Raw genomic sequence first — 56,048 nt, 5'->3', positions numbered from 1 at the left:
AGCACCACCAGACCGATCGCCAGCATGGCGAAACCGCCACGACGGCCGTCGCCGCTTCCACCCGCGCCGCCGGAGCCGCCGCGCTTCTTGCCGCCGAACATGCCATTGAGGCTGTCCTGCAGCTTTCGAAAGGCTTCATCGAGATCAGGCGGCCCCTGGCGATCACCACCACGACGCCCACCGCCACCACTACCCCAGGGGTCCTGGTTGTTCGAGTTGCCACCCGGCTCGTTCCAAGCCATAGCGCTCTCCATTCAGACAAAGCCAAAAGACGCGCCGCAGCGCGCCGCCAATGCTACAGAAAGCCCCGTCACCGAAGCGAAAACGGCCATCAGGCTTTATTGCAAAGTGTGTTGCTCGAGAAACTCCGCAGGCACGGCGCCTTCCCGGCTGATGAGCCGATGCAGTTCGACGCGGGGGATACGGATGTCGAGCAGGCTCTCTCCCTGCTCGTCATGTGTCTCGCTTTGCACCACGCCGAGCTCGAAGAACCGCGCCCGCAGCCGCCCGAACCGCTGTGGCAGGCTCAGTCGACCGACGAACAGATCATTGCCCAGGAGATCGGCGATGGCCTGCTGGAGCAGGTCCAGGCCGAGCCCTTCGCGGGCCGACACCCAGACGCGCGCCGGCCGCCCATTCGCGTCGCGCTGGATCTGCGGCTCGATACCCTCGAGCAGATCTAGCTTGTTATATACCTCGAGGATGGGTAGCTCCTGCGCGCCGATTTCAGACAGCACTTCGAGCACCTGCTCGATCTGCTGATCGCGCTCGGGCTCATGCGCATCGATGACGTGCAGCAAGAGATCCGCATTGCTTGATTCTTCCAGCGTGGCGCGAAACGACTCGACCAGCTTGTGCGGCAGGTGGCGAATGAACCCGACCGTATCCGCCAGCACGATCGGCCCGAGGTCACCCAGCTCGAGGCGGCGCAAGGTCGGATCGAGCGTGGCGAACAACTGGTTGGCCGCATACACGTCCGCCTCGGTCAGCGCATTGAACAGCGTCGACTTGCCTGCGTTGGTGTAGCCCACCAGCGAAACCGAGGGGATGTCCGCGCGCCGCCGTCCGCGACGCGCCTGCTCCCGCTGGCTACGCACCTTTTCCAGCCGTTGCTTGATCTGGCGAATACGCACGCGCAGCAGGCGGCGGTCGGTCTCCAGCTGGGTTTCGCCAGGTCCGCGCAGACCGATACCGCCCTTTTGCCGTTCGAGGTGAGTCCAGCCCCGGACGAGGCGGGTGCTCATGTGTTCCAGCTGGGCCAGCTCGACCTGCAACTTGCCCTCATGCGTGCGGGCACGCTGGGCGAAGATATCGAGGATCAGGCCGGTTCGATCGAGCACGCGGCATTCGAGCGCCCGCTCGAGGTTGCGCTCCTGACTGGGCGTCAGGGTGTGGTTGAAGATCACCAGGTCGACCTCGTCGCGCTTGACCAACTGGCCAAGCTCCTCGACCTTGCCGCTGCCGATCAGGAACTTGGCGCTCGGCTGGTGCCGCGGGACGTTCACGAAGGCGACCGTCTGCGCGCCCGCCGAGCGGGCCAGCTCCTGGAACTCTTGGGGATCTTCGCCTGCGGCGGGGTCTTGGCTATCCAGATGAACGAGAACAGCCCGTTCACCGCCGCCGTGGCGCTCGAAGAACAACCCTACGGCCTCAGGCGTTGCCTGCGTCGGCCTGCTCGCCCTCTCCGGCCGCCGGCAAGCGCACCGGACGACTCGGCACGACCGTCGAGATCGCGTGCTTGTAGACCATCTGGCTTACGGTGTTCTTGAGAAGGATGACGAACTGGTCGAACGATTCGATCTGCCCTTGCAGCTTGATGCCGTTGACCAGATAGATGGAAACCGGGACGCGTTCCTTACGCAGGGTATTGAGGTAAGGGTCTTGTAGCGAATGCCCTTTTGACATGTGCCGCACTCCTTAGAGGATATTTCTCATTGATTGTAGGGCCGGAAAGTCGGCCGGACGGCCATCCAAGAATAGACGGCCTTAACGCAGTGTCAGCTCAATATGGAGAGCGACCTCAGGTATTTCAATGCTTGGGACAGATTGTCGCGTGCCAGACTATCGAGCCAGTGGACGTTGGTCCAACTTCGAAGCCAGGTGAACTGACGTTTTGCCAATTGACGAGTGGCGATAGTGCCCCGCGCCAACATCTCCTGCTTCGACATCAACCCATCGAGATAATCCCACACCTGCCGATAGCCGACCGAGCGCATCGATGGAAGCTCCGGATGGAGCTCGCTGCGGCTTCTCAGGCGCTCGACCTCGTCGATCAAGCCCTGCTCGACCATTTGCTGGAATCTGTGCTCGATGCGTGCATGAAGCAGGCTGCGCTGCGCCGGTGCGATCGAAAGACGGGCGACAGTATAAGGCAACTTGCTCGCCGCCGGCTCGTCTGTTTCGCCCGCTCGCTGGCGAGCCCGATGCTCGCTCATGGTCATGCCGCTTATCTCGAACACCTCCAGTGCGCGGATCAGCCGCTGCGGGTCGTTCGGATTGATGCGCTGCGCAGACTCCGGATCGATGAGCGCGAGACGACGATGAAGCGCCTGCAGACCTTCGTCCCTCGCCAGCGTCTCGAGACCGGCGCGCACGGCCGCATCGGCCGGCGGCATCTCGGCCAGCCCTTCGAGCAGGGCCTTGAAGTAAAGCATGGTGCCACCCACCAGCAATGGGATGCGTCCCTGGGCGGTGATTTCGCCCATGGCCCGTAGCGCATCCTCACGAAAGCGCGCCGCGGAGTAGCGCTCCAGCGGATCGAGGATGTCGACCAGACGATGCGGAAAGCGTGCAAGCTCTTCGGGCGACGGCTTGGCCGTACCGATGTCCATGCCGCGATAGACCATGGCCGAGTCGACGCTGATCAGCTCGCATGGCAGCGCCTTGCACAACGACATGGCAAGGTCGGTCTTGCCCGAAGCGGTAGGCCCCATGAGAAAGATGGCCGGAGGAAGGGCACGCATTGGAGGTCTCGGAAGCGAAATCGAAGAAGCGAGCCAGCCGTCAGCGGCCGCGCAGGAACAACCGGTCCAGCTCATCCATGCCCAGCTGGGTCCAGGTCGGGCGCCCATGGTTGCACTGTCCGCTGCGCTCGGTGGTTTCCATGTCACGCAGCAGTGCGTTCATTTCGGGCAGTGTGAGCCGGCGGTTGGCCCGTACCGCCCCGTGGCAGGCCATCGTCGCCAGCAGCTCGTTCAGATGCGCCTGGATACGATCGCTCGTACCGTATTCGAGCAGATCAGCCAGCACATCGCGCACCAACTGCGTCGCCTCGGCCTGCTTGAGCAGCGCCGGGATCTGGCGCACCGCAAGGCTCTCCGGCCCCAGCCGCTGCAATTCGAAGCCCAGCCGGCCGAACCAGGCGTGATGCTCCTCGGCGCAATCGGCCTCACGCTGGCTGACCGCAAGCGACTCGGGCACCAGCAGCGGCTGGCCGCGCAACCCCTCGCTGGCCATCGCCGTCTTCAGGCGCTCGTAAGTGATGCGCTCATGCGCGGCGTGCATGTCGACGACCACCAGCCCCTGCGCATTCTCGGCAAGCACATAGACACCCTTGAGCTGCGCAATGGCATACCCGAGCGGCGGCACATCGCCTTGCGCTTGGGGCAGCGGCTGCGAGGCCGTGCCGTCGAGCGGGGCATAAAAGGTGCGATAGGCGCCCTGCACCTCGGCGACCGGCTGATCGGGCCGATCGGGCTGAACGCGGTAACCATAGCCGCTGCCACTGCCGCTACTGCCGCCACGCGGATAATCCGGCGCTGGCACAGTTGTCATCGTCTGAACGTTGGCCGCCAGGCTCATCTCCGACTGCCCGCCGAAGATGCCAGCCGCCTGCCCGGTGACCTGGGGAGTTGTCGGCGCGGAAATCGTAGCCAGATGATCCTCAGGACGCACATCGGCCAGGGCTCGATTCAGGGTCCCGTAGAGGAAGTCATGCACGGTGCGGCTGTCGCGAAAACGCACCTCGTGCTTGGTCGGGTGGACGTTGACATCGACCGCCACCGGATCGACTTCAAGGAACAGCACGAAGGTCGGATGGCGGCCGTTGAACAGCACATCCCGGTAGGCCTGCCGGATCGCGTGCGCCACCAGCTTGTCGCGAACCATGCGCCCATTCACGTAGAAATATTGCAGGTCCGCCTGGCTGCGTGAAAACGTCGGCAGACCGACCCAGCCCCACAACCGCAACCCGTTGCGCTCGATCTCGATGGGCAGAGCCTGCTCCATGAATGCCGGGCCGCAGACCGCACTCACCCGACGGGCCCGACTGGCATCATCGGCCGCTTCATGCAGCGCCAGCACGCCCTTGCCATTGTGCCGCAGGTGAAAGGCGACGCCGAAGTGCGCCAGCGCCAGGCGCTTGATCACTTCCTGCAAGTGATCGAACTCGGTCTTCTCGGTACGCAGGAACTTGCGCCGCGCCGGCGTATTGAAGAACAGGTCCCGCACCTCGACGGACGTGCCGACCGGATGCGCGGCCGGCTGGACGCGCGCCTCCATGTCACGTCCTTCGGTTTCTACCTGCCATGCCTCGGGCGCGCCTTCGTATCGCGACGTCAGCGTCAGCCTGGAAACGGAACTGATCGAGGCCAGCGCCTCGCCGCGAAAACCGAGGCTCATTACCCGCTCGAGGTCCTCGAGATCGCGGATCTTGCTCGTCGCATGCCGTGCCAGTGCCAGCGGAAGGTCGTCTGCATCGATGCCGCAGCCATCGTCACGCACACGCAGTAGCTTGATGCCACCTTGCTCGACGTCGATTTCGATCCGGCGTGCGCCGGAATCGAGGCTGTTTTCGAGCAGCTCCTTGATGACGGAAGCCGGCCGCTCGACCACTTCGCCGGCCGCGATCTGGTTCGCCAGCCGCGGATTGAGCAGCTGGATACGCGAGGCCTGGATCATGGTTGCGCGGCCAGCGTGGTCGCCGGAATCGACAGGGTCTGCCCAACCTTGATGACGTCGCCCTTGAGCTGGTTGGCGCTACGCAGCGCCGCCAGGCTCACTTCGTAGCGCTCGGCGAGCAGCGCCAGGCTTTCGCCGGAGCGAACCACGTGCTCGCGCGGCCCCTGGACGATCTTGCCTTGGTCGCGCAGCCAGGCGATGTAGGTTCCCGGGGGCGGATTCTCCTGGAAGAACTGCCGCACGCCGGTACTGATCGAGGTGGCCAGCGCCCGCTGATGGCTGGCCGTCTGCAGCTTGGCGGCTTCCGACGGATTCGAGATGAAGCCCGTTTCAACGAGGATCGACGGGATGTCCGGCGACTTGAGCACCATGAAGCCCGCCTGCTCGACACGCCGCTTGTGCAGCGGAGCGATGCGTCCCATGTTGCTCAGTACCTTCTGGCCCACGTTCAGGCTGGAAGACAAGGATGCCGTCATCGACAGGTCGAGCAGCACGCCGGCGAGCATGCGGTCCTTGTCGTCGAGACTGACATGCCCGGCGCCGCCGATCAGGTCGGAGCGGTTCTCGCTGTCGGCCAGCCAGCGTGCGGTTTCCGACGTAGCGCCCCGTTCCGAGAGCGCGTAGACCGAAGCGCCGAAGGCACTCGAACGAGGCGCCGCATCGGCATGCACGGAAATGAACATGTCGGCGCCCTTGTTCCGGGCGATCTCGGTGCGCTTGCGCAGCGGTATGAAGTAATCGCCCGTGCGCACGAGCTCGGCACGGAAGCCCTTCTCTTCATTGATCTGACGCTGCAGCTCCTTGGCGATGGACAGCACCACATCCTTCTCGCGGGTGCCCTTCGGCCCGATGGCGCCAGGGTCCTCGCCGCCGTGACCGGCGTCCACAGCGATGACGATGTCGCGCTTGCTGCTCGTGATGGGCGGCAGCTTGATCGCAGGTAGCGTCGGACTGACCGGTGCGGCCGGCGTTCCGGCGGTGGTGGTGGCAGGCACCTCGCGTCCCGGCACGGCGGAAGGCTGGTCGTAGAGATCGACCACCAGGCGATGGCCATACTGCTGGTTGGGCTCGAGCGTGAAGCTCTTCGGCGTGACCTCGGCGGTGAGGTCGATGACCACGCGCAGGTTATCTTCGTTTCGCTGGGCCGACCGCAGCCCCTTGATCGGCGTGTTCTGCAGCGCAAGCTGATCCAGCGACGTGGCCAGCTTCGCGCCGTTGACATCGATGACGATGCGATCGGGCGCCGTGAGGGTGAACAGGTTGTGCTGTACCGGCCCCGAGAGATCGAACACCAGGCGGGTGTTGTCCGGCGCTCGCCACAGCCTCACGCTGCGTACATCCGAAGCCGCCAGGACCTGCGTCACCGCCAGCATCGCCCAGATTCCGCAGACCAGTGTGCGCAGGCGCATACCCAACCTCATGCTTGTCGTTCTACTCCAGCCAGGAGACCGCACCAGGCTGCGCCTCGCCCCGTATGGGCCGCCAGGCGCACCGTACGGCCGGCTCCGTGCGGCGTAATGGTAATGTCCAGGTCCGCCTTTGGCAAAATGCCTGCTCCTCGCTCGGGCCATTCGATCAGGCACAGCGACTGGCCTTCGAAGTAATCGCGGATGCCGAGGAATTCGAGCTCCTCGGGGTCGGCCAATCGATAAAGATCGAAGTGAAAGACCTGCACATCGCCTATTTCGTAAGGCTCGACGAGGGTGAAGGTCGGGCTCTTCACCTTGCCGGCATGACCGAAGCCGCGAATCAGGCCGCGCGAGAGGGTCGTCTTGCCCGCGCCAAGGTCGCCATGCAGGTAGATCACGCCCCGACCAGCGGTCGCCTCGGCCAGACGTGCGCCCAGCGCCAGCATGGCGTCCTCGCCCTCGGCGTGTAGTGTCAGTTCACGCATGGGCAGATTTCCTCCAGCAGACTCCGTACCGCGTCGGGCAAGCCGGCCGCTGCCAGCCCGCGCCCCTGTTCGCCAAGCCGCTCGCCCGCGCAGGCATGCAGCCAGACCGCCAGGCACGCCGCCTCGAAGCCATCGAGCCCTTGGCCGCGCAATGCGCCGACAAGGCCTGCGAGCACATCGCCAAGACCCGCCGCCGCCATCGCCGGGTGACCACGGTCGCACAGCGCGAGCCGGCCATCGGGCGCAGCGACCAGGCTCCCGGCCCCCTTGAGCACCACGATGCAGTCATGACGCCGGGCGAGCCGACGAGCCGCCTCGGGACGGTCCGCCTCGACCGCCTGCACATCGCAACCCAGCAGTCGCGCGGCCTCGCCCGGATGAGGCGTAAGGACCGTCCCGGGGGGCGCCTCGACCAGTCCCCCCGCCAGCAAATTGAGTGCGTCGGCATCCCAGACCTGGGCACGATCGGCGCCAACCACGCTGGACAGCAGACTGCGACCCCAGGCTTCCTGCCCCAACCCCGGCCCGACGACCAGGACATCTGCTCGCTCGATCAGCTCGCCGAGCCGGTAGGTGGACTCCAGCCCGCGCGCCATGACTTCCGGCCGCCTCACCAGCGCCGCGGTGACATGCTCAGGCCGCGTGGCCAGCGTCACCATCCCGGCGCCGGCCCGTAGCGCAGATTCCGCCGTCAACAGCGCGGCGCCGCCGGTGCCCAGGTCGCCGCCGATCACCAGCACCTGCCCGAACTGGCCCTTGTGCGCCGTGCGCGAGCGCGGCGACAGCCGTGGTAGCGACGTCGGCGCCAGGCGGACGGCCACCGGCACGGCCGAATCGAACGGACCGCTCTGGAGGTCATCGAACAGCAACTCACCGGTCAGGGCCGGCCCCTGCCCCGTCAGCAGCCCAAGTTTCAGACCTATATAGGTCACGGTCAGGTCGGCCTGAATCGCCGCCCCGAGAACACGTCCGGTGTCGGCATGCAGGCCGGACGGGATGTCGATCGCGACCACCGGGCAGGCGCTGCGATTGACTGCCTCGATGGCCGACCGGTACTCCGCGCGCACTTCGCCATCGGCCCCGGTTCCCAGCAGCGCGTCGATCAGCACGCCGGCCAGCGGCTCGCCATCCGACCAGGGTGCAACAGGCACACCGGCCTCACGCGCGCAGGCATGAGCCTGGGCCGCATCGCCGGTGAGTCGCCCCGGCTCGCCCAGTGCCAGGACCCTTGCCCGCCAACCGGCCCGATGGGCGAGCTCGGCGACCAGGTAGCCATCGCCGGCGTTGTTGCCGCTGCCGGCCAGCACCGTAAGGGTGCCGACGGAGGGCCAGCGGCGGCTCACGGCCTGCCAGGTGGCGCGAGCGGCGCGCTGCATCAGCTCGAAGCCCGGCGTGCCGGCCGCGATGATCGCCGCATCGCGGGCGCGTATCTGCGCCGCGCTATAGATTTCGACGGGAAGCCTGTCGGTGTGGGTGATCGCTGGCATCTCTGTTCCTGGAAGCTGGCGCCCCGTGCGACCGGTGGCGTCATCGGCCGGCCTGATATCGGCCGGCGGGTCTGGCAAAATCATACGCCCTGCCCGCAGTAGCCCCAATCTCCGATGTCCGACTCGCTCGATCTCCATCACCTTCGCGACGCCATCAAGGCGTGGGGACGCGAGCTCGGCTTCCAGCAGGTCGGGATCACCGATGTCGACCTCGGCGAACACGAAGCGCACCTGCAACGCTGGCTCGATGCCGGCTACCAGGGCGAGATGGACTACATGGCCGCCCATGGAACCAAGCGCTCGCGCCCTGCCGAGCTGGTGCCCGGCACGTTGCGCGTGGTGTCGCTGCGCATGGATTACCTGCCGGGCGACACCCGCATGGCCGAACAGTTGGCCCGACCTGAAACCGCCTATGTCTCGCGCTACGCCCTTGGCCGCGACTACCACAAGCTGATCCGCAAGCGCCTGCAGCAACTGGCCGAGCGCATTCAGCAGGTGGTCGGCCCGTTCGGTTTCCGCGCCTTCGTCGACAGCGCCCCGGTGCTGGAAAAAGCCGTCGCCCAGCGGGCCGGACTCGGCTGGATCGGCAAGAACACCCTTGTGCTCAATCGCCAGGCCGGTAGCTGGTTCTTTCTCGGCGAGCTCTTCGTCGACCTGCCGCTGCCGGTGGACGAGCCGCTGACGCGCGACCATTGCGGCCGCTGCACCGCCTGCCTTGACGTGTGTCCGACCGATGCCTTCGTCGGCGACCGGGTGCTCGATGCGCGACGCTGCATCTCCTACCTGACGATCGAATACAAGGGCTCGATTCCCGAGGCGCTGCGATCGAAGATCGGCAACCGCGTGTTCGGCTGCGATGACTGCCAGATCGTCTGCCCGTGGAATCGCTTCGCACGGCCGACCGACAAGAGCGATTTCCAGCCCCGACACGGGCTCGACAACAGCGAACTGGCCGCGCTGTTCCGCTGGACCGAAGACGAATTCCTCGGCCGAACCGAAGGCTCGCCGCTACGCCGCGCGGGCTACGAGCGCTGGCTGCGCAACCTGGCCGTGGGGTTGGGCAACGCACCCTCGACGATCAGCGTCATCGAAGCGCTGCGCGCCCGCCGCCAGGATCCGTCGGCGCTGGTACGCGAGCATGTGGAATGGGCGCTGGCACGCCACGGGGTCGCCGACTAATCCGGCGATGAGAAGTGATGCTCGCCCCAGCGCGGCAACATGTCCTGCGGAATCTGCAGCAGGTTCAGGATTCGCGCGACCACGAAATCGATCAGGTCATCGATCGTCTGCGGCTGGTGATAGAACCCCGGCGAGGCCGGCAGGATGGTGGCGCCGAGGTTCGACAGCTTGAGCATGTTCTCCAGGTGAATGCTCGAATACGGCGCCTCGCGTGGCACGAGGATCAGTTGACGGCGCTCCTTCAGGCAAACGTCGGCCGCACGCTCGATGAGGTTGTTGCACGCGCCCGTGGCGATCGCCGACAACGTGCCGGTCGAACAGGGCACGACGACCATCGCGGTCGGCGCGCCGGACCCGGAGGCAGGCGGCGCCATCCAGTCCTCCTTGCCATACACGCGGATCTGGCCCGACGCGGCGCCGGTGTATTCCGACAGAAAGGCCTGCATCGCCTGCGGCTTGCCGGGCAGGGTGACGTCGGTTTCGGTCGCCATCACCAGCTGCGCGGCCTTGGAGATCAGGAAGTGCACCTCGCGCTCCTCCTGCACCAGGCAATCGAGCAGACGCAACCCGTACTGCGCGCCAGAGGCGCCCGTCATGGCCAGGGTGATGCGTTCGGGGCCGCTCATTCGATCTGCTCCATTAGGCGGGACGTCCGCCGTTGAATCCTGTTCCGCGAGTGCGATCGCGATTCTCGCCTGCAATCGCCAGACCGCTACGCCAGCGCGTCGGCCAGCGCGGCGGCCAGCTTGGTATGCAAGCCGCCGAAACCGCCGTTGCTCATGATCACCACCTGAGTGCCCGGAACGGCATCAGCCTTGACCTTGGCGATGATGGCTTCCAGCGAATCGCAGACGGTGGTCGCCACCAGCGAGCCCGCCACGGTTGCCGCGAGGTCCCAGCCCAGGTTCGCCGGCGCGTACCAGATCGCCTGATCGGCGAGAGCGACCGATTCGGCCAGCCCGTCGCGATGGGCGCCAAGCTTCATCGAATTCGAACGCGGCTCGATCACGGCGATGATCGGGGCCGATCCGACGCGCTTGCGAAGGCCCTCGAGGGTCGTCGCGATGGCGGTCGGGTGATGGGCGAAGTCATCGAACAGCGTCACCCCGCCGATTTCGGCAACCTTCTCCATGCGTCGCTTCACGCTCTTGAACCCGCACAGTGCGTTGGTCGCCTGTGACGGCAGGATGCCGACGTGTCGCGCCGCCGCCAGCGTCGCCAGGGCATTGGCCACGTTGTGGCGGCCGGTCAGCCCCCAGGTGACGATGCCTTGCAGCTCGCCCTGGAACAGCACTTCGAAGCAGGAGCCGTCCTCGGCCAGCAGGCGTGCCTGCCAATCACCGCCGTCACCGGTGGTTTGCACCGGCGTCCAGCAGCCCATGCCGATGACGCGCTCCAACGCCGCTTCCGCGCGCGGATGGATGATCAGCCCCTCGCTCGGAACGGTACGCACCAGGTGGTGGAACTGGCGCTCGATGGCCGCCAGATCAGGAAAAATGTCCGCATGGTCGAACTCCAGGTTGTTGAGGATCGCCGTGCGTGGCCGATAGTGAACGAACTTCGAACGCTTGTCGAAGAAGGCGCTGTCGTACTCGTCCGCCTCGACCACGAAGAACGGCGAGCCGCCGAGGCGTGCCGACACGCCGAAATTCTGCGGAACCCCACCGATCAGGAAGCCCGGCATCATGCCGGCATCCTCGAGCACCCAGGCGAGCATGCTGCTGGTGGTCGTCTTGCCGTGCGTGCCTGCCGCCGCCAGCACCCAGCGCCCCTGCAACACCTCGTCGGCCAGCCATTGCGGCCCGGACACATAGCGCAGCCCGCGATCGAGCACGTGTTCGACCGCCGGATTACCACGAGACAGCGCATTCCCGATGATCACCAGGTCAGGCTCGGGGATCAGATGGCGGGCGTCGTAGCCCTGCATCAGGGTAATGCCCTGTTCCTCGAGCTGAGTGCTCATCGGCGGGTAGACGTTGGCGTCGGAGCCCGTGACCTCATGGCCGAGCGCCTTGGCCAGGACGGCCAGCGAGCCCATGAACGTGCCGCAGATGCCAAGGATATGGATGTGCATGTAAGTCCTCTGCTGGGGCGTTTCGCGCCCTGAAAACGTGGCGGCAGGTTAGCACGCACGACCGGCTTGGGCAGCGCTGCCCGGCGCGCCGATGGGAACCGGCGAGATATGCCGTACGTCGGCAAAACCGCCGCCAGTCCGGCGAATCCGCAGGCGCAGGCCATGCTCCAGAATGTCGAGACGCGTCATGACGCTCGGTTAGGCCCCGCTCGCCCGGCTTCAGGGCTGCCCGTCCACCGGCAGCCTGGCACCGACCTTGCGTCACGCGCACTCGCTGGCCCTACTTTTCGCCGCAGGCGCCTGCCCGGCGGCCGCATCGAGGACGGACACCATGGCCCTGGAACAAAGCAGTGCGACGCCGCTGACTCACGGCACCGATTTCGAGCGCGTCGGCAAGGACTACTTCGAGCATCGCGAACTGAAGAAAGGCGCCGCCGGCTGGGTGCTGCTGGTCGGCCTCGGCGTCGCCTACGTGATTTCCGGCGACTACGCCGGCTGGAACTTCGGCCTGGCGCAAGGCGGCTGGGGCGGGCTGTTCATCGCCACGCTGCTGATGGCCACCATGTACCTGTGCATGTGCTTCGCGCTGGCCGAGCTGTCGTCGATGGTCCCCACCGCCGGTGGTGGCTACGGCTTCGCGCGTACCGCGTTCGGCCCGCTGGGCGGCTTCCTCACCGGCACGGCGATCCTCATCGAATACGCGATCGCGCCAGCGGCCATCGCCGTGTTCATCGGCGCCTATTGCGAGTCGCTGTTCGGCATCGGCGGCTGGATGATCTACCTCGCCTTCTACATCGTCTTCATCGGCATTCACATCTTCGGCGTCGGCGAGGCGCTCAAGCTGATGTTCGTCATCACCGCCGTCGCCGCGCTGGCGCTCGCCGTGTTCATCGTGGCGATGGTGCCGCACTTCTCGGTGAGCAACCTGTTCGACATCACGCCGACCGCAGCGGCCGGCGCCAGCGCCTTCCTGCCCTACGGCTACGTCGGCATCTGGGCGGCGATTCCCTACGCGATCTGGTTCTTCCTCGCCGTGGAGGGGGTGCCGCTGGCCGCCGAGGAAACCAAGAACCCGCAGCGCGACATGCCCCGCGGACTGATCGGCGCCATGTTGATCCTGCTCGCCTTCGCCGGACTGATCCTCCTGGTCGGCCCCGGCGGGGCGGGCTCCAGCACCCTGGTGAAATCGGGCAATCCACTGGTCGAAGCGCTCGCCGCGGCCTACGGTTCGTCCACCTGGATGAGCGGCTTCGTCAACCTGGTCGGCCTGGCCGGGCTGATCGCCAGCTTCTTCTCGATCATCTACGCCTACTCCCGGCAGATCTTCGCCCTCTCGCGGGCCGGCTACCTGCCACGCAACCTGTCGGTCACCAACCGCAAGAAAGCGCCGGTGCTCGCGCTGGTGATTCCCGGCCTGATCGGCTTCGCGCTATCGCTGACCGGCCAGGGCGACCTGCTGATCCTGGTCGCCGTATTCGGCGCGACCCTCTCCTACGTGCTGATGATGGCCTCGCACATCGCCCTGCGCCTGCGCCGCCCGGACCTGCCGCGCCCGTACCGGACGCCGGGCGGCATCGTCACCTCGGGCGTGGCGCTGGTGCTGGCTTGCGTGGCGGTGGTGGCGGGCTTTCTCGTCGACCCGCGGGTGGTGATCGGCGCGGCGGTCATCTACGGCGTCCTCATCGCCTACTTCGCGCTCTACAGCCGGCATCACCTGGTCGCCGGCACGCCGGAAGAAGAGTTCGCGGCGATCGAAAAGGCCGAGGCGGCGCTGCACTAAAGGAGGCGGCATGGGCTATTCGCATAACGCCGGTGGCACCACCTGGCGCTTTGACGACCTGCGCGAAGTAATGGCCAAGGCCAGCCCGGCGCGCTCCGGCGACCTGCTCGCCGGGGTCGCCGCCGGCAGCGATGTCGAGCGGGTGGCCGCGCAGATGTGCCTGGCCGAGGTGCCGCTCGGGCGCTTTCTCGACGAGGCGCTGATTCCCTACGAAGGCGACGAGGTCACCCGGCTGATCCTCGACAGCCACGACGCCGCCGCCTTCGCCCCGGTCAGCCATCTCACCGTGGGCGACTTTCGCAACTGGCTCCTGGGCGACGAAGCCGATGGCCCGGCGCTCGCCGCCCTGGCGCCGGGGCTGACGCCGGAAATGGTCGCCGCGGTGTCCAAGCTCATGCGCGTGCAGGACCTGATCCTGGTCGCGCAGAAGGTCCGCGTCGTCACCCGCTTTCGCAACACCATCGGCCTTGCCGGTCGCATGTCCACCCGGCTGCAACCCAACCACCCCACCGACGACGGTGCCGGCATCGCCGCGAGCATCCTCGACGGCCTGCTCTACGGCAACGGCGATGCGGTGATCGGCATCAACCCGGCCACCGACAGCACCGCCGGCATCTGCGAGCTCTTGAAAATGCTCGACGCGGTGATCGGCCGCTACGAGATTCCGACCCAGGCCTGCGTGCTCACCCACGTCACCACCTCCATCGAGGCGATCGCCCGCGGCGCACCGGTGGACCTCGTGTTCCAGTCCATCGCCGGCACCGAGGAGGCCAATGCCAGCTTCGGCATCAGCCTGGCGACATTGCAGGAAGGCTACGAGGCCGGCCTGTCGCAAAAGCGCGGCACGCTCGGCGACAACCTCATGTACTTCGAGACCGGCCAGGGCAGCGCCTTGTCGGCCAACGCGCACCACGGCGTCGATCAGCAGACCTGCGAAGCCCGGGCCTACGCCGTGGCACGCCGCTTCAAACCGCTGCTGGTCAACACCGTGGTCGGCTTCATCGGCCCGGAATATCTCTACAACGGCAAGCAGATCATCCGCGCCGGGCTGGAGGATCACTTCTGCGGCAAGCTGCTCGGCGTGCCCATGGGCTGCGACATCTGTTACACCAACCACGCCGAAGCCGACCAGGACGACATGGACGTGCTGCTGACCCTGCTCGGCACGGCGGGCATCAACTTCATCATGGGCATCCCGGGTTCGGACGACGTGATGCTCAACTACCAGACCACGTCCTTCCACGACGCGCTCTACGTGCGCCAGGTACTTGGCCTGCGGCCCGCGCCGGAATTCGAGGACTGGCTGGCGAAGATGGAGATCCTCAGGCAGGACGGCAATCGCCTGCAGCTCGGCCGCGAACTGCCCGAGCCGTTTCGCCGGGCACTAGAGCAGCTGGCATGAACCGCTGCCCCGATTGCCACCAGCATGGTGGAAAACGCTGCGCGGTTTTCCACCCTACGCCGATGCCCTCACCGCGGCCCGTAGGGTGGAAAACGACCGCAGGTCTTTTCCACGCGCCTGACCGACACACCATGAGGTAGCCATGTCCGACCGCTCGCCCGCCATCGAAAATCCATGGCAGCACCTGCGCCAGCTCACCCCGGCGCGCATCGCCCTCGGCCGCGCCGGCACGAGCCTGCCGACCGCCGCGCAGCTGGATTTCCAGCTCGCCCACGCCCAGGCGCGCGATGCCGTGCACCTGGCGCTCGACACCGATGCCCTGGCCGCACAGCTCGAGGCGCAGGGTCATCGCTGCCTGCACCTGCACAGCGCCGCCCCGGACCGCCACACTTACCTGCAGCGACCCGATCTGGGCCGTCGACTGAGCGACGAATCGGCCGAGCGCCTGGGCGATCACGCTCGACAGCAGCAAATGGGCTACGACCTGGCGATCGTCATCGCCGACGGCCTCTCGGCGCTGGCTGTCCAACGCCACGCCCTGCCCTTGCTCCAGCGCATCACGGAGCAGATCGAAAAAGACGGGTGGCGCCTCGCGCCGGTCTGCCTGGTCGAACAGGGCCGTGTAGCGCTGGGCGATGAAGTGGGCGAGGCGCTGCGCGCCAGGATGGTGGTGGTGCTGCTGGGCGAACGCCCGGGCCTAAGCTCGCCCGACAGCCTCGGTCTGTACTTCACCTACGCGCCGAAACGGGGCCGCACCGATGCCGAGCGCAACTGCATTTCTAACGTTCGCCTGGAGGGCTTGAGCTACAACCTCGCCGCCCATCGACTGGTCCATCTGATGCGCGAGGCCTGCCGACGCCAGCTCTCCGGCGTCAGTCTCAAGGACGAAGCGGACATGCCCAGCCTGCCCGGCGACGCCGCGAAGGCCGGCAACTTCCTGTTGGGTTGAGCCCCGACGCAGGCCGGCCCGCCGTTGCAGCGAACCGGCTCGCGCCCGATGCGTCAGATGGCGCCGCGCTCGCGCAGCAGTGCCAGCACCTGCCGGGTGCTCTCCTCGACCGAATGCACCTGCGTGTCGATCACCAGATCGGCATCGGCCGGCACGTCATAGGCGAAGGAGACGCCCGGGATGTTGTCGCCGCCGGCGGCGTACAGGCCCTGCGGATCACGCGCGCGGCAGGTCTGCTCGGTGGCCTGAAGGTGGACGGTGAGCAGGCGCCCCGCACCGATTTCGGCCCGGGCCTGTTCGCGCCCTTCGGCATCCGGGGCGACGAAGGCCGCCAGCGTGATGAGGCCCGCTTCGTTGAACTGCTTGGCTACCTGCGATGCACGCCGCCAGTTTTCGGCACGGCCTGCACGGTCTTGCGGCAATCCCTTGTTGAGGTCGTGGCGCAGGTTCTGCCCGTCCAGCACGAACACCGCGCGACCGGCATCGAACAGCTTGCGCTCGACCGCGTAGGCCAGCGTGCTCTTGCCCGCCCCCGAAAGGCCGGTGAACAGCACCGTTACCGGCTGCTGGCCGAAACGGCCCGAGCGCTCCTCGACGCTGACATGCGCCAGCCGGCCATGCTGGCCCGTTCCCTGCCCGGAAAGCGGCTCGGCGATGATCATGCCGGCACCGACGGTGCCATTGGTCAGCCGGTCGATGACGATGAAAGCGCCCGTGGTGCGGTTGTGCGCGTAGCCATCGAGCGCGATGGCCGCGTCGAGACTGACCCGGACCTTGGCGATCTCGTTGAGCTTCAGCTCGCTGGCCGCGCCCTGCTCCAGCGTGTTCACATCGACCTTGTGCACGATGGTCGGGATCGAACCGGGCACGTAGCTGGTCGCCCGTTTGATGTCGTATTTCTTGCCGGGAAGCATGGGCTCCTCGGCCATCCACACCAGCATCGCCTCGAAGGTGTCACTGATTTGCGGGCGGTTGTCGGCATGGACGAGCATGTCGCCACGGGACACGTCGATCTCGTCTTCCAGCGTCAGCGTGACCGCCTGGCCGGGACCGGCCTGCTCCAGCTCGCCATCGAAGGTGACAATCGACTTGACCTTGCTCGACTTGCCCGACGGCAGCGCGATCACGTCGTCGCCCTTGTGGACGATGCCGCTGGCCAGCGTGCCGGCGAAGCCACGGAAGTTGAGGTTCGGCCGGTTGACGTACTGCACCGGGAAACGCATGTCGTCGTAGTTCCGGTCGCCGGCGATCTGGACGGTTTCCAGGATCTCCATCAGCGGCTTGCCGTCGTACCAGGGCGCCCGCTCGCTGCGGTTGACGACGTTGTCGCCCTTGAGCGCGGACATCGGCACGAACTCGAGGGTCGTCGGCCGCAGGTCGATCCGCTCGGCGAACGCCAGGTAATCGGCCTTGATCTGCTCGAACACGCCCTGGTCGAAGCCGTTGAGGTCCATCTTGTTGATCGCGACCACGATGTGCTTGATGCCCAGCAGCGAGGCGATGAAGCTGTGCCGGCGGGTCTGCGTCTGCACGCCGTAGCGAGCGTCGATCAGAATGATGGCCAGGTCGCAGGTCGAGGCGCCGGTCGCCATGTTGCGGGTGTACTGCTCATGGCCGGGGGTGTCGGCGATGATGAACTTGCGCTTGGCCGTCGAGAAATAGCGATACGCCACGTCGATGGTGATGCCCTGCTCGCGCTCGGCCTGCAACCCGTCGACCAGCAGCGCCAGGTCCACGTCTTCACCGGTCGTTCCGACTTTCTTGGAGTCACGGGTGATGGCTTCCAGATGATCTTCGTAGATCATCTTCGAGTCGTGCAGCAGGCGACCGATGAGGGTGCTCTTGCCGTCGTCGACGTTGCCGCAGGTCAGAAAGCGCAGCAGTTCCTTGCGCTCGTGCTGGGCGAGGTAGGCGAGGATGTCGGACGAAATCAGATCGGAACTATGCGACATACGCTTCTTCTCTATCGCTGGAGGCTTGAGGGCGGAAGGCTTGAGGAAAAGCGCTTCACGGCCCGCCTGGATTGTTTCTGGAAGAGGAGCCTGGGCAGACCGGAGATACCGCTGCGATGCTCTGGCCAGGCGTTATCCCGTCCGTTGCGCATCGGTGGGCATGAACCCGGCCGCCGCGCCATGCGAACCGGCGGTTAGAAATACCCCTGCCGCTTCTTCTCTTCCATCGAGCCGGTCTGGTCATGATCGATGACCCGGCCCTGGCGTTCGGAGGTCCGCGTCAACAGCATTTCCTGAATGATGTCCGGCAGCGTGGCGGCCGAGGATTCGACGGCGCCGGTCAGCGGGTAGCAACCCAGGGTGCGGAAGCGCACCATTTTCCTGGTGATGCGCGCCTTCTCCTCGTCGGAGAGGTATTCGAGGATGCGCTCGTCGTCGATCATGATCAGCGTGCCGTTCTTCTCGATCACTTCGCGCTCGGCAGCGAAGTACAGCGGCACGATCGGAATCTGCTCGAGATAGATGTATTGCCAGATGTCCAGCTCGGTCCAGTTCGAGAGCGGGAACACCCGGATCGATTCGCCCTTCTTCACCTTGCCGTTGTAGACATTCCACAACTCCGGGCGCTGGTTCTTCGGGTCCCAGCGGTGCTTGCTGTCGCGGAAGGAATAGACGCGCTCCTTGGCGCGGGATTTTTCCTCGTCACGACGAGCACCGCCGAAGGCGGCATCGAAGCCGTACTTGTCGAGCGCCTGCTTGAGGCCCTCGGTCTTCATCACATCGGTGTGCTTGGCACTGCCGTGGGTGAAGGGATTGATGTTCTGCGCGACGCCGTCCGGGTTGATGTGGGTGATGAGTTCCAGCCCCATCTCCTTCACCATCCGCTCACGAAACGCGTACATCTCGCGAAACTTCCAGCGCGTGTCGACATGCATCACCGGGAACGGCAGCTTGCCCGGAAAGAACGCCTTGCGCGCGAGGTGCAGCATCACGGCGGAGTCCTTGCCGATCGAGTACAGCATGACCGGGTTGCCGAACTCGGCGGCGACCTCGCGGATGATGTGGATGCTTTCGGCTTCGAGTTCTTTCAGATGCGTCAGTTTATCGACCATGACTGTCCACGCTGCTAGGTGACGGACCGGCAATCCGGGAAACGACGCGCACTCTAGCACGGCATTAGCTTCTAATCAGGCAGCTGCTTAGATCATGATGATCTAGTCATATGCGCCCAGGGCTCGCCGTCAGACGGGGTTCGGACAGTCGATGAACAGGTGCTCGATCGCGAAGTGCCGGGCCAGGTAGTCACCCAGCGCCTGGACGCCGTAGCGCTCGGTCGCATGATGGCCGGCCGCGAAGAAGCTCAGCCCGTTCTCGCGCGCCGTGTGCACGGTCGGCTCGGACACTTCGCCGGTCAGGTAGGCGTCGACCCCGGCGGCCAGCGCCTTGTCGATGTAGCCCTGCGCGGCGCCGGTGCACCAGGCGATGCGACGGATCGGCTGGTCGCCCGCGATCATCAACGGTTCCCGACCAAGCGCCTCGTGCACACGGCGATGGAAATCCACCGGGCTGAGCGGCGTTTCGAGCGCACCGACCAGGCCGACGGAGGCACGCTCGGTCGGATCGAGCGGCCCCTCGATCACCAGGTCGAGCAGGCGCGCCAGCTGAACGTTGTTGCCGACCTCGGGGTGAACATCCAGCGGCAAGTGATAGGCGAGCAGGCTGATGTCATGGTTCAGCAGCGTCTTGAGCCGCCGCTGCTTCATGCCGATCACGCGTGCGTCCTCGTTCTTCCAGAAATACCCGTGATGGACGAGCACCACGTCGGCCTCGGCGTCGACCGCGGCGTCGAGCAAGGCCTGGCTCGCCGTCACGCCCGTGACGATACGGCGGACCTGAGGCCGGCCTTCGACCTGCAAACCGTTGGGGCAGTAATCGCGAAACGCCTGAGCGTCCAGATACCGATCCGCTTCGCGAACCAGCGCATCGAGCGCAATGGCCATGGTCATCTCCTCTTTCCAAACCGGGCCCTGCAAATGGCAGGCGGCCTCGTATAATGCCGGCCACCTTGACATGGCGCCCGCGGCGCTCGCAATCGTACGGACCCCTGATGATCAACGCCTTGCGTCCTTATGGCTGGCCCCTCGTGGCCGGCGTGCTCATAGCCCTGCTCATCATCCAGCGCTACCCGCAGTGGGTCGGCCTGCCGGTCGAGGAATACCACCTGCAGGAGGCACCGGTCGCCATCCTGCCGGAGCGGGGGCCGCACTCCTATGCCGACGCGGTGAGCGCGGCCGCACCGGCGGTGGCCAACCTCTACACGACCAAGGTAGTGGCGAAGGCCGAAGTGCCGATGCTCAAGGACCCGATGTTCAAACGCTTCTTCGGCGACAACCTGCCGCGTCAGCGCCGCATGGAGTCGAGCCTGGGCTCCGCGGTCATCATGAGCCCCGAGGGCTACCTGCTGACCAACTACCACGTGACGGCCAATTCGGAGCAGATCGTGGTGGCGCTCAAGGATGGCCGGGAGACCCTCGCCACGGTCGTGGGAAGCGACCCGGAAACCGACCTTGCCGTTCTCAAGATCGATCTGGCCAACCTGCCGGCCATCACCGTCGGCCACTCCGACAGCATCCGGGTCGGCGACGTCACCCTGGCGATCGGCAATCCGTTCGGCGTGGGCCAGACGGTCACCATGGGCATCATCAGCGCGACCGGCCGCAACCAGCTGGGTCTGAACACCTACGAAGATTTCATCCAGACCGATGCGGCGATCAACCGCGGCAACTCCGGGGGTGCGCTGGTCGATGCCAGGGGCAACCTGATCGGCATCAACACGGCGATCATCTCCGAGACGGGCGGCTCGCAAGGCATCGGCTTCGCCATCCCGATCAAGCTGGCCCGCGACGTGATGGATTCGATCATCCAGCACGGCCAGGTCATCCGCGGCTGGCTCGGCGTGGAAGTCCAGGCGCTGACGCCGGAGCTTGCCGAATCCTTCGGCCAGCGCGGGCGGCCGGGCATTGTCGTCGCGGGCGTCTACAAGGATGGCCCGGCGGCACAGGCCGGGCTGGAACCAGGCGATGTGATCCTCAGCATCGCCGGCGAGCCGGCCTCCGACGGCCGCACCTCCATGAATCAGGTCGCGCGGACGCGGCCGGGCGACTCGATCAAGATCGTCATCCTGCGCAACGGCGAAGAGAAGACGCTGCGCGCCGAAGTGGGGATGCGACCGCCGGTGACGGCCACGCCCTGATCAGGCGTGGAGGATCGCGCTCAGCGCCTGCAGCAGCTCGGCGTTCTGCTCGGGGGTTCCGACGGTGATGCGCAGGTACTGGTCGATGCGTGCCTGCCTGAAGTGCCGGACGATTACGCCACGCTCGCGCAGCGACGCCGCCAGCGCGCCGGCGTCCCGTCCCGGATGGCGAGCAAAGACGAAGTTGGCCGCCGACGGCAGCACCTCGAATCCGGCATCCCGTAGCCCGTCGGCCAGCGCCTCGCGACTGGCGATGACCTTGGCGCAGGTCGCCTCGAAATAGCCGCGGTCGTCGAACGAGGCGGCGGCACCGGCCAGCGCGATCCGATCGAGCGGATAGGAGTTGAAGCTGTTCTTGATTCGCTCCAGTGCCTCGATCAGATCGGCATGGCCGATCGCCAATCCGACCCGCAAGCCCGCGAGCGAGCGGGACTTGGACAAGGTCTGGGTCACCAGCAGATTGGGGTAGCGGTCGACCAGCGTCACGGCCGTCTGCGCGCCGAAATCGACGTAGGCCTCATCGATCAGCACGACCGAATCGGGGTTGGCCTGCAGGATGGCCTCGATGTCGCCCAGGCCGAGGGCGCATCCGGTCGGCGCATTGGGGTTCGGGAAGACGATGCCACCGTTGGGTTGGCGATAGTCGTCAGGGCGAATCCGGAAGTTCTCGTCCAGTGGCACGGTACGGTACTCGATGCCGTACAACCCGCAGTAGACCGGATAGAAGCTGTAGCTGATATCGGGAAACAGCAGCGGCCTGCCATGCTGAAACAGGCCGTTGAAGGCATGGGCCAGCACCTCGTCGGAGCCGTTGCCAACGAAGACTTGCGCCGTCTCGATCCCGTAGTAGGCGGCAACGGCCTGCTTGAGGCGCTCGCCGTTGGGGTCCGGATACAGCCGCAGCGTGTCGTTCAGCTCCGCCTGCATGGCCGCGACCGCCCTGGGCGAGGGTCCGTAGGGGTTTTCGTTGGTGTTCAGCTTGACCAGTCGCGCCAGCTTGGGCTGCTCACCGGGCACGTAGGGCACCAGCGCGCTGACGAAGGGACTCCAGAATCTGCTCATGGGTTCTCGCACTCTATCGTGGGGCGAGCCCGCGCGGGCCCGCGTGCGTTTCGGGGCGTCAGTCGATCGCTGAGACCTACGGCTGACTATCATTCAGCCCGGCCTCAGCACTCACATCGGCATTTCAGCCCTTGATCCGGTATTCGGCGCTGCGCGCATGAGCCGTGAGCGACTCGCCGCGAGCCAGCACCGAGGCGACCTTGCCGAGCTCCGACGCACCATCGGCGGAGCAATGGATGATCGACGAGCGCTTCTGGAAGTCATACACGCCGAGCGGCGAGGAGAAGCGCGCAGTGCCCGACGTCGGCAGGACATGGTTTGGACCGGCGCAATAATCGCCCAGCGCCTCTGCCGTGTAGCGACCCATGAAGATGGCGCCGGCATGGCGAATGTGCGGCAGCCACCGTTCCGGGTCGGCCACGGAGAGCTCCAGGTGCTCCGGTGCGATCCGGTTGGCCACCTCGATGGCCTGCGTCATATCCCTGACATGAATCAACGCGCCCCGGCCCTCGAGGGATGTCCGAGCGATCGACTCGCGCTCCAGCGTCGGCAGCAACCGCGCGATGCTCTCGGCGACGCGATCGAGGAAGGCGCTGTCCGGGCTGACGAGGATCGACTGGGCATCCTCGTCGTGCTCGGCCTGGGAGAACAGGTCCATGGCGATCCAGTCCGGGTCGGTCTGCCCGTCGCAGACGACCAGGATTTCCGACGGCCCGGCGATCATGTCGATGCCGACCTTGCCGAACACATGGCGCTTGGCCGTCGCGACATAAATGTTCCCCGGCCCGACGATCTTATCCACCGGCGGCACGCTTTCGGTGCCATAGGCGAGCGCAGCGACTGCCTGGGCACCACCGATGGTGAAGACCCGGTCGACGCCCGCCAGCGCAGCCGCGGCGAGCACCAGCTCGTTGATCTCGCCACGAGGGGTCGGCACCACCATGACCACCTCGGGCACGCCCGCCACCTTCGCCGGGATGGCGTTCATCAACACCGATGACGGGTAGGACGCCTTGCCGCCGGGCACGTAGAGGCCAACCCGGTCGAGCGGCGTAACCTGCTGGCCCAGCACCGTGCCATCGGCTTCGGTATAGCGCCAGGAATCCTGCTTCTGGTGCTCGTGGTAGCGGCGCACACGCTCGGCGGCCACCTGCAACGCCTCGCGCTGCGCAGGGGAAATCCGCTCGAGGGCCTGTTCCAGCCGGGCTCGCGGCAGGATCAGATCGGCCATGCTGGCGACCGTCAGCGCGTCGAACCGCTGCGTGCAGTCGACGAGGGCCTGGTCGCCCCGCTCGCGTACCGCCCGGATGATTTCGAGCACGCGTGCATTCACCGCATCGTCAGAGACGCTTTCCCAGCTCAGCAGATGATCCAGATGCGCGGCGAAATCCGGGTCGGCAGCATCGAGACGGCGAATGGCGATGGGCGTAGTCATGGAAAAGCCTCGTGGTGACAGTTCGCAGAGACCTGCGCAGCAAGGTGCGCGTGGCAAACGGGGACATTGATGGTCGCGCAGACCGGACGGCGGCTAGCTTAGCAAGCCGGCCGCGCCAGGCCGCCGAGAATAGTGGCTATGGCGCGGATAGGGGAAACGGGATCAGGCCCGGTGTCGCTCGACGGCGCCGCGCAGGGTGTCGATCAGCGCCTGGATGCGTGCATGCTGCATCTTCATCGACGCCTTGTTGACGATGAGCCGTGAGCTGATGGTCGCGATCAGCTCCTGCGGCTCGAGCCCGTTGGCACGCAAGGTGTTGCCGGTGTCCACCACGTCGATGATCTTGTCGGCGAGGCCGACCAGCGGGGCCAGCTCCATCGAGCCGTACAGCTTGATGATGTCGACCTGGCGCCCCTGTTCGGCGTAATAGCGCTTGGCGACATTGACGAACTTGGTGGCCACCTTGAGCCGGCCGCGCGGTTCCGGCGCGCCGACCTTGCCGGCGGTCATCAGCTTGCAGTTGGCGATCTTCAGGTCCAGCGGCTCGTAAAGCCCCTGTCCGCCGAACTCCATCAGCACATCCTTGCCCGCGACGCCCAGGTCGGCCGCGCCCTGCTCCACATAGGTCGGAACGTCGGTCGCACGCACGATCAGCAGGCGGACGTCTTCCTGGGTGGTCGGAATGATCAGCTTACGGCTCTTGTCCGGGTCTTCCGTGGGTGCGATGCCGGCTGCCGCCAGCAGCGGCAGCGTGTCGTCGAGAATCCGGCCTTTGGACAACGCGATGGTGAGCATGAACGACGTTCCTTGATAAGCGGGCCGGCGCACCGGCGCCGGTCGTCGGAGCGGACCGGTCAGCCCGGCACGCGACGAATCTTGGCACCCAGCAGTTGCAGTTTTTCCTCGATGCACTCGTAACCGCGATCGATGTGGTAGATGCGGTCGATCAGGGTGTCGCCCGTCGCGACCAGTCCGGCGATCACCAGGCTGGCCGAGGCGCGCAGGTCGGTGGCCATCACCGGCGCGCCCTTGAGGTGCGCAACCCCGGTGACGATCGCGGTATTGCCTTCGACCAGAATCTGCGCGCCCATGCGGTTCATTTCATAAACGTGCATGAAGCGGTTCTCGAAGACCGTTTCGATCACCGTGCCCGTCCCTTCGGCAATCGCGTTGAGCGAGATGAACTGCGCCTGCATGTCGGTCGGGAACGCGGGATACGGCGCGGTCCGAACGTTCACGGCGCGCGGGCGATTGCCCTTCATGTCCAGCTCGATCCAGTTCGCGCCGGTGGCGATATGAGCACCGGCCTCTTCGAGCTTGTGCAGCACGGCCTCGAGGATGGTCGGGTCGGTGTCCTTGAGCTTGACGCGGCCGCCTGTCGCGGCGGCCGCCACCAGGTAGGTGCCGGTCTCGATGCGGTCGGGCATGACGCTGTAGCGTCCACCGCCCAGGCGCTTGACGCCTTCGATGGTGATGGTCGCGGTGCCGGCGCCGCTGATCTTGGCGCCCATCGCGTTGAGGAAGTTGGCAAGGTCCACCACTTCCGGCTCGCGTGCCGCGTTTTCCAGAACACTGCGGCCGTTGGCAAGCGCCGCGGCCATCATGATGTTCTCGGTGCCGGTGACGCTCACCACATCGAACAGGAAGTGCGCGCCGCGCAAGCCGCCAGCCGGGGCCTTGGCCTTGATGTAGCCGCCTTCCACGTCGATCTGCGCGCCCATCGCCTCCAGGCCGCGGATGTGCAGGTCGACCGGCCGCGAACCGATGGCACAACCGCCGGGCAACGCGACTTCCGCCTCACCGAAACGCGCGACCATCGGCCCCAGCACCAGGATCGAGGCACGCATGGTCTTGACCAGCTCGTATGGCGCCACCAGCGTGCGAATGCTGCCGGCGTCGACCTCGACGCTGAGCTTTTCGTCGACCACCGGCTGCACGCCCATCCGGCCGAACAGCTCGATCATGGTGGTGATGTCGTGCAGGTGCGGCAGGTTGCAGACGGTGACCGGCGTATCGGCGAGCAGGGTCGCAGCCAGGATGGGTAGCGCGGAGTTCTTGGCACCGGAGATGCGGATTTCGCCATCGAGGCGCGTCCCGCCGGTAATGATCAGTTTGTCCATCGTTTACCTATGGCCGCTTCGCAACGGCCTGCAAGAAGGGAGACGCCAGCGGGCGATCGAACGCCGTAGCGGGCATCAGGCCCGAGTGCGCCAGTCGGCCTGGCTGAAGAATTTCATGGTGACGGCATGGATGCTGCCGTCCGCGATCCAGGGATTGAGGTGCATATAGACCTGCTGCTGGCGCTTCACAGGGCTCAGCGCCGCCAGCTCATCACTGACCACGTTCAGCTGGAAGTTGCAGCCTTCGCCTTCGACCAGCACCTCGGCTCCTGCCAGTTTCTCTTCCAGGAAGTTCTTAACTTCTACGGCCTGCATGTTGAACCTCGATCGACGCAATGGCGCGCGGGCCGGCCATGATACAAAAATCCCCGAAGGCTGCGAACCCTGGTCCGCGCGGGCGGCTCAGCCGGCCGTTTCCGTGGCCAGCGGCAGGACCCGATCGAGGCCGGATACGCGCGCGATGTCGAGCATATCCTTCGGCAGGCCGACGATCTGGATACGGCGGCCTGTCGCTTTCGCATCGCGCATCAGGCACAGCAACAACGACAGCCCTACGCTGCTGGACCGCTCGACAGCCGAGCAATCGATCAGCAGCGGATCGGTCGAAGCGCGCTTGATCAGCGCTCTCCCCTGTTCCCGCAAGGCGGGCCCGCTCAGGTAGTCGAGCACGCCGACGACCTGCAACCGGCCGTCGGCGCCCAGCGCCAGGTGGCTGTCACTCATCGGCGCCCGCCTGTTGCGCGGCAGTCGTATCCTTGGCTCGCGCGACGACCTCGGCCCAGCCATCGATCGTCTTGTCGAGATCGTTGCCGTTGGCCTGCATGGCCTCGGAGAACTGATCGCGGAACAGCTTGCCTACATTGATGCCGTTGATGATGACGTTCCGCACCTTCCACTCGCCATCCTTGTTGACCATCGTGTAGGACACCGGATAGACCGTGCCCTGGCGATCGACCACTTCCATGCCGACGCTGGTGCGCTCGCCATCGCCCGAGCCACTGGGCGGCAGCACGCGGATCTGCTGGTTGTCGTATTCGAGCAGCGCGTTGCCATAGAACTGCATTAGGCTTCGCTTGAAGTTCTCTTCGAAGCGGGCCATCTGCTCAGGCGTCGCCTGGCGGGAATAACGCACCGTCATGATGCTGCGGGAGATGCCATCGGCATCGACCACGGGCCCGAGAATCTCATTGAGCGAATCGTAGAACGCCGCAGGATCCTGCCGGTAGCGCTCCTTGTTCTGCTGCAAGTCGGACAGCAGTTCGTCGGTGGTGCGCTGGATGACCTCGTGCGCGCTTGGCGCTGCAAGCACCGTCAACGGCAACATGGCCAGCAGTACCAGCAAGCCGCGTTTGAGCATGCGATTCATGATTCGACCCCTCATTCTTTATTCACAGAGTTGAGCAGGAATTTGCCGATGAGTTCTTCCAGCACCAGCGATGACTGGGTGTCGCGGATGACGTCACCGTCGGCCAGCACCTCTTCCTCGCCACCGACGCTGATGCCGATGTATTTCTCGCCAAGCAGACCGGCGGTCAGGATGGAGGCGGTCGAATCGGTCGGCAGGATGTCCACGTCACGGTCGATTTCCATCGTCACGCGTCCGGTATAGCTGTCGCGGTCCAGATCGATGGCCGTCACCTTGCCGATCGTCACGCCGGCCATGGTGACCTTGGACCGGACGCTGAGCCCGGCGATGTTGTCGAAGTAGGCGAACAGCTTGTAGGTATCGGTATGCCCGACGCTCAAGCCGCTGACCCGCAGCGAGAGCAGCAGCAGGGCCAGCAGGCCCGCGAGCAGGAACAGGCCGACACCAATCTCCAGGGTGCGGTTGCGCATCAGAAATCTCCAAACATCAGGGCGGTCAGAATGAAATCCAGGCCGAGCACGGCCAGCGAGGCATAGACGACGGTACGGGTGGTGGCACGGCTGATGCCCTCGGAGGTCGGGTCGCAATCGTAGCCCTGGAACACCGCGATCCAGGTCACGACCACGGCGAACACCATGCTCTTGATCACGCCGTTGAGCACGTCGGCACGGAAGCTGACGCTGCTCTGCATGTTCGACCAGAAGGAACCTTCATATACGCCGAGCCAGTCGATGGCGACCATCGCCCCACCCCAGATACCGACCACGCTGAAGATCACGGTGAGCAACGGCAGCGAAATGAAACCGGCCCACAGGCGTGGCGCGATCACGTACTTCAGCGGATCGACGCCAATCATCTCGAGGCTGGACAGCTGCTCGGTCGCCTTCATGTTGCCGATTTCCGCCGCCAGGGCCGAACCGGCGCGACCGGCGAACAGCAAGGCCGTCACCACCGGACCGAGCTCGCGCAAAAGCGTCAGCGCGATCATCTGGCCGACCGCCTGCTCGGATCCGTAGTTGCTGAGGATGCTGTAGCCCTGCAGCGACAGCACCATGCCGATGAAGATGCCGGAAACCACGACGATCGCCAGCGACAGCACGCCCACCGAGTACAGTTGGCGCACCAGCAACGCGAACCCCTCCCGCAGCCCGCCGCGCCCCAGCAACGCGTGCAGCAGGAAGATCACCGAGCGGCCCAGCGCCGCCAGCACGTCGAGACCGGCACGGCCCAGCAGGCGCACGCGTTCGAGCGGCGAATACCTACGCATCGGTGCCTCCGAGCAGCTCGCTCGCGTAGTCGGCGGCTGGAAAATGGAACGGAATGGGACCGTCGGCCGTGCCCTTCATGAACTGCTGAACCCTCGGGTTATCCGATTGCATGAGTTCGTCCGGCGTACCCTGGGCCAGCACCTGGCCATCGCCGACGATATAGATGTAGTCGGCGATGCTCGCGGTTTCGGCCAGGTCATGCGAGACAACGATGCTGGTGATGCCGAGTGCATCGTTGAGCAGCCTGATCAGGCGCACCAGCACGCCCATCGCCACCGGATCCTGCCCGGCGAAGGGTTCGTCGTACATCAGTATCTGCGGATCGAGGGCGATGGCGCGTGCCAGCGCGACGCGACGGCGCATGCCGCCCGACAGCTCGTCAGGCATCAGCTCGACCGCGCCCCGCAGACCGACCGCCTGCAGTTTCATCAGCACGATGTCGCGGATCATCTCGTCGGGCAGGTCGGTGTGCACACGCAGCGGAAAGGCGACGTTCTCGAACACGTCAAGGTCGGTGAATAGGGCCCCGCTCTGGAACAGCACGCCCATCTGCTTGCGCAGATCGAACAGCTCGGCGCGCGACAGCGTCGGCAGATTCCGGTCGGCCACCCAGACCTCGCCGCTCAGCGGCTTCAACTGAGCGCCGATCAGGCGCAGCAACGTGGTCTTGCCACTGCCGGACGGCCCCATGATCGCGGTGATGCGACCACGGGGAATGCGCAGATCGATAGCGTCGAAAATCGTCCGTTCGCCCCGCCTGAAGGTCACGCCCTTCAGCTCGACGGCATAGGGATTGGTGCTCATCATTGCTCCTAACAACCGGCTAACTGACGTCTGCCCCTGCGGCCAGGACACGTCCCCGGTCAACAAGCGGCGCACTATACACGCTCGCCTGCCGGCCGAAAAAAGCGCATGGACCCGGGCGAGCGCTGAGTCACAACCACCGCCGCCCTGCCCGCCCGCGACGGTTGCCGCTATACTCCTCGCCTTTTCGAACGGTCGCCTCCGTCATGATCCAGCACAACCAACTGATCGAGTCCGCGCAACGCACCATCCGACTGGAGGTCGAGGCGGTTCAGCAACTCAGCAGCCGCATCGGCAACCCGTTCATCAAGGCCTGCGAGCTGATTCTGCAGAGCAAGGGCCGGGTGGTGGTCGTGGGCATGGGCAAGTCCGGCCATATCGGCAACAAGATCGCCGCGACCCTCGCCAGCACCGGCACCACTGCCTTCTTCGTGCATCCCGCCGAAGCGAGCCACGGCGACATGGGCATGATCACCCGTGACGACGTCGTCCTCGCCCTGTCGAACTCCGGTTCCACCAGCGAGATCGTCACGCTGCTGCCGCTGATCAAGCGCCTCGGCATCCGGTTGATCAGCATGACGGGCAATCCCGACTCGGTGCTCGCCAAGGCGGCCGACGTCAATCTGGATGCCAGCGTTTCGATCGAAGCCTGCCCGCTCAACCTCGCCCCGACATCCTCGACGACGGCGAGCCTGGTGCTCGGCGACGCGCTGGCGATCGCGCTGCTCGAGGCCCGCGGCTTCACCGCCGAGGATTTCGCCTTCTCCCATCCGGGCGGCGCGCTCGGCCGGCGCCTGCTGCTCAAGGTCGAGAATGTCATGCACAGCGGCGAGCGGCTGCCTCGCGTCGAGCGTGGCACACCGCTGCGCGCGGCGCTGCTGGAGATGACACGCAAGGGCCTCGGCATGACCGTGGTGAACGAGCCGGATGGTCGATTGGCCGGGGTTTTCACGGACGGCGACCTGCGCCGCACGCTGGACAAGGGCATCGATGTGCGCCAGGCGCTGATCGACGAGGTGATGACGGCGCGCGGCAAGACCGTCACGCCCGACATGCTGGCGGCCGAGGCATTGAGAATCATGGAGGACAACAAGATCAACGCGCTCGTCGTGATCGACGAACAGGGCCTGCCGATCGGCGCGCTGAACATGCACGACCTGCTGCGCGCCGGGGTGATGTGATGGATTTGCAATTGCTTCAGCGTGCTCGTGACATCCGTCTGGCAGTCTTCGACGTCGACGGCGTACTGACCGATGGCCGCCTTTATTTCCTCACTGACGGCAGCGAATTCAAGACCTTCAACACGCTGGACGGCCACGGCATCAAGATGCTGATCGCCTCGGGCGTCCAGACGGCCATCATCAGCGGCCGCAGCACCCCGGTGGTCGAGCGGCGAGCGCGCAACCTCGGCGTCCACCATCTGTATCAGGGACGCGAGGACAAGCTCGTGGTGTTGGACCAGATCCTGTCGGAAACCGGCTTCGCACGGGAACAGGTCGCCTACCTCGGCGATGACCTGCCCGACCTGCCGGTCATGCGGCGGGTCGGACTCGGCATGGCCGTCGCCAACGCCGCACCGTTCGTCCGGAGCCACGCACACGGCGTGACCCAGGCACGCGGCGGGGAAGGCGCGGCGCGCGAGTTCTGCGAATTGATCATGCAGGCCCAGGGCACGCTGGAAGCGGCACTGGCGGCCTATCTATAGGAACCGGCCATGATCCCACGCCTGAAAACCGCGCTGATACTGGGCTCGCTCGTGGCGTTGCTGGTCGCTGTTGGCTACTGGAACGTCCGGCCGGAGAGCTTCATGTCCAGGCCCCCGGCCACGCAAAGCGAAGCGCCCGAAGTCGATTTCTATGCGCTCGGCACCCGGACGACCCAGTTCCAGGCCGACGGCCAGCGCGATTACGTCCTGACTGCCGAAAAGGTCGAACACCTCGCGGCGAGCGACGTCAGTGTCATGACGTCGCCGGATCTGCTGATGTATCGCGGCAAGTCCAATCCCTGGCATGTCAGCAGTGCGCGTGGCGAGGTCTCGCCGGGCGGCACCGAAGTCGAACTGATCGATGACGTCCGCGTAGAGCGCACCGACGCCAAGGGCCGCCCGCTGATCCTGACCACCAGCCGCCTGACCGTGAGGCCGGAGCAGGAATATGCGCAGACCCAGCAAGCCGTTAGAATCGTCGCCGCCAATGGCGTGACGACCGCAACGGGCATGAAAGCGTATCTGAATGACGGCAGGATGATCCTGCTATCCAACGTAAGAGGCCAGCATGAGGCTCCCTGAACCACTCATCCAACTGCTCGGCGCGAGCCTGCTGTTGGCCAGCGCAACCGCCTGGGCACTTCCCGAGGATCGCAACCAGCCCATCCGCGTCCAGGCCGATACGGCCGAACTCGACGATAGGCAGGGCGTGGCGGTTTATCGCGGCGACGTCGTCATTACCCAGGGCACCCTCAAGATTACCGGCGACACGGTGACCATCACGCAGGATGACAACGGTGAAGTGGAGATCTTCACCGCGGTCGGCAAGCCCGCCTACTACGAGCAGAAGCCGTCGGTCGACGAGCCGATCGTCAAGGCCTACGGGCTGACCATCCAGTACTTCGCGGACAACGAGCGGATCGTGCTGCTCGACCAGGCCAAGGTGGTGCAGGAAGGCAATACCTTCGAGGGCGAGAAGATCGTCTATGACACCCAGCGCCAGATCGTGAACGCCGGTCGCGCCAGCGATGCCGAGATCACCACCCCGAAACCGCGCGTCGACATGGTCATCCAGCCGCGCAGCCGCGACGCCGAGCCGCCCGCGGAGCAGACGCCCTGATGGCCGTTCTACGCGCGCAGCACCTTGCCAAACGCTACAAGGCCCGCCAGGTGGTCCGCGATGTCAGCCTTTCGATCGAGAGCGGCCAGATCGTCGGGTTGCTCGGCCCGAACGGCGCCGGGAAAACCACCTGCTTCTACATGATCGTCGGACTGGTGCGTGCCGATCAGGGGCGCATCCTCATCGACCAGGACGACGTCACCCACCTGCCGATGCATGGACGTGCCCGAGCCGGGATCGGCTATCTGCCTCAGGAAGCCTCGATCTTTCGCAAGCTGACCGTCGCCGACAACATCATGGCCATTCTCGAGACCCGCAAGGATCTGGATTCGGCCGGACGCCAGCAGGCCCTCGAGTCGCTCCTTCAGGAATTTCACATCAGCCACATTCGCGACAGCCAGGGCATGAGCCTCTCGGGTGGCGAACGGCGGCGGGTGGAGATCGCTCGCGCGTTGGCGACCGCTCCCAAGTTCATCCTGCTGGACGAACCCTTCGCCGGGGTCGATCCGATTTCGGTCGGCGACATCAAGCAGATCATCCACCACCTCAAGGCCAAGGGCATCGGCGTACTCATCACCGATCACAACGTCCGCGAGACGCTCGACATCTGCGAGACGGCCTACATCGTCAGCGATGGACAGCTGATCGCCGAGGGCGACGCACAGAGCATTCTGTCCAACCAGCTGGTGAAGGAAGTCTACCTCGGCCACGAGTTCCGCCTGTGACCGCCAGCGCTTCCATCTACCAAGGGCACTGGGCAAACGCCTTGCCAGGCATATAATTTGCTTTCCGCAGGCTGGACACCCTGACATCGCGGACGCAACCATGCCGGTCATAGAGGTCTGAAGTTCCCCGCCATGAAAGCATCGCTAGTCTTGAAGATGGGCCAGCAGCTGACGATGACACCGCAGCTGCAGCAAGCCATACGACTGCTACAACTCTCCACGCTGGATCTGCAGCAGGAAATTCAGGAAGCGCTCGAGTCCAACCCAATGCTCGAGCGGCAGGAAGACGGCGAGGATTTCGAAACCAGCGACCCGATGGCCGACAACGCCGAGAAGGGGCTGGACGGCCAAAATACCGAGCGCACGCAGGAAAACACCTACGAAGAATCCACCGGGGACAGCGACGGCGCGTTCGAAGAATCGGAATGGAGCGACCGCATTCCCAACGAGCTTCCCGTCGACACCGCCTGGGAAGACGTCTACCAGACCAGCGCCAGCAGCCTTCCGAGCAGCGATGACGACGAATGGGATTTCACCTCCCGCACCTCGTCCGGCGAAAGCCTGCAGAGCCACCTGCTCTGGCAGCTCAATCTGGCCCCGATGAGCGATACCGATCGCATCATTGCGGTCACGATCATCGACTGCATCAACCCTCAGGGCTATCTCGAGGAAACGCTGGAGGAAATTCTGGCCTCGCTCGACCCGGAACTCGAGGTCGAGCTGGACGAGGTCGAGGTGGTGCTACGCCGTATCCAGCAGTTCGAGCCGGCGGGCATCGCCGCTCGCGATCTGCGCGAATGCCTGCTGCTTCAGCTCAGGCAACTGCCAGACGACACACCCTGGCGCAACGAGGCGTTGCAGCTGGTGAAGGATCATCTCGACCTCCTCGGTAGCCGCGATTACAGCCTGCTGATGCGGCGCATGAAGCTCAAGGAAGATGACCTTCGCCAGATCATCGAACTGGTCCAGTCGCTGAATCCGCGGCCCGGCTCGCAGATCGAGAGCAGTGAACCCGAATACGTCGTACCGGATGTCATCGTGCGCAAGCACAACGGTCGCTGGCTGGTCGAACTGAACCAGGAAGCCGTTCCCCGCCTGCGGGTGAATGCCCAATACGCGGGCTTCGTGAAGCGAGCCGACTCCAGCGCCGACAATACCTTCATGCGCAACCAGCTCCAGGAAGCACGCTGGTTCATCAAGAGCCTGCAGAGTCGCAACGAGACCCTGATGAAGGTGGCCACGCAGATCATCGAGCACCAGCGCGGCTTCCTCGACTACGGTGACGAGGCGATGAAGCCCCTGGTCCTGCATGACATCGCCGAAGCGGTCGGCATGCACGAATCGACCATCTCGCGCGTGACGACTCAGAAGTACATGCATACGCCGCGCGGCATCTACGAGCTCAAGTACTTCTTCTCCAGCCACGTCAGTACTGCCGAAGGCGGGGAATGCTCCTCCACCGCCATTCGCGCGATCATCAAGAAACTGGTCGCCGCGGAAAACCAGAAAAAGCCGTTGAGCGATAGCAAGATCGCTGGTTTACTGGAAGCACAGGGCATACAAGTCGCCCGTCGCACCGTCGCCAAGTACCGGGAATCCTTAGGGATTGCGCCATCCAGTGAACGCAAGCGACTGATGTGACGCGCGCGGGAAGCGTACCAGCGGCAGGCCCTTCGAGCCTGCCTCTTTGCACGTGGAAGAAGGAGACAGCAGCATGCAAGTCAACATCAGTGGCCACCATCTGGTTGTAACCGACGCCCTGCGTGACTACATCGAGGACAAGTTCGACCGCCTGGAGCGGCACTTCGACCGCATCATCAACGTCCAGGTCATTCTTCAAGTCGACAAGCTCAAGCAGAAGGTAGAGAGCACGCTGCACGTGGCAGGCCGCGAGGTGGTTGCCAATGCCGAGCACGAAGACATGTACGCCGCCATCGACCTGCTCATCGACAAACTCGATCGTCAACTCATCAAGCACAAGGAAAAGCAGCTAGACCGATCTCAAGGCGTAGTGGCTCGCTAACTTCCCATGATCCGACTCGAAGACATCCTGACCCCCGGACGTTGCACCGTCGACGTTCCGGGCGGCAGCAAGAAGCGCGTGCTCGAACAGGTCGCCCGGCTGATTGCCGGCGACCTGCCCGACCTCGATCCCCAACTGGTTTTCGAAAGCCTGGTCGCGCGCGAGAAGCTCGGCTCGACCGGCTTCGGCAATGGCATCGCGATTCCGCACTGTCGGCTCGCCGGTTGCCAGGCACCCGTCAGCGGCGTGCTACGACTGGACGCCGCGGTCGATTTCGATGCGATCGATGGCATTCCTGTCGACCTGCTGTTCGTCCTGCTCGTGCCGCAGGCGGCAACGGACGAACACCTGGAGCTGCTGCGCCAGATCGCCAGCATGCTCGACCGTAGCGAGGTCCGCGATCGTCTGCGACGTGCCACCAACGACGCGGACCTGTACCAGGTCGTTCTCGATGCGCAGAACGGGCACTAAGGGCCTACCGTGCGCCTGATCATCGTCAGCGGCCGCTCCGGCTCCGGCAAGAGCACCGCCCTCGATGTGCTCGAAGACAACGGTTTCTACTGCATAGACAATCTTCCGGCCGGCATGCTGCCCGAGCTTGCCGAGCGTGCACTGTTGCATACCGAACTGACCCACCCCCAGGTCGCCGTCTCCGTGGACGCTCGCAACCTGCCGAGCCAGCTCAAGCGCTTCCCCGAATTGCTGGCCGAGGCCAGGAGCCGCCACATCCAGTGCAGCGTGCTCTACCTCGACGCGGACGTGGAGACCTTGCTCAAGCGCTTCTCCGAGACCCGTCGCCGGCACCCGCTCACCAACGAGAACCGCTCGCTGGCCGAGGCCATCCAGGACGAGGAGCTGCTGCTGGGGCCGATCGCCGACCTCGCCGACCTGAAGATCGATACGACGCACCTGAACCTGTACCAACTGCGGGACACGCTGAAGCTGCGCCTGCTGAATACGCCCGAACCGGGAACGGCGTTCCTCATCGAATCGTTCGGCTTCAAGCGCGGCATGCCGGTCGACGCGGACCTGGTATTCGATGTCCGCTGCCTGCCGAACCCCTACTGGAAGGCCGACCTGCGAGAACATTCCGGTCTCGACCAACCGGTGATCGACTACCTGGAAACGCAATCGGACGTCGACGAGCTGTATCAGGACATCCTGGCCTACCTGGAGAAGTGGCTGCCGCGCTACGCCGCCAGCAACCGCGCCTATGTCACCGTGGCCATAGGCTGCACCGGGGGGCATCATCGCTCGGTCTATATCGCCGAGCGCCTGGGCCGTGCGCTACGCAAGTCACTGAAGAACCTTCAGGTGCGCCACCGAGACTTGAGCTAGGAACCGCAATGCCTGCCTGTGAAGTACTGATCATCAACAAGCTGGGCTTGCACGCACGAGCGGCGGCGAAGTTCGTTGGCGTCGCCAATCGGTATCCCTGTCGCGTCGGCATCGGGCGCAGTGCGCAGAGCCTGGTCGACGGCAAGAGCATCATGGGGGTGATGATGCTCGCCGCCAGCAAGGGAACGACCCTTCATCTCCAGACAGACGGCGACCAGGCCGAGCAGGCGCTCGATGCACTGGTCGCACTGATCAACGATTATTTCGAAGAAGGCGAGTGACGCGATCGCCGGCCAAACCGGCGATCGCATCGATCCACACGCTGACTAACTGCCCGCGACCGTCATCCGCTCGATAAGTACCGAGCCGGTGTGGATGCTGCTGCGGGTCTCGACATCCGAGCCGATTGCCACGATCTGGCGGAACATGTCCCTCAGGTTGCCAGCGATCGTCACTTCCTGGACCGGGAACTGGATTTCGCCGTTCTCGACCCAGTAGCCGCCGGCACCCCGTGAGTAATCACCGGTGACCAGGTTGAGCCCCTGCCCCATCAACTCCGTCACATACAGTCCGCGCCCCATCCGGCGAAGCAATGCCGCCTGATCCTCGCTTCCGGGCGTCGCGAACAGGTTGTGTACGCCACCGGCATTGGCGGTACTCGGCATGCCGAGCTTGCGTCCCGAGTAGGTGCTGAGCACGTAGGAACACAACCGACCCTTGTCGACGAACGGCTTGGCGTAAGTGGCCAGGCCGTCGCCGTCATAGGCCGCACTGGCCAGGCCGCGCGGGAGGTGTGGTCGCTCATCGAGCGACAGCCACTCCGGAAACAACACCTGCTCGAGCGCGCCCTCGAGGAAGGATGAGTTGCGATAAAGATTGCCGCCGGATATCGCCGCCAGGAAATGCCCGAACAGCCCGGTCGCGAGCTCGGCGGAAAACAGCACCGGCACTTCGCAGGTCGGGACCGGGCGCGCGCCCAGTCGGCTGACTGCCCGCTGCGCTGCTCGCTGGCCGATGGCACTCGGCGCCATCAGCGCGTCGCCCAGCCGGCTGACGTCGTAGAAATAATCGCGCTGCATCTGGCCCTGGTCTTCGGCGATCATCACGCAGCTCAGGCTGTGCCGCGTGCTCGAATAGGCGCCGATGAAACCGTTGCTGTTGCCGTAGGCCCTCGAACCGCTGTGGGTGTTCAGGCTGGTGCCATCGGCATTGCGGATTCGTGGATCGGCTTCGAAGGCGGCGGCTTCGCACGCCAGCGCCAGTTCGATGGCCTGCTCCGGGCTTATCGCCCAGGGATGGTAGAGATCCAGGTCCGGCTGCTCGCGCGCCATGAGCGACGCATCGGCCAGCCCGGCGAACGCATCTTCCGAGGCGTGGCGGGCGATCGCCAGGGCCGCCGCCACCGTTTGCCGAATATCCTCTTCGCTGCTGCCCGAGGTGCTGGCCGAGCCCTTGCGCTGGCCCAGGTAAAGCGTGATGCCGAAACCCTGGTCGCGGTTGAATTCAACCGTCTCGATCTCGCGCTGGCGCACGGTGGTCGACAATCCCTGCTCCAGCGACACCGATACCTCGCTGGCCGTGGCGCCCTGGCGCTTCGCCTCCTCGATGATGCGAGCCACCTTGTCTTTCAATTCACCGAGACCCTGCGGCCCAATCTCTTCTACATCGCTCATGTCTTCTCCAAATTCCGCTGGCGTGACGCCCTCGTGGCCGGGCGTCCGGCCGTACGCGTGCTGCTATGATGGCGGCTTTCTTTCTGGACCACCCGCATGACTGAATTCTCCGACGCCGACGGCGGCGAAAAAAGCAAGTCGCAGGTCAAGCGCGAACTGCATGCGCTGCAGGACCTTGGCGAGCGCCTGACCACGCTCAAGCCCGACCTGCTGGATCGCCTGCCGCTGACCGACCCGCTGCGCAAGGCCTTGCAGGACGCGCCGAAGCACAAGGCCAACGTGGCCCGCAAACGCCATCTCCAATACATCGGCAAACTGATGCGCGACCAGGACATCGACGCCATCGTCTCGCTCATCGATCAGCTCGACTCGTCCACGCGCGAATACAACGAGCGGTTCCACGCGCTCGAGCGCTGGCGTGACCGGCTGATCGGCGACGCCGACACGGCCATCGAAGCCTTCGTCGGCGACTACCCGGACGCCGACCGCCAGCACCTGCGCGCCCTGGCCCGTCAGGCCCAGCAGGAAGCCGCCCGAGAAAAGCCGCCTACCGCCAGCCGCAAGCTGTTCAAATACATCCGCGAGCTGGACGAGACCAAGCGCGGCCTGCGCTGAAGGCATGCCGGCGCTAGGCGCCGGTACCGCCGACCGTGATCGCATCGAGCTTCAGCGTCGGCTGCCCGACGCCCACCGGTACCGACTGGCCGTCCTTGCCGCAGGTGCCGACCCCGCTATCCAGCGCCAGGTCGTTGCCCACCATCGAGACCCGCGTCATCACCTCCGGGCCATTGCCGATCAGGGTCGCGCCCTTCACCGGGGCGGTGATCCGGCCATCCTCGATCAGGTAGGCCTCGCTGGTCGAAAACACGAACTTGCCGCTGGTGATATCGACCTGACCGCCGCCGAGGCTGGCGCAGTAGATGCCCTTTTTCACCGAGGCGATGATTTCCGCCGGGTCGCTCTGCCCCGCCAGCATGTAGGTATTGGTCATGCGCGGCATCGGCAGGTGCGCATAGGATTCGCGCCGTCCGTTACCGGTCGGCCGCACACCCATCAGGCGCGCATTGAGCTTGTCCTGCATGTAGCCCTTGAGCACGCCGCTCTCGATCAGCGTCGTGCATTGGGTGGCGGTACCTTCATCGTCGACGCTCAACGAGCCGCGCCGATCGGCCAGCGTACCGTCGTCGACGATGGTGCACAGCGGCGAAGCAACCGACTGGCCGATGCGCCCGCTGTAGGCCGAGCTGCCCTTGCGGTTGAAGTCGCCTTCCAGCCCATGCCCGACCGCCTCGTGCAACAGCACCCCGGACCAGCCGGAACCCAGCACCACCGGCAGGGTTCCGGCCGGCGCGGCGACCGCTTCGAGATTGACCAGCGCCTGGCGCAGCGCCTCGCGGGCGTAACCCATCGCGCGGTCGTCATCGAGAAAGAACGCATAGCCCGTGCGACCGCCGCCGCCCTGGCTGCCGCGCTCGCGCCGACCGTTCTGCTCGACGATGACACTCACGTTGAAGCGCACCAGGGGACGAATATCGGCGGCCAGACCGCCATCCAGCGCGACGACCAGCACATGGTCCCAGACGCCGGCAAGGCTCACGGTGACCTGCTTGATGCGCGGATCCAGCGCCCGCGTCGCCTGATCGATGCGCTTGAGCAGGGCGACCTTGTCTTCGCGGCTCATGCCCTCGAGGGGGTTCTGCGCCCCGTACAGCGGCGCGAAGGCGACATCCGCGGGCGTCTGCACGCGAGCGGTCTGCCCTGCCCGGGCGATCGAACGGGCCGCTTGTGCCGCCTGGCGCAAGGGCTCGCGGCCGATGGCGTTGGTGTAGGCGAACCCTGTCTTTTCCCCGGCCAGCGCACGCACGCCGACCCCGCGATCGAGATGGAAACTCCCCTCCTTGACGATGCCGTCTTCGAGCACCCAGGACTCGGTCACCTGGTCCTGGAAGTACAGATCGGCCGCATCGATGCCGGGGCCAGCCAGCTCACCGAGCAGACCGGGAAGATCGTCCAGACCGAGGCCAGCGGGGGCCAGCAATCGTTCGGCGACGGGTAACAGCAGTTCACTCATACGGACTCCGAATCGCCGCGAAGCCGCGGCACAGTAAAGCGTCGATGGCGCATGACCGGCATGCGCTGGCGGATTGCCGCCTGGTTCGCCGGATCACGGCGCTCCACCAGCACGGTCTCGCCGTCCTGGCAAACGGAAAGCAGTCGTCCCCAGGGATCGACGATCGCCGAGTGGCCGTGGGTAACGCGGCCGCCGGGATGCGTGCCGCCCTGCGCCGCGGCGAGCAGGTAACACTGGGTCTCGATGGCCCGCGCCTGGAGCAGCGGCCGCCAATGGGCTTCGCCGGTCACGGCGGTAAATGCCGACGGCACGCTCAGCAACTCCGCGCCGGCCTCGCGCAGCGCCAGGTAAAGCTCGGCGAAGCGCAGGTCGTAGCAGACCGTCATACCCAGCCGTCCGACTGGCGTATCGGCGACCACGAGGGTGTGACCGCGATCGTAGTCAGAGGATTCCCCATAGCGACCGCGACTGTCGGCAACCTCGGCGTCGAACAGGTGCAGCTTGTCGTAACGGGCGACGCGCTGGCCGTCCGCATCGATCAGCAGCGAGCAGGCGCGCGGCTTGGCATCCGGCTGGTTCTCGGGCGGCAACGGCAGCGTGCCACCCACCAGCCACAGCCCCAGATCCTTCGCCGCTCGGGAGAGCCAGGGCAGCACCGGCCCCTCTCCACGCGCTTCGGCCCGTGCGATCGCCCGTGCGTCACCGCAGCCCAGCGTCGCGAAATTCTCCGGCAGAACCGCCAGCACCGCGCCGCTGCTGGCCGCGTGCTCCAGCCGCTCGAACGCCGTCGCCAGGTTGGCGGCGATGTCGGGCTGGCTGGTCATCTGGACGACGGCAATCTGCATGCAAGGCAACCGAAGGGTGGACAACATGGCCCGGTCGCCGGGCCAAACGGCAAGCCTGCCTGATTTAGGCGGCGAGGCCTACCCTGTGCTCGTCGATCGCCGGGAGACGATCAGCCCTCGGGCTTTTCGAAGGGCTTGTCGAAGGTGATCTTCGGGTCCTGCCAAGGCCCCTCGACGTCGTACTGGACGCTGGCAAACCGGGCCACTCGATCACCAAGCAGCTTGTCGACGAGAAACAGCGCGCCCCCGACCGCCGGCGCGCCGGCAATGATCGCGGCCAGGGGCAGGTTGTTGCTCACCGGCAGGGTGACCAGCAGCTTGGCGTCGATCCGATCGCTGACCAGGTCGAGCGTGCCGCTCAGCTCGAGATTGCTCGACGGCCCGTCGAGCGTGATCGGCTCGCGCGTGACGTAGACGCCATCGGTGGCCTCCAGCCGCCCCTTGAGCCGGTCGTAGCTCAGGCCGCGACCGAACAGGTCGGAGAAATCCAGCCTCAGCCGGCGCCCGATCGACTCGAAATTGAGCAGCCCGAACACGCGCAACGCCTGCGCGCCGCCGTCCATCTGCGCCACCGTACCGTTGTGCAGCCTCGGTTCCAGCGAGCCGGAAAAGCGTTCCAGGCTTACCCACGCCGGCGAGCCTGGCCAGTGTCCATCCACGTCCATGCGGAACCGCTCGCTGGTCAGCGACGGCTCGTACCCCCAGGCCCGCAGGACGTCGGCCAGGTTGTCACCGGCGACCCGCCCCCGGAAGCGGCTGTCGGCAGGCATCCAGTCGAGCGCACCGGTGAGCGTCAGCCCCTTGAATTCCAACGACAGGTCGGTCAGCGCAGCCCCGCCGGCAATCGGCCGCAGCTTGCCCGCCCAGCGACCGAGCCGCGCGTCCCCGTGATAAAGCGCCTCGATGGTTACGTCCGCGGCGGGCAATTGGCGCGGGTCGATGTCGGCCAGCGGATCGGCCGTTCGCTCGCCCTGCGCCGGTTCGGCAGCGGGAAAACGCAGATGGCGCAGGGCCATCTGCATCGGCGTTTCGTCCACCGGGACCGCGACCGTCCCGGCGATACGGTGACTGTCGAGATCGAGCTGCCAGCGGTCCGGCGTACGTTTCACGCCGAGCCGCAGATCCTCGACCGTGGCGCCAAAGCCGTCGAAGCGGCCGATCTGCAACGCTGCGCTGCGTAGCCAGCTCGATTCGCCGGCCGGCTGACCGCCCGAACCGGAAGTGCCCTCGGCGGCCGGCACGTAGCGGGCGAACGCATCCTTCCACGCCGCCCAGTCCAACTGCGCCAGGCGCCCTTCGACCCGCAACCCGTCGGTCGCCGGCAAGCGTGCCGCCGCGCCGCCGAGACGCAACTCGCCGCGCCCGCGCCGCCAGTCGTCCGCGGGTGCGGCGTAGGCGAGGCTCGCGAGGTCTTCGTGACGCAGCCAGTAGAGACGCTCGGGGCCGTCGAGGGTCATGCGCCAGGACGTATCGCGACGCTCGTCGGGCTGCTTGGTGAAGGGTTCCGGCAGATCGATGGTCGCGCCGAGCAGCGAGGAGTGCACCACCAGTTCGCTGTCGCGGCCGGCCAGGCTCAGCTGGAGCAGGTACGGCAGTCGACCTCTTATCGGCAGCGGCCCGGTGAAGCCCAGCCACTCGGACAACCTCGAGACGGCGATCGAGCCGCGTGCCTCGAGGCGCGTTTCGGGCTGGCCGGGCGCCCCGGTGGCCTTCGCAGTCACCTGCACCGGCTCGCCGAACGCCACCGCCCGGACCTGATCCGCGCTCAGCCCGGCCGCGGTGTCGTAGCGCAAGCGACCGCTCAGCTGCTCCAGTTGCAGATCCGGCGTCGCCATCGAGAGCTGCGCCTGCTGCGGCGCGAAATCGACCACCACGTGCGGCGCCGTCTCGCCATTGAGCGGCAGGTCGAGCTGCAGCTCGGCGTCCACCGCCCCGCTGCCCGTCCAGCCCGCGAACACCGAGGCGGTGCCGATCGGTGCGGTCTGCAGAATCGACAGCGCGTCGGCGACCTGGCCGTCGATGCTGCCGTGCAGCGCCAGCCGTGGCGCCTGCCCCGGCTCCGCGCGGGGAATCCGCGCAATCGCATCGTGAATCCGGCTGTCGAGCAGACGGCCTTCGGCGAGCGCGACCCGAACGCCCTGGTCATCGATGAACACCTCGCCCCGCCCCTGCCGCAGCGCCGGCCACCCGGGCTGGAAGGCGAGCTCGGCGTCGCGCACGCTGAAGAACAGGCTCAACGTCCGCGAATGCGCGGCGGCACCGACCAGCGCGCCCTGGTACTGGAAATAGCCCTGCTCGATCGTGCCGGCCTGAATGGCGGTACCCAGCCAATCGGCCAGCGCCGGGCTCAGTGCGGGCGAGCGGGTCGGCAGGTAGCGGTCGACGAAACGTGCATCGCCATCGCTGAGTCCGACGCGCAGGTCCATGTAGTCCTCGACCGCCGGGTCCTTGAACAGGCGCAGGGACAGGTCGGCCGCCAGCCGCCCCTCCTCGCCCTCGAAGCGGGCATAGGGCACCGCCAGCGACAGGCCGTCGTCTTCGATCGACCAGGTCAGGCGACCACGCGCCTGGCGATACACCCAGGGCTCCGGGAACAGCTGCGCGAGATGGAAGGAGAAGTCGTCGGCTGACAGGCGCGCCTCGCCCTGCGCCAGATCGCCCTCGACGCTGCCGTCGACTCGGCTGACGGCCGGAACGCCATGCCAGGCATCGAAGCCGGCATCTTCGAGGTTCATCGCATAGCGCAATCGCGTCGGGCCGGTCGCCTCAGGCAGATAATCCAGCCGCAGATTGCGCACCAGCCCGGTCGGCGCCATGACGCGCAGCGCCTCGGCACCGGCTTCCGGCAAGGGCGCGAGGCCGGCGACCAGCGAGGCAAGCGGGCCGATCGCCAGCCGATCGACGCTGACCGTCCAGCGCGCCTCGAGGGCGCCCGTCTCGTCGATGCGCTCGATGGCCGCGCGCATCTCGTCGACGCGCTGCCCCGCCGTGTTGAAGGCGAGGTCATCGACCAGGGCGCGCAGCCCATCAGGGGTTCTCTGCGCATGCAGCGACAGCGCAAAGTCCTCCACCGTGACCGGGGCGCGCTGACCGTGCGCGAGCGTCAGGGTCGCACCGTTCAGCCGCGCCGAGGCCCGCTGCACGGCGCCGTCGCGCCAGACCAGCCAGGCCTCGCCACCGGCCTGCAGGGCATCGATCCGCCAAGGCGTGCCCCCCCAGCCGCTCGGCAGCCAGTCGGACCAGCGGCTCTGCGGCAGGCTCACATAGGCCTCGAACTGCCCTTGCCGCCAGTGCGCCGGGTCGATCGTCCCCTGCGCATGCAGCGCAAGCGGCTGGCCGTCCGGCAGCAGCCCGCGCCCATCGAGACGCAAGCGTCCATCGCTGCTGGACAGCTCCAGGTTCACGTAGTTGAACGCGAAGGGCTGTGCGCCGTGCGGCTCGACAATCAATTGGCTGTCGAGCACGACCAGCCGCCGGATGCGGGCGAGCGCCTCCAGCACCCGCTGCGGATCGGGCGGAGGGCCCGATGACGGCGCATCGGCACCTTCGAGTGCCCAGCGACCATCGACCTGCTGCTCGAGCCCCAGGCTCAGCCCATCGAGCCAAATGGCGGACAGCTGCGGAGCGCGCTGCCACAGGCTGCCGAACACGTCGGGGATCGCCACCAGTCGGTCGACGCGCACGGCGCCCGACGCGCCGCCGATGCGCACATCGTGCAGCAGCAGCTGCGGCGACAGCCCCCGCCAGCGGCCTTCGACCCGCCCCAGGCTGACCGGCTGGCCGAGGGCACGTGCCAGGCCCAGTTCGATGTCGGGACGGTATTCGGCGGCCAGCGGAACCAGCTGCCGGCCCAGACTCACGTAGAGCGCCAGCAGCATCAACAGGACGACGGCCAGCCAGAGCAGGCGCCGGACGATGCCGGCGAACACTTCTGTCATTCGCGTGCCGGGATGAAATACGGCGCCGTCATCACAACAGGACCACGTCGTACTGTTCCTGCGAGTACATGGTCTCGACCTGGAACTTGATTGGCCGCCCGATGAAGCTCTCCAGGTCGGCCACGTTGCCCGACTCCTCGTCGAGCAGGCGATCGACGACCTTCTGGTTCGCCAGCACGCGGTAGCCCTCGGCCTGGTAGGCGCGCGCCTCGCGCAGGATTTCGCGGAAGATCTCGTAGCAGACGGTGTCCGGCGTCTTCAGCTTGCCGCGACCCTGGCAGCTCACACAGGGTTCGCAGAGCACCTGTTCGAGGCTTTCGCGCGTGCGCTTGCGGGTCATCTGCACCAGGCCGAGTTCGGTGATGCCGATGATGTTGGTCTTCGCGTGGTCGCGATCGAGCTGCTTTTCCAGCGTGCGCAGCACCTGGCGGCGGTGCTCTTCGTCTTCCATGTCGATGAAATCGATGATGATGATCCCGCCGAGGTTGCGCAGCCGGAGCTGGCGGGCGATGGCGGTGGCGGCTTCGAGATTGGTCTTGAAGATGGTCTCTTCGAGCGTACGGTGCCCGACAAAGGCCCCGGTATTGACGTCGATGGTGGTCATCGCCTCGGCCGGATCGATCACCAGGTAGCCGCCGGACTTGAGCATGACCTTGCGCTCCAGCGCCTTCTGGATTTCGTCCTCGACGCCGTACAGGTCGAAGATCGGCCGCTCGCCGGGATAGTGCTCCAGCCGATCGCCAAGCTCGGGCATCAGTTCGGCGACGAACTGGGTGACCTTCTGGAAGTTCTCCCGCGAGTCGATGCGGATCTTCTCGATCCGGGGGTTGACCAGGTCGCGCAAGGTACGCATCGCCAGCGACAGGTCCTCGTAGATCACCGAGGGCGTGCCGGCGGTTTTCATCTGGGCCGCGATCTGCCCCCATAGGCGGCGCAGATAACGGATGTCGACCAGCAATTCCTCGGCACCGGCCCCCTCGGCCGCGGTGCGCAGGATGAAGCCACCGGCTTCCTCGATGCCTTCGGCTTCGATGCAATCGGCCACCGCCTGCTTGAGCCGCTCGCGCTCGGCCTCGTCCTCGATCTTCAGCGAGATGCCGACGTGCGCGGTGCGCGGCATGTAGACCAGGTAGCGCGACGGGATGGACAGCTGGGTGGTGAGCCGGGCGCCTTTGGTGCCGATCGGGTCCTTGGTCACCTGCACGATCAGGGCCTGCCCTTCCTGCACGAGCGCGCTGATCGGTTCCACCGCGTTGGCCTCGCGCGTCGAGATTTCCGAGGCGTGGATGAACGCCGCGCGATCGAGACCGATGTCCACGAACGCCGCCTGCATGCCCGGCAGCACGCGCACGACCTTGCCCTTGTAGATATTCCCGACGATGCCGCGGCGCTGGGTGCGCTCGACGTGCACCTCTTGCAGGACACCGTTCTCGACCACGGCCACCCGCGATTCCATCGGGGTGATGTTCATCAGAATTTCTTCGCTCATTTTCGCTTCCCGGCAGCCGTGTGGTGACTCGTCGAGGCTCAGGCCTCCGGTCTCCAGCCATATAACCCAAATTCTTCGAGCAGGCGGGCAGTTTCGCACAGCGGCAAGCCGACCACCCCGCTGTAGCTGCCCTCGATACGCTCGACGAACACGGCGCCAAGTCCCTGGATGCCATAAGCACCGGCCTTGTCGCACGGTTCCCCGGTGGCCCAGTAGGCCTCGATCTCATCGCGACGCAACCGGCGAAAGCGCACCCGGGTGTCGACCACCTCGACCTGGCAGCTGGTGCGGTCGAGCACCGCGACCCCGGTGAACACCTGGTGCTCGCGCCCCGACAGGGCCTCGAGCATGGCGATGGCGTCGTCCCGGTCGGCAGGCTTGCCAAGCACCCGCCCCGCGAGCACCACAGCGGTGTCCGAGCCCAGCACACAGGCCGGTACGGTCAGGGTTTCGAGCACCGCCTTCGCCTTGGCGCGGGCCAGGCGCTCAACGTAGGCCGCCGGTTGCTCGCCCGGCAACAGGGTTTCGTCTATCGGGCGGATACGAATATCGAACGGTACGCCGATCTGCTGCAGCAATTCGGCGCGCCGGGGCGACGCGGAGGCGAGGTACAAAGCGGCCATGAGGCCCTCCTTCGGTCCGACTCGCCCGTGCGGGTCGGCTCAGTTGACCTGCAGGCGCGTCCTGATGCCACGCAGGGCGACGAACATCCAGGGCCACAGCAGCGCGCTGACCAGCACCGGCAGAAGGAAAGGCAGCGTCGGCGGCGGCGGGCTGCCGGCCAGCACGTTCAGCCATAGCCGAACCAGCTGGGCCAGCCCGAACACCACCAGCAGGACGAGGCTCTGCTGCCACATCGGGAACATGCGCAACCGTTGCTGGAGCAGCAATACCAGAAAGGCCACCAGCGTCAGCACCAGGGCGTTCTGGCCCAGCAGCGTGCCGTACAGCACGTCGGCGGCCAGCCCCAGCAACCATGCCGTTCCCATACCGATGCGGTGAGGCACGTAAAGCGTCCAGTAGCTCAGGAACAACGCCACCCACAGCGGCCTGCCGACCTCCATGAATTCCGGCATCGGCGCCACGCTGAGCAGCAGGCCGATGGCGAACGTCAGCCAGATCACCCAGCCGTTGTTGGGACGGGTACCTATCATTGCGCCCCCTGGTCAGCAGGCACGGCTGGCGGAGTCGACGGCCTCGTCTGCTCGCTCGACGGCGACGGCGGTGCATCCGGACCGCGCGCATCGGATGGCCCCGGCGCGGCTGTGCTCGGTGTACGTGCGTTCGGCGTGGCTGTATTCGGTGTGGTTGCGTTCGGTGTGGCTGGGGCGGGTGCGGCGGTCGGTGCGGCTGGTGTCGGCTCGGCGGTGGCGGCGCTTCCCGATGCCGGCGTCGCCTCCCCAGCCGGAGCTTCGGCGGCCTGCTCGGCGGCGATCGCCGAATCGTTCGCGCGTTGTTCGGGGGTGCGCTGGTCGGTGAACACCAGCAGCAGGTAGCGACTGCGATTGAGCGCCGCCGTCGGCATCGCCCGCACGATCGCGAACGGCTGTCCGGCGTCATGCACCACCTCGGTGACGGTCGCCACCGGATAGCCGGACGGAAAGCGCTGCCCCAGACCGGAGCTGACCAGCAGATCGCCGACCTTGATGTCGGCCGTATCGGCGACATGCCGCAGCTCCAGACGCTCGGGATTGCCCGTGCCGCTGGCAATCGCGCGGAGCCCGTTGCGGTTGACCTGCACCGGAATGCTGTGGGTGCTGTCGGTCAGCAGCAGGACGCGCGCGGTATAGGGCATCACCTCCACGACCTGCCCCATCAGCCCGCTGGCATCGAGCACCGGCTGGCCGAGGAACACCCCATCCTTTTCACCTTTGTCGATCAGGATGCGGTGGGTGTATGGGTTGGGGTCGACGCCGATGAGTTCGGCGGCAAGCACTTCGTCGTCGACCAGCGCCGACGAATTGAGCAGTTCGCGCAGGCGCACGTTCTGTTCGGTCAGCGCGGCCAGCTTCTGCAACCGCCGCTGCATCAGCAACGCCTCGGCCTTGAGCTTTTCGTTCTCGGCCATCAGGGTGCTGCGACTGGTGATCTGCTCGGTCATGCCGTCCCATAGCCGGGCCGGCATTTCGGCAAGCCAGTAGAACGGCATCAGCACCAGTCCCATCTCGCTGCGCACGGGCTTGAGCGAGTTGAAGCGGGCGTCCACCACCATCAGGGCGACCGACAGCACGACGAGCGCCAACAGGCGCACACCGAGCGAAGGGCCTTTTGCGAATAAGGGTTTGATGGCGGCTTCCTCGTAGCGCAGGCATCGCGTCGGGGAAGTGACCGGATCTCACCGGCGCCAGCCACCCGCCCGACGCATGATGTGCGGCTCACTCCGTGGACAGGAGGTCCATGGTGTGACGATCCATCATCTCCAGCGCACGACCGCCGCCCCGCGCGACGCAGGTGAGCGGGTCTTCGGCAACGATCACCGGCAAGCCGGTTTCCTGCGCCAGGAGCTTGTCCAGGTCGCGCAGCAGCGCGCCGCCGCCGGTCAGTACCAGGCCACGCTCGGCGATGTCCGCCGCGAGTTCCGGCGGGGATTGCTCGAGCGCGCTCTTGACGGCCTGAACGATGGTGGCGAGCGACTCCTGCAGTGCTTCGAGCACTTCGGCGGAATTCAGCGTGAAGCTGCGTGGCACGCCCTCGGCCAGGTTGCGGCCCCGCACGTCGACCTCACGCAGCTCGGCGCCCGGATAGGCCGCGCCGATCTCCTGCTTGATGCGCTCGGCGGTGGATTCGCCGATCAGGCTGCCGTAGTTGCGGCGCACGTAGGTGACGATGGATTCATCGAAGCGATCGCCGCCCACTCGGACGGATTCGGCATAGACCACGCCGTTGAGCGAAATCAGCGCGATCTCGGTGGTACCGCCGCCGATGTCGACGACCATCGAGCCGCGCGCTTCTTCGACCGGCAGACCCGCACCGATTGCCGCAGCCATCGGCTCTTCGATCAGGAACACTTCACGGGCGCCGGCACCGAGTGCCGATTCGCGAATGGCGCGACGTTCGACCTGGGTCGACTTGCACGGCACGCAGATGAGCACGCGCGGGCTGGGTTGCAGGAAGCTGTTCTCGTGCACCTTGTTGATGAAGTACTGCAGCATCTTTTCGCAAACGCTGAAGTCGGCGATCACGCCGTCTTTCATCGGGCGGATCGCATTGATGTTGCCTGGGGTCCGACCGAGCATGCGCTTGGCTTCGGTACCCACCGCCACCACGCTCTTCTGGTTGCCGTGGTTGCGAATGGCGACGACGGAAGGCTCGTTGAGGACGATGCCCCGGTCGCGCACATAAATAAGGGTATTGGCAGTGCCCAGGTCGATCGACAGATCGCTGGAAAACATGCCACGCAGTTTCTTGAACATGGGGAAAGGGCCCTGAGGCAAACGCGTGGGGAAAAAAGTGCGCCAAACTCTATCAATGGCCCGCCTGTTGGGCAAGGCGCGAGGGGCTCGCATGGCCCGGTTCGTGAACCGTGCACGAGCCCGGCTGGCGTGCTTTTGCAGGGTGCCGGCAGGCATCGACGGGCCGCCATGCGCTACCGGCTCCAGACCCAACATGCTAGATTGCCGCCCTTTCTGGAGCGCCGCCTTGGGCGGGTCGCTCCGTCGATCTTGCCGGTCGGATGGTCCGACGGAAGGTCGATGACCGACTGACTTCCGCTGGAGATTGCGATGGCGCTTGAACGCTCCGAGGTGGAAAAGATCGCCCACCTGGCCCGCCTGGGCCTGAACGAGGCTGACCTGCCCCGCACCACCGAAACCCTCAACACCATCCTGGGCCTGATCGACCGCATGCAGGCCGTCGACACCGACGGCATCGAGCCGCTCGCCCATCCGCTGGAAACCACCCAGCGACTGCGCGCCGATCGCGTCACCGAAACCAATCGGCGCGAGGCCTACCAGGCCGTCGCCCCGGCGGTACAGGACGGCCTCTACCTGGTGCCGAAGGTGATCGAATGATGGATGCGTCCGACATGCACCAACTGACCCTGACCCAGATCGCCCGCGGCCTGGCGGACAAGGCGTTCTCGGCCGAAGAGCTGACCCACGCGCTGCTGGCCCGCATCGAACGGCTCGATCCGCAGCTCAACAGCTTCATCACCCTCACACCCGAGCAGGCCCTCGCCCAGGCCCGTGCCGCCGATGCCCGCCGCGCCGATGGCGAAACCGGCGCCCTGCTCGGCGCGCCGATCGCCCACAAGGACCTGTTCTGCACCGAAGGCGTGCTGACCACCTGCGGCTCGAAGATCCTGCACAACTTCGTCTCGCCCTACGACGCGACCGTGGTCGAGCAGCTGGCCAGCGCCGGCGCCGTCAGTCTCGGCAAGCTGAACATGGACGAATTCGCCATGGGCTCGGCCAACGAATCCAGCCACTACGGCCCGGTCAAGAACCCCTGGGACCTGACCCGCGTACCCGGCGGCTCCTCCGGCGGCTCGGCCGCGGCGGTCGCCGCACGCCTGATTCCCGCTGCGACCGGTACCGATACCGGCGGCTCGATCCGCCAGCCCGCGGCCCTGACCGGTCTCACCGGCATCAAGCCCACCTACGGACGGGTATCCCGATGGGGCATGATCGCCTACGCCTCGAGCCTCGATCAGGGCGGCCCGCTGGCCCGTACCGCCGAGGACTGCGCGCTGATGCTCGGCGCCATGGCCGGCTTCGACCCGAAGGATTCGACCAGCGTCGATCAGCCGGTGGACGATTACCTCGCCACGCTGAACAAGCCGCTCACCGGCCTGCGCATCGGCCTGCCGAAGGAATACTTCGGCGAAGGCCTCGACGGCGCCATCGCCGAGAAGGTGCTGGCAGTGGTCGAAGAGCTTAAGACGCTCGGGGCGACCATCAAGGACATCAGCCTGCCGAACATGCAGCACGCCATCCCGGCGTACTACGTGATCGCGCCGGCGGAGGCCAGCTCCAACCTGTCGCGCTTCGACGGCGTGCGCTTCGGCTACCGCTGCGAGAACCCGGCCGACCTCACCGACCTCTACAAGCGCTCGCGCGCCGAAGGCTTCGGTGACGAGGTCAAGCGGCGCATCATGGTCGGTACCTATGCGCTCTCGGCCGGCTACTACGATGCCTATTACCTGAAAGCACAGCGCATTCGCCGGCTGATCAAGAGCGACTTCGTCAGCGCCTTCGAGGAGGTCGATCTGATCCTCGGCCCGACCACGCCGAACCTGGCCTGGAAGCTGGGCGAGAAGAACGCCGATCCGGTGTCGGCCTACCTCGAGGATATCTACACCATCACCGCCAACCTGGCGGGCATCCCTGGCCTGTCGATGCCGGCCGGCTTTATCGACGGCCTGCCGGTGGGCGTGCAATTGCTGGCGCCCTACTTCCAGGAAGGCCGCCTGCTCAACGTTGCGCACCAGTACCAGCAGGTCACCGACTGGCACCTGCGCGCCCCGGCCGGATTCTGAGGAGTTCGAACAGATGCAATGGGAAACCGTGATCGGGCTGGAAATCCACGCACAGCTCAGCACCCAGTCGAAGATCTTTTCCGGCAGCGCCACCACCTTCGGCGCCGAGCCCAACACCCAGGCCAGCCTGGTCGACCTCGGCATGCCCGGCACCCTGCCGGTGCTCAACGCCGAGGCCGTGCGCATGGCCTGCAAGTTCGGCCTGGCCATTGACGCCGAGATCGCCGAGAAGAACGTCTTCGCCCGCAAGAACTACTTCTACCCCGACCTGCCCAAGGGCTATCAGACCAGCCAGATGGATCACCCCATCGTGGGCAAGGGCCACCTGGACATCACCCTGGAAGACGGCACCACGCGCCGCATCGGCATCACCCGCGCGCACCTGGAAGAGGACGCCGGCAAGAGCCTGCATGAAGACTTCCACGGCATGAGCGGTATCGACCTGAACCGTGCCGGCACGCCGCTCCTGGAGATCGTCTCCGAGCCGGACATCCGCAGCGCCAAGGAGGCCGTCGCCTATGTGAAGGCGATCCACGCCCTGGTGCGCTACCTCGGCATCTGCGACGGCAACATGGCCGAAGGCTCGTTGCGCTGCGACTGCAACGTGTCGGTACGCCCGAAAGGCCAGGAAGCCTTCGGCACCCGCGCCGAGATCAAGAACGTCAACTCCTTCCGCTTCATCGAAAAAGCGATCAACCACGAGGTGCGGCGCCAGATCGAGCTGATCGAGGACGGTGGCACGGTGGTGCAGGAAACCCGCCTGTACGACCCGAACACCGACCAAACTAAAGCCATGCGCAGCAAGGAAGAAGCCAACGACTACCGCTACTTCCCCTGCCCTGACCTGCTGCCGGTAGTGATCGAGCAAAGCTTCCTCGACGAAGTGCGCGCCAGCCTGCCGGAGCTGCCCGGCCAGAAGCGCGAGCGCTTCGAGCGTGAGTTCGGTCTGTCCACCTATGATGCCAGCGTGCTGTCGGCCAGCCGCGAGATGGCCGACTACTTCGAACAGGTCAACGCCACCTGCAGCGATGCCAAACTGGCGGCCAACTGGGTGATGGGCGAGCTGTCCAGCCTGCTCAACAAGGAAGGCCTGGACATCGAGCAGTCACCGGTTTCCGCCGAGCAGCTGGGCGGCATGATCCTGCGCATCAAGGACAACACTATCAGCGGCAAGATCGCGAAGATGGTCTTCGAAGCCATGGCCGCCGGCGAAGGCTCGGCCGACGCAATCATCGAGAAGAAGGGCCTCAAGCAGGTCACCGACGCTGGGGCGATCGAGAAGATGCTCGACGAAGTGCTGGCCGCCAATGCCGAGCAGGTCGAGCAGTACCGCGCCAGCGACGAAGCCAAGCGCGGCAAGATGTTCGGCTTCTTCGTCGGCCAGGCGATGAAGGCTTCCAAGGGCAAGGCCAACCCCGGCCAGGTCAACGAGCTGCTGAAGAAGAAGCTCGAAGGCTGATCTCTCCGTGCGTGCGGGCGTGAACCAACGCCCGCACGCACGCGTCGAAGTGACCGACGTGCGCCGGTCGTCACCTCACGAGGCGCGCTGCGACTTCGCTACCGATCACCTGAAAGGATTCCCTATGCCGATCCGGTTGCCGCTTCCGCTCGCCTTGCTGTTCCTCGCCCTGCTGACCGCCTGCGCCGATCGCGCGCCGGTGAGTCCGCCGCCGGCGCCCGAGCCGACTACACAGGCACGCACCTTCACCCAGACGGGCAAGGCCTCCTTCTATGCGCGCCGGCATCACGGACAGCGCACGGCCAATGGCGAAACTCACGATCAGACCGCAATGGTCGCAGCCCATCGTTCACTCCCGTTCGGTACGCAGGTTCGCGTCACCAATCTCGACAACGGCAAACAGGTGACCGTCCGTATCAACGATCGCGGCCCGTTTCGCCGGGGGCGCATCATCGACCTGTCGCGCGCCGCGGCTCAGGCGCTGGGCATGATCGAGCAGGGCGTGGTACGGGTGCGCATCGAAGCCGACTTGTAGCGGCAGGGTGACCACTCGATGTCGGCGCTGACCCTTGCCTACCTGATCGCCGGACTCGGCCTGCTGGTCCTTGGCGCCGAAGGTCTCGTCAAGGGTGCGGCGGGTCTGGCCCGTCGGCTGGGCGGATCGCCATTGACGATCGGCCTGACCGTGGTCGCGCTGGGCACGAGCGCTCCCGAAGGCGCCGTCAGCGTCGAGGCCGCGCTGTCCGGACGAGGCGACATCGCCGTCGGCAATGCCCTGGGCAGCTGCATCGCCAACGTGCTGCTGATTCTCGGGCTCTCGGCGCTGGTCTCGCCGCTGGCCGTCGCGCCCCGGCTCGTTCGCTTCGATGTGCCAGTCATGCTCGGAATCGGCGGGCTGGTGTTTGCGCTGGCGCTGAACGGCAGGCTGGGCCGCCTGGAGGGCGTCGGCCTGCTGGCGGCCATCGGGCTCTACACGCTATGCCTGCTACGCCGCAGCCGAGGCACCGCCCCATCCGCTACCGAGGCGCAGGAACCCGCCCGCCCGCCTCTGGCCAACCTGCTGCTGGCGCTCGTCGGGCTGGGTTTACTGGCCGCGGGCTCTCACCTGTTCATCGAGGGGGCGGTATCGGTGGCCCGCGCGCTGGGGCTGTCGGAACGGGTGATCGGTCTGACGCTGGTGGCAGTCGGTACCTCGCTGCCCGAGCTCGCCACGTCGCTCCTGGCGGTACTGCGCGGCGAACGCGACATCGCCGTCGGCAACATCGTCGGCAGCAACATCGTCAACCTCACGCTGATCACCGGTTCCGCTGCCCTCGTCGCGCCCGATGGCCTGTCCATTTCACCCAATGCCCTGACGTTCGATTTCCCGGTGATGCTCGCGGTATTCGCCGCCTGCGTACCGATCTTCCTCAGCGGCATGCGGATCAGACGCTGGGAAGGCTTGCTGCTCTGCACGCACTACCTGGCCTATATCCTCTACCTGGCGATGTTTTCGACCGGGCTGGGCGGCTTCGACATATTTCGTCACGCGATGAGCTGGTTCGTGCTGCCGGCCACCGGCACCATTCTGATCGCCAGCGGCCTACATGCTTGGCTTTCACCCCGTCACAAACCGCCCACGGAGACCGATTCGTGACACTCATGACGTTCGTCTACCTTGTCGCCGGACTGGTGCTGCTCGTGCTCGGCGCCGAATGGCTGGTACGCGGAGCCGCCCGGCTGGCGACACGCTTCGGCATTTCCCCGCTGATCATCGGCCTGACGGTGGTCGCGTTCGGCACCAGCGCGCCGGAGACGGCCGTCAGTGTCAAGGCCGCGTTCGATGGCAGCGGCGACATCGCCATCGGCAACGTTGTCGGGAGCAACATCGCGAACGTGTTGCTCATTCTCGGCGCAAGCGCGCTGATCGCCCCGCTGCTGGTCTCGCGACAGCTGATTCGCCTCGACGTGCCGATCATGATCGTCGCCGGCGCCGCCACCTATGCGCTGGCCTTCGACGAAAGCCTAAGCAGGCTGGACGGGGCACTGCTGTTCACCGGTATCGTCGTCTACACCCTGTTCCTGATCTACAAGAGCCGCCAGGACAAGAGCACCAGCGGGGATGAGTTCAGCGACGAGTACGGCGCCGACCAGGCCGGGCAGCGGCCGGCGTGGCGCGACCTGGTGCTCATCGTCGCCGGACTGGCGCTGCTGATACAGGGTTCCGACTTTCTGGTCACCGGTGCGGTGGCGCTCGCCCGGACACTGGGTTTGTCCGAGCTGGTGATCGGCTTGACGGTCGTCGCCGTGGGCACTTCGCTGCCTGAGCTGGCCACCTCGGTGATGGCCGCCCTGCGCGGCGAACGCGACATCGCCGTCGGCAACATCGTTGGCAGCAACATCTTCAACCTGCTATGCGTACTCGGACTGGCCTCGCTGGTCTCGCCGAATCCCATTCCGGTGGCCGCCAACGCGCTGGCGTTCGACTTCCCGGTGATGTTGGCGGTGTCGCTCGCGTGCCTGCCGATCTTCTTCACCGGCTTCAGCATCGCGCGCTGGGAGGGCCTGCTGTTCGTCCTCTATTACGCCGCCTACACGCTCTACCTGGTGCTGGTCAGCACCGGGCGCCCGCTCGCCGAGACGCTGGGCCATGCGCTGCTGGGGTATGCGCTACCGCTGACGGCCGTCACCCTGGCGGTACTGGCGCTGCGCTACTGGCGCCTGCATCGCCGAGTCGGGGCCGGCTAGATCCAGCCGAGGGTCTGCAACGCCAGAATGCCGAGGTTGATGGTGATCGCCGCCATCAGCGTGGTCATCACGATGATGGCCGAGGCGAGCTGGTGGTTGGCGTTGGCGGCACGGGCCATCACATAGCTGGCGGCCGCCGTCGGGCTGGCGAAATAGAGAAACAGCACACCAAGCTCCGCTCCACGAAAACCCAGCAGCCAGGCGAGCGCCGTGAACAGCGCCGGAAACCAGACCATCTTCATCAGGCTGGAGCCAATGGCGGTCCGCCGACCGTCACGCAGCGCCGACAGCGACAGCGAACCACCGATGCAGATCAGCGCCAGCGGCAGCGACATCCCGGCGAAATACTCGGTCGAGGTCAGCAACCACTGCGGAAGGCCCACTTGCCAATAGGCGAAGGGAATGGCCGACAAGACGCCGATCACCAGCGGGTTCTTGGCCACGCCCACGGCGATCGCGCGAGGGTTCGTATTGCCGTTCGGGCTGTAGACGGCGAGCACGATGGCGGAAAAGACGTTGTAGATGAGGATTACCG

General features: G+C 65.9%; 56 protein-coding genes (2 of these 56 cut by a window edge). 22 read left to right on the top strand and 34 right to left on the bottom strand.

Annotated elements, in window-relative coordinates; translation table 11 throughout:
• The 8 genes from hflK to D7325_RS14730 form a co-directional block, all read right to left on the bottom strand.
• Positions 1–242 carry the 5' portion of an FtsH protease activity modulator HflK gene (gene hflK, locus D7325_RS14765; RefSeq protein WP_120996919.1) on the bottom strand. 940 nt of this gene lie to the left of the window's left edge, so the window shows 242 of its 1,182 coding nt (coding positions 1–242); its start codon is at positions 240–242; its stop codon lies off the left edge, out of view.
• A 96-nt stretch (positions 243–338) separates the two neighbouring features.
• Positions 339–1,640, bottom strand: a complete 1,302-nt coding sequence (hflX, locus tag D7325_RS14760; RefSeq protein ID WP_120996917.1) for a ribosome rescue GTPase HflX — start codon at positions 1,638–1,640, stop codon at positions 339–341.
• 10 nt (positions 1,641–1,650) lie between these two features.
• A complete protein-coding gene (hfq, locus tag D7325_RS14755; RefSeq protein WP_120996915.1) occupies positions 1,651–1,905 on the bottom strand; it encodes an RNA chaperone Hfq in 255 nt (84 codons plus the stop codon).
• Positions 1,906–1,997: 92 nt separating this feature from the next.
• Positions 1,998–2,963 carry a tRNA (adenosine(37)-N6)-dimethylallyltransferase MiaA gene (gene miaA, locus D7325_RS14750; RefSeq protein ID WP_120996913.1) on the bottom strand — a complete coding sequence of 322 codons (966 nt, stop codon included), beginning with the start codon at positions 2,961–2,963 and terminating at the stop codon, positions 1,998–2,000.
• A 40-nt stretch (positions 2,964–3,003) separates the two neighbouring features.
• On the bottom strand, positions 3,004–4,899 hold the full coding sequence (gene mutL / locus D7325_RS14745) for a DNA mismatch repair endonuclease MutL (protein ID WP_120996911.1): 1,896 nt from the start codon (positions 4,897–4,899) through the stop codon (positions 3,004–3,006).
• On the bottom strand, positions 4,896–6,320 hold the full coding sequence (locus tag D7325_RS14740) for an N-acetylmuramoyl-L-alanine amidase (protein ID WP_218565188.1): 1,425 nt from the start codon (positions 6,318–6,320) through the stop codon (positions 4,896–4,898). The genes mutL and D7325_RS14740 overlap by 4 nt, the downstream gene beginning before the upstream one ends.
• Entirely contained in the window at positions 6,317–6,793 is a 477-nt protein-coding gene (tsaE, locus tag D7325_RS14735) for a tRNA (adenosine(37)-N6)-threonylcarbamoyltransferase complex ATPase subunit type 1 TsaE (RefSeq protein ID WP_120997074.1), read from the bottom strand. The genes D7325_RS14740 and tsaE overlap by 4 nt, the downstream gene beginning before the upstream one ends.
• Positions 6,781–8,280, bottom strand: coding sequence for an NAD(P)H-hydrate dehydratase (locus D7325_RS14730; protein WP_120996908.1), 1,500 nt, complete (start codon positions 8,278–8,280; stop codon positions 6,781–6,783). The genes tsaE and D7325_RS14730 overlap by 13 nt, the downstream gene beginning before the upstream one ends.
• Positions 8,281–8,394: 114 nt before the next feature.
• Between D7325_RS14730 and queG the strand changes: the two genes are divergently transcribed.
• A complete protein-coding gene (queG, locus tag D7325_RS14725; RefSeq protein ID WP_120996906.1) occupies positions 8,395–9,459 on the top strand; it encodes a tRNA epoxyqueuosine(34) reductase QueG in 1,065 nt (354 codons plus the stop codon).
• On the opposite strand, the gene ubiX is transcribed toward queG, so the two are convergent.
• The 3 genes from ubiX to D7325_RS19120 form a co-directional block, all read right to left on the bottom strand.
• The gene (gene ubiX / locus D7325_RS14720) at positions 9,456–10,085 is read right to left on the bottom strand and encodes a flavin prenyltransferase UbiX (RefSeq protein WP_120996904.1); all 630 of its coding nucleotides are present in this window, start codon (positions 10,083–10,085) and stop codon (positions 9,456–9,458) included. The two genes, queG and ubiX, sit on opposite strands and share 4 nt — an antisense overlap.
• Before the next feature lie 86 nt (positions 10,086–10,171).
• Positions 10,172–11,533, bottom strand: a complete 1,362-nt coding sequence (gene mpl, locus D7325_RS14715; RefSeq protein WP_120996902.1) for a UDP-N-acetylmuramate:L-alanyl-gamma-D-glutamyl-meso-diaminopimelate ligase — start codon at positions 11,531–11,533, stop codon at positions 10,172–10,174.
• A gap of 48 nt (positions 11,534–11,581) precedes the next feature.
• A complete protein-coding gene (locus D7325_RS19120) occupies positions 11,582–11,722 on the bottom strand; it encodes a hypothetical protein (protein WP_162988057.1) in 141 nt (46 codons plus the stop codon).
• Between the two features lie 142 nt (positions 11,723–11,864).
• Here D7325_RS19120 and eat point away from each other — a divergent pair, with 142 nt between their 5' ends.
• From eat to eutC, 3 genes are all read left to right on the top strand, one after another.
• The gene (eat, locus tag D7325_RS14710) at positions 11,865–13,313 is read left to right on the top strand and encodes an ethanolamine permease (RefSeq protein WP_120996900.1); all 1,449 of its coding nucleotides are present in this window, start codon (positions 11,865–11,867) and stop codon (positions 13,311–13,313) included.
• Between the two features lie 10 nt (positions 13,314–13,323).
• Positions 13,324–14,715, top strand: a complete 1,392-nt coding sequence (locus D7325_RS14705) for an ethanolamine ammonia-lyase subunit EutB (protein ID WP_120996898.1) — start codon at positions 13,324–13,326, stop codon at positions 14,713–14,715.
• Between the two features lie 142 nt (positions 14,716–14,857).
• Complete coding sequence (eutC, locus tag D7325_RS14700; protein ID WP_120996896.1) at positions 14,858–15,664, top strand: ethanolamine ammonia-lyase subunit EutC; 807 nt, start codon at positions 14,858–14,860, stop codon at positions 15,662–15,664.
• 53 nt (positions 15,665–15,717) lie between these two features.
• On the opposite strand, the gene cysN is transcribed toward eutC, so the two are convergent.
• The 3 genes from cysN to D7325_RS14685 form a co-directional block, all read right to left on the bottom strand.
• Complete coding sequence (gene cysN / locus D7325_RS14695) at positions 15,718–17,616, bottom strand: sulfate adenylyltransferase subunit CysN (RefSeq protein WP_120996894.1); 1,899 nt, start codon at positions 17,614–17,616, stop codon at positions 15,718–15,720.
• Between the two features lie 194 nt (positions 17,617–17,810).
• Positions 17,811–18,728, bottom strand: a complete 918-nt coding sequence (gene cysD, locus D7325_RS14690) for a sulfate adenylyltransferase subunit CysD (protein WP_120996893.1) — start codon at positions 18,726–18,728, stop codon at positions 17,811–17,813.
• Positions 18,729–18,857: 129 nt separating this feature from the next.
• Complete coding sequence (locus D7325_RS14685) at positions 18,858–19,616, bottom strand: Nif3-like dinuclear metal center hexameric protein (protein ID WP_120997072.1); 759 nt, start codon at positions 19,614–19,616, stop codon at positions 18,858–18,860.
• A gap of 107 nt (positions 19,617–19,723) precedes the next feature.
• Between D7325_RS14685 and algW the strand changes: the two genes are divergently transcribed.
• Entirely contained in the window at positions 19,724–20,869 is a 1,146-nt protein-coding gene (algW, locus tag D7325_RS14680) for a Do family serine endopeptidase AlgW (protein ID WP_120996890.1), read from the top strand.
• Here the strand turns inward: algW and hisC are convergent, their stop codons facing one another.
• From hisC to D7325_RS14630, 10 genes are all read right to left on the bottom strand, one after another.
• Positions 20,870–21,931, bottom strand: coding sequence for a histidinol-phosphate transaminase (gene hisC / locus D7325_RS14675; protein ID WP_120996889.1), 1,062 nt, complete (start codon positions 21,929–21,931; stop codon positions 20,870–20,872). It lies immediately after the preceding gene.
• A gap of 124 nt (positions 21,932–22,055) precedes the next feature.
• A complete protein-coding gene (hisD, locus tag D7325_RS14670) occupies positions 22,056–23,366 on the bottom strand; it encodes a histidinol dehydrogenase (protein WP_120996887.1) in 1,311 nt (436 codons plus the stop codon).
• Between the two features lie 162 nt (positions 23,367–23,528).
• Complete coding sequence (gene hisG / locus D7325_RS14665; protein WP_120996885.1) at positions 23,529–24,161, bottom strand: ATP phosphoribosyltransferase; 633 nt, start codon at positions 24,159–24,161, stop codon at positions 23,529–23,531.
• Between the two features lie 59 nt (positions 24,162–24,220).
• Entirely contained in the window at positions 24,221–25,486 is a 1,266-nt protein-coding gene (gene murA / locus D7325_RS14660) for a UDP-N-acetylglucosamine 1-carboxyvinyltransferase (protein WP_120996883.1), read from the bottom strand.
• A gap of 75 nt (positions 25,487–25,561) precedes the next feature.
• Positions 25,562–25,801 (bottom strand): BolA family protein, encoded by a 240-nt coding sequence (locus D7325_RS14655; RefSeq protein ID WP_120996881.1) that lies wholly within the window; start codon positions 25,799–25,801, stop codon positions 25,562–25,564.
• A gap of 87 nt (positions 25,802–25,888) precedes the next feature.
• Entirely contained in the window at positions 25,889–26,209 is a 321-nt protein-coding gene (locus D7325_RS14650; RefSeq protein WP_120996879.1) for an STAS domain-containing protein, read from the bottom strand.
• Positions 26,202–26,852: an MlaC/ttg2D family ABC transporter substrate-binding protein gene (locus tag D7325_RS14645; protein ID WP_120996877.1), complete on the bottom strand. Its 651-nt coding sequence runs from the start codon at positions 26,850–26,852 to the stop codon at positions 26,202–26,204. The genes D7325_RS14650 and D7325_RS14645 overlap by 8 nt, the downstream gene beginning before the upstream one ends.
• An 11-nt stretch (positions 26,853–26,863) precedes the next feature.
• Complete coding sequence (gene mlaD, locus D7325_RS14640) at positions 26,864–27,322, bottom strand: outer membrane lipid asymmetry maintenance protein MlaD (RefSeq protein ID WP_120996875.1); 459 nt, start codon at positions 27,320–27,322, stop codon at positions 26,864–26,866.
• A complete protein-coding gene (gene mlaE, locus D7325_RS14635; protein ID WP_120996873.1) occupies positions 27,322–28,119 on the bottom strand; it encodes a lipid asymmetry maintenance ABC transporter permease subunit MlaE in 798 nt (265 codons plus the stop codon). The genes mlaD and mlaE overlap by 1 nt, the downstream gene beginning before the upstream one ends.
• Positions 28,112–28,927 carry an ATP-binding cassette domain-containing protein gene (locus D7325_RS14630; protein ID WP_120996871.1) on the bottom strand — a complete coding sequence of 272 codons (816 nt, stop codon included), beginning with the start codon at positions 28,925–28,927 and terminating at the stop codon, positions 28,112–28,114. Before D7325_RS14630 ends, mlaE begins: the two co-directional genes overlap by 8 nt.
• A gap of 203 nt (positions 28,928–29,130) precedes the next feature.
• Between D7325_RS14630 and D7325_RS14625 the strand changes: the two genes are divergently transcribed.
• From D7325_RS14625 to D7325_RS14580, 10 genes are all read left to right on the top strand, one after another.
• Positions 29,131–30,105 (top strand): KpsF/GutQ family sugar-phosphate isomerase, encoded by a 975-nt coding sequence (locus tag D7325_RS14625; RefSeq protein WP_120996869.1) that lies wholly within the window; start codon positions 29,131–29,133, stop codon positions 30,103–30,105.
• Positions 30,105–30,629 carry a KdsC family phosphatase gene (locus D7325_RS14620; RefSeq protein WP_120996867.1) on the top strand — a complete coding sequence of 175 codons (525 nt, stop codon included), beginning with the start codon at positions 30,105–30,107 and terminating at the stop codon, positions 30,627–30,629. Before D7325_RS14625 ends, D7325_RS14620 begins: the two co-directional genes overlap by 1 nt.
• A 9-nt stretch (positions 30,630–30,638) precedes the next feature.
• The gene (gene lptC, locus D7325_RS14615; RefSeq protein WP_120996865.1) at positions 30,639–31,211 is read left to right on the top strand and encodes an LPS export ABC transporter periplasmic protein LptC; all 573 of its coding nucleotides are present in this window, start codon (positions 30,639–30,641) and stop codon (positions 31,209–31,211) included.
• The gene (gene lptA / locus D7325_RS14610; RefSeq protein ID WP_120996863.1) at positions 31,198–31,749 is read left to right on the top strand and encodes a lipopolysaccharide transport periplasmic protein LptA; all 552 of its coding nucleotides are present in this window, start codon (positions 31,198–31,200) and stop codon (positions 31,747–31,749) included. The genes lptC and lptA overlap by 14 nt, the downstream gene beginning before the upstream one ends.
• A complete protein-coding gene (gene lptB, locus D7325_RS14605; RefSeq protein WP_120996862.1) occupies positions 31,749–32,474 on the top strand; it encodes an LPS export ABC transporter ATP-binding protein in 726 nt (241 codons plus the stop codon). Before lptA ends, lptB begins: the two co-directional genes overlap by 1 nt.
• A 132-nt stretch (positions 32,475–32,606) precedes the next feature.
• Positions 32,607–34,115: an RNA polymerase factor sigma-54 gene (locus D7325_RS14600; RefSeq protein WP_120996861.1), complete on the top strand. Its 1,509-nt coding sequence runs from the start codon at positions 32,607–32,609 to the stop codon at positions 34,113–34,115.
• A gap of 73 nt (positions 34,116–34,188) precedes the next feature.
• Entirely contained in the window at positions 34,189–34,497 is a 309-nt protein-coding gene (gene hpf / locus D7325_RS14595; RefSeq protein WP_120996860.1) for a ribosome hibernation-promoting factor, HPF/YfiA family, read from the top strand.
• Between the two features lie 6 nt (positions 34,498–34,503).
• On the top strand, positions 34,504–34,968 hold the full coding sequence (gene ptsN / locus D7325_RS14590; RefSeq protein WP_120996858.1) for a PTS IIA-like nitrogen regulatory protein PtsN: 465 nt from the start codon (positions 34,504–34,506) through the stop codon (positions 34,966–34,968).
• Positions 34,969–34,977: 9 nt separating this feature from the next.
• Positions 34,978–35,835 carry an RNase adapter RapZ gene (gene rapZ / locus D7325_RS14585; protein WP_120996856.1) on the top strand — a complete coding sequence of 286 codons (858 nt, stop codon included), beginning with the start codon at positions 34,978–34,980 and terminating at the stop codon, positions 35,833–35,835.
• A gap of 8 nt (positions 35,836–35,843) precedes the next feature.
• Positions 35,844–36,116, top strand: coding sequence for an HPr family phosphocarrier protein (locus D7325_RS14580; RefSeq protein ID WP_120996853.1), 273 nt, complete (start codon positions 35,844–35,846; stop codon positions 36,114–36,116).
• A gap of 45 nt (positions 36,117–36,161) precedes the next feature.
• On the opposite strand, the gene pmbA is transcribed toward D7325_RS14580, so the two are convergent.
• Positions 36,162–37,508: a metalloprotease PmbA gene (gene pmbA / locus D7325_RS14575; protein WP_120996851.1), complete on the bottom strand. Its 1,347-nt coding sequence runs from the start codon at positions 37,506–37,508 to the stop codon at positions 36,162–36,164.
• A 96-nt stretch (positions 37,509–37,604) separates the two neighbouring features.
• On the opposite strand from pmbA, the gene yjgA reads away from it, so the two are divergent.
• Positions 37,605–38,123 carry a ribosome biogenesis factor YjgA gene (gene yjgA / locus D7325_RS14570; RefSeq protein ID WP_120996850.1) on the top strand — a complete coding sequence of 173 codons (519 nt, stop codon included), beginning with the start codon at positions 37,605–37,607 and terminating at the stop codon, positions 38,121–38,123.
• A gap of 13 nt (positions 38,124–38,136) precedes the next feature.
• On the opposite strand, the gene tldD is transcribed toward yjgA, so the two are convergent.
• The 8 genes from tldD to mreB all read right to left on the bottom strand — a co-directional run bounded on the left by tldD (position 38,137) and on the right by mreB (position 49,264).
• Positions 38,137–39,579, bottom strand: coding sequence for a metalloprotease TldD (gene tldD, locus D7325_RS14565; protein WP_120996848.1), 1,443 nt, complete (start codon positions 39,577–39,579; stop codon positions 38,137–38,139).
• On the bottom strand, positions 39,576–40,424 hold the full coding sequence (locus D7325_RS14560; protein ID WP_120997070.1) for a carbon-nitrogen hydrolase family protein: 849 nt from the start codon (positions 40,422–40,424) through the stop codon (positions 39,576–39,578). Before D7325_RS14560 ends, tldD begins: the two co-directional genes overlap by 4 nt.
• A gap of 110 nt (positions 40,425–40,534) precedes the next feature.
• Complete coding sequence (locus tag D7325_RS14555; RefSeq protein ID WP_120996846.1) at positions 40,535–44,362, bottom strand: YhdP family protein; 3,828 nt, start codon at positions 44,360–44,362, stop codon at positions 40,535–40,537.
• 31 nt (positions 44,363–44,393) lie between these two features.
• On the bottom strand, positions 44,394–45,851 hold the full coding sequence (rng, locus tag D7325_RS14550; protein ID WP_120996844.1) for a ribonuclease G: 1,458 nt from the start codon (positions 45,849–45,851) through the stop codon (positions 44,394–44,396).
• A 38-nt stretch (positions 45,852–45,889) separates the two neighbouring features.
• Positions 45,890–46,474: a Maf family protein gene (locus D7325_RS14545; RefSeq protein ID WP_120996842.1), complete on the bottom strand. Its 585-nt coding sequence runs from the start codon at positions 46,472–46,474 to the stop codon at positions 45,890–45,892.
• Positions 46,475–46,513: 39 nt separating this feature from the next.
• Positions 46,514–47,005, bottom strand: a complete 492-nt coding sequence (gene mreD / locus D7325_RS14540) for a rod shape-determining protein MreD (protein ID WP_120996840.1) — start codon at positions 47,003–47,005, stop codon at positions 46,514–46,516.
• Positions 47,002–48,102 (bottom strand): rod shape-determining protein MreC, encoded by a 1,101-nt coding sequence (gene mreC / locus D7325_RS14535; RefSeq protein ID WP_245962092.1) that lies wholly within the window; start codon positions 48,100–48,102, stop codon positions 47,002–47,004. The genes mreD and mreC overlap by 4 nt, the downstream gene beginning before the upstream one ends.
• 124 nt (positions 48,103–48,226) lie before the next feature.
• Entirely contained in the window at positions 48,227–49,264 is a 1,038-nt protein-coding gene (gene mreB / locus D7325_RS14530; protein WP_120996836.1) for a rod shape-determining protein MreB, read from the bottom strand.
• 309 nt (positions 49,265–49,573) lie between these two features.
• On the opposite strand from mreB, the gene gatC reads away from it, so the two are divergent.
• The 6 genes from gatC (at position 49,574) to D7325_RS14500 (ending at position 55,513) form a co-directional block, all read left to right on the top strand.
• Positions 49,574–49,861, top strand: a complete 288-nt coding sequence (gatC, locus tag D7325_RS14525) for an Asp-tRNA(Asn)/Glu-tRNA(Gln) amidotransferase subunit GatC (RefSeq protein WP_120996834.1) — start codon at positions 49,574–49,576, stop codon at positions 49,859–49,861.
• A gap of 14 nt (positions 49,862–49,875) precedes the next feature.
• Complete coding sequence (gatA, locus tag D7325_RS14520; RefSeq protein WP_120997068.1) at positions 49,876–51,327, top strand: Asp-tRNA(Asn)/Glu-tRNA(Gln) amidotransferase subunit GatA; 1,452 nt, start codon at positions 49,876–49,878, stop codon at positions 51,325–51,327.
• A 13-nt stretch (positions 51,328–51,340) separates the two neighbouring features.
• Complete coding sequence (gene gatB / locus D7325_RS14515) at positions 51,341–52,786, top strand: Asp-tRNA(Asn)/Glu-tRNA(Gln) amidotransferase subunit GatB (protein ID WP_120996832.1); 1,446 nt, start codon at positions 51,341–51,343, stop codon at positions 52,784–52,786.
• 124 nt (positions 52,787–52,910) lie between these two features.
• Positions 52,911–53,321: a septal ring lytic transglycosylase RlpA family protein gene (locus D7325_RS14510; protein WP_120996830.1), complete on the top strand. Its 411-nt coding sequence runs from the start codon at positions 52,911–52,913 to the stop codon at positions 53,319–53,321.
• A gap of 18 nt (positions 53,322–53,339) precedes the next feature.
• Positions 53,340–54,422, top strand: a complete 1,083-nt coding sequence (locus D7325_RS14505) for a calcium/sodium antiporter (protein ID WP_120996828.1) — start codon at positions 53,340–53,342, stop codon at positions 54,420–54,422.
• Positions 54,419–55,513 (top strand): calcium/sodium antiporter, encoded by a 1,095-nt coding sequence (locus D7325_RS14500; protein ID WP_120996825.1) that lies wholly within the window; start codon positions 54,419–54,421, stop codon positions 55,511–55,513. The genes D7325_RS14505 and D7325_RS14500 overlap by 4 nt, the downstream gene beginning before the upstream one ends.
• Here the strand turns inward: D7325_RS14500 and D7325_RS14495 are convergent.
• Positions 55,510–56,048, bottom strand: the 3' portion of a protein-coding gene (locus D7325_RS14495; protein WP_120996824.1) for an AEC family transporter. The gene runs 403 nt beyond the window's last position; the window shows 539 of its 942 coding nt (coding positions 404–942); its start codon lies off the right edge, out of view — the gene reads right to left on this strand; the stop codon is at positions 55,510–55,512. The two genes, D7325_RS14500 and D7325_RS14495, sit on opposite strands and share 4 nt — an antisense overlap.

The sequence above is a fragment of the Stutzerimonas urumqiensis genome (genome assembly GCF_003640395.1).
Classification (GTDB): Bacteria; Pseudomonadota; Gammaproteobacteria; order Pseudomonadales; family Pseudomonadaceae; genus Stutzerimonas; species Stutzerimonas urumqiensis.
Note: the sequence above shows the minus strand (reverse complement) of the source record. Positions and strands in the feature narration are given on the sequence as shown.

Excerpts from the sequence above, each read along its gene's own strand:
- hfq (WP_120996915.1), bottom strand. The coding sequence starts at position 1,905 with ATGTCAAAAGGGCATTCGCTACAAGACCCTTACCTCAATACCCTGCGT.
- miaA (WP_120996913.1), bottom strand. The coding sequence starts at position 2,963 with ATGCGTGCCCTTCCTCCGGCCATCTTTCTCATGGGGCCTACCGCTTCG.
- mutL (WP_120996911.1), bottom strand. The coding sequence starts at position 4,899 with ATGATCCAGGCCTCGCGTATCCAGCTGCTCAATCCGCGGCTGGCGAAC.
- D7325_RS14740 (WP_218565188.1), bottom strand. The coding sequence starts at position 6,320 with ATGAGGTTGGGTATGCGCCTGCGCACACTGGTCTGCGGAATCTGGGCG.
- tsaE (WP_120997074.1), bottom strand. The coding sequence starts at position 6,793 with ATGCGTGAACTGACACTACACGCCGAGGGCGAGGACGCCATGCTGGCG.
- D7325_RS14730 (WP_120996908.1), bottom strand. The coding sequence starts at position 8,280 with ATGCCAGCGATCACCCACACCGACAGGCTTCCCGTCGAAATCTATAGC.
- queG (WP_120996906.1), top strand. The coding sequence starts at position 8,395 with ATGTCCGACTCGCTCGATCTCCATCACCTTCGCGACGCCATCAAGGCG.
- ubiX (WP_120996904.1), bottom strand. The coding sequence starts at position 10,085 with ATGAGCGGCCCCGAACGCATCACCCTGGCCATGACGGGCGCCTCTGGC.
- mpl (WP_120996902.1), bottom strand. The coding sequence starts at position 11,533 with ATGCACATCCATATCCTTGGCATCTGCGGCACGTTCATGGGCTCGCTG.
- D7325_RS19120 (WP_162988057.1), bottom strand. The coding sequence starts at position 11,722 with ATGACGCGTCTCGACATTCTGGAGCATGGCCTGCGCCTGCGGATTCGC.
- eat (WP_120996900.1), top strand. The coding sequence starts at position 11,865 with ATGGCCCTGGAACAAAGCAGTGCGACGCCGCTGACTCACGGCACCGAT.
- D7325_RS14705 (WP_120996898.1), top strand. The coding sequence starts at position 13,324 with ATGGGCTATTCGCATAACGCCGGTGGCACCACCTGGCGCTTTGACGAC.
- eutC (WP_120996896.1), top strand. The coding sequence starts at position 14,858 with ATGTCCGACCGCTCGCCCGCCATCGAAAATCCATGGCAGCACCTGCGC.
- cysN (WP_120996894.1), bottom strand. The coding sequence starts at position 17,616 with ATGTCGCATAGTTCCGATCTGATTTCGTCCGACATCCTCGCCTACCTC.
- cysD (WP_120996893.1), bottom strand. The coding sequence starts at position 18,728 with ATGGTCGATAAACTGACGCATCTGAAAGAACTCGAAGCCGAAAGCATC.
- D7325_RS14685 (WP_120997072.1), bottom strand. The coding sequence starts at position 19,616 with ATGGCCATTGCGCTCGATGCGCTGGTTCGCGAAGCGGATCGGTATCTG.
- algW (WP_120996890.1), top strand. The coding sequence starts at position 19,724 with ATGATCAACGCCTTGCGTCCTTATGGCTGGCCCCTCGTGGCCGGCGTG.
- hisC (WP_120996889.1), bottom strand. The coding sequence starts at position 21,931 with ATGAGCAGATTCTGGAGTCCCTTCGTCAGCGCGCTGGTGCCCTACGTG.
- hisD (WP_120996887.1), bottom strand. The coding sequence starts at position 23,366 with ATGACTACGCCCATCGCCATTCGCCGTCTCGATGCTGCCGACCCGGAT.
- hisG (WP_120996885.1), bottom strand. The coding sequence starts at position 24,161 with ATGCTCACCATCGCGTTGTCCAAAGGCCGGATTCTCGACGACACGCTG.
- murA (WP_120996883.1), bottom strand. The coding sequence starts at position 25,486 with ATGGACAAACTGATCATTACCGGCGGGACGCGCCTCGATGGCGAAATC.
- D7325_RS14655 (WP_120996881.1), bottom strand. The coding sequence starts at position 25,801 with ATGCAGGCCGTAGAAGTTAAGAACTTCCTGGAAGAGAAACTGGCAGGA.
- D7325_RS14650 (WP_120996879.1), bottom strand. The coding sequence starts at position 26,209 with ATGAGTGACAGCCACCTGGCGCTGGGCGCCGACGGCCGGTTGCAGGTC.
- D7325_RS14645 (WP_120996877.1), bottom strand. The coding sequence starts at position 26,852 with ATGAATCGCATGCTCAAACGCGGCTTGCTGGTACTGCTGGCCATGTTG.
- mlaD (WP_120996875.1), bottom strand. The coding sequence starts at position 27,322 with ATGCGCAACCGCACCCTGGAGATTGGTGTCGGCCTGTTCCTGCTCGCG.
- mlaE (WP_120996873.1), bottom strand. The coding sequence starts at position 28,119 with ATGCGTAGGTATTCGCCGCTCGAACGCGTGCGCCTGCTGGGCCGTGCC.
- D7325_RS14630 (WP_120996871.1), bottom strand. The coding sequence starts at position 28,927 with ATGATGAGCACCAATCCCTATGCCGTCGAGCTGAAGGGCGTGACCTTC.
- D7325_RS14625 (WP_120996869.1), top strand. The coding sequence starts at position 29,131 with ATGATCCAGCACAACCAACTGATCGAGTCCGCGCAACGCACCATCCGA.
- D7325_RS14620 (WP_120996867.1), top strand. The coding sequence starts at position 30,105 with ATGGATTTGCAATTGCTTCAGCGTGCTCGTGACATCCGTCTGGCAGTC.
- lptC (WP_120996865.1), top strand. The coding sequence starts at position 30,639 with ATGATCCCACGCCTGAAAACCGCGCTGATACTGGGCTCGCTCGTGGCG.
- lptA (WP_120996863.1), top strand. The coding sequence starts at position 31,198 with ATGAGGCTCCCTGAACCACTCATCCAACTGCTCGGCGCGAGCCTGCTG.
- lptB (WP_120996862.1), top strand. The coding sequence starts at position 31,749 with ATGGCCGTTCTACGCGCGCAGCACCTTGCCAAACGCTACAAGGCCCGC.
- D7325_RS14600 (WP_120996861.1), top strand. The coding sequence starts at position 32,607 with ATGAAAGCATCGCTAGTCTTGAAGATGGGCCAGCAGCTGACGATGACA.
- hpf (WP_120996860.1), top strand. The coding sequence starts at position 34,189 with ATGCAAGTCAACATCAGTGGCCACCATCTGGTTGTAACCGACGCCCTG.
- ptsN (WP_120996858.1), top strand. The coding sequence starts at position 34,504 with ATGATCCGACTCGAAGACATCCTGACCCCCGGACGTTGCACCGTCGAC.
- D7325_RS14580 (WP_120996853.1), top strand. The coding sequence starts at position 35,844 with ATGCCTGCCTGTGAAGTACTGATCATCAACAAGCTGGGCTTGCACGCA.
- pmbA (WP_120996851.1), bottom strand. The coding sequence starts at position 37,508 with ATGAGCGATGTAGAAGAGATTGGGCCGCAGGGTCTCGGTGAATTGAAA.
- yjgA (WP_120996850.1), top strand. The coding sequence starts at position 37,605 with ATGACTGAATTCTCCGACGCCGACGGCGGCGAAAAAAGCAAGTCGCAG.
- tldD (WP_120996848.1), bottom strand. The coding sequence starts at position 39,579 with ATGAGTGAACTGCTGTTACCCGTCGCCGAACGATTGCTGGCCCCCGCT.
- D7325_RS14560 (WP_120997070.1), bottom strand. The coding sequence starts at position 40,424 with ATGCAGATTGCCGTCGTCCAGATGACCAGCCAGCCCGACATCGCCGCC.
- D7325_RS14555 (WP_120996846.1), bottom strand. The coding sequence starts at position 44,362 with ATGACAGAAGTGTTCGCCGGCATCGTCCGGCGCCTGCTCTGGCTGGCC.
- rng (WP_120996844.1), bottom strand. The coding sequence starts at position 45,851 with ATGAGCGAAGAAATTCTGATGAACATCACCCCGATGGAATCGCGGGTG.
- D7325_RS14545 (WP_120996842.1), bottom strand. The coding sequence starts at position 46,474 with ATGGCCGCTTTGTACCTCGCCTCCGCGTCGCCCCGGCGCGCCGAATTG.
- mreD (WP_120996840.1), bottom strand. The coding sequence starts at position 47,005 with ATGATAGGTACCCGTCCCAACAACGGCTGGGTGATCTGGCTGACGTTC.
- mreB (WP_120996836.1), bottom strand. The coding sequence starts at position 49,264 with ATGTTCAAGAAACTGCGTGGCATGTTTTCCAGCGATCTGTCGATCGAC.
- gatC (WP_120996834.1), top strand. The coding sequence starts at position 49,574 with ATGGCGCTTGAACGCTCCGAGGTGGAAAAGATCGCCCACCTGGCCCGC.
- gatA (WP_120997068.1), top strand. The coding sequence starts at position 49,876 with ATGCACCAACTGACCCTGACCCAGATCGCCCGCGGCCTGGCGGACAAG.
- gatB (WP_120996832.1), top strand. The coding sequence starts at position 51,341 with ATGCAATGGGAAACCGTGATCGGGCTGGAAATCCACGCACAGCTCAGC.
- D7325_RS14510 (WP_120996830.1), top strand. The coding sequence starts at position 52,911 with ATGCCGATCCGGTTGCCGCTTCCGCTCGCCTTGCTGTTCCTCGCCCTG.
- D7325_RS14505 (WP_120996828.1), top strand. The coding sequence starts at position 53,340 with ATGTCGGCGCTGACCCTTGCCTACCTGATCGCCGGACTCGGCCTGCTG.